Genomic DNA, 42,985 nt, shown 5'->3' with positions numbered 1-42,985 from the left:
GACCTGCCTCCTGAGTTATGGCACTGGGTTGATAAAGGTTTCGCACCCATCAACTTAACCCACGTTTGTCAGGTGGGCAGGTCATCCATCATGTCTACAAAGATACAGACAACAACCTGCGGTCTGATCAATCGTTCGATTTAAGCAGACCTGCCGCCCGCAACTTGTCTTTCTTGCTCGGCCGTGAACCCTTGATGCCGCCATTGCCGGGAGACGGCGGCGGCGGGGTTTCGATGGGCTCAAAGCCTGGAATTTGCTCCAAAGCGAGTTCCAGGCTTTCGCGTTTCTGGATCAACTGCCAGTGCGCCAGCGCTGCAGCCGTGACAAAGCTCACCGCGTCGCCGTGCGCACCCGCCCTGCCCGTGCGGCCGATGCGGTGGGTGTAGTCGGTGGCCGAGCGCGGCAGGTCGTAATTCACCACCACGGGCAGCATGGCAATGTCGATGCCGCGTGAGGCCAAGTCGGTGGTGACCACCACGTCCCAGCGGCCAGCCTTGAATTCGCTCAAGACTTCCTGGCGTGCGCCTTGGCTCATCTCGCCATGGAAAGGGGTGGCAAACACGCCCGCCTTGTAGAGCTTGTTGGCCACATGCTCGCAGGCGTAACGCGTGGCCACAAACACCAGCACCTGTTTCCAGCCGTTTTCGGTGATCAGGTGGCGCAGCAAGGCGGTGCGGCTTTTCTCGTCCACGCGGATGGCGCGTTGCGTGATGTCGGGTTTGTGGCCTTCAAAGGCCTCCACCGTGATGCGCACCGGATCGCGCAACAAATTGGCGGCCAGCGCCTCCACTTCGGGCGCGAAGGTGGCCGAGAACAACAAGGTTTGGCGCTTGGCAGGCAGCAGCGCCAGCACGCGTTGCAGTTCATCGGCAAAGCCCAAGTCAAGCAAGCGGTCGGCTTCGTCCAGCACCAGGTGCTGCACATCGGCCAGGCGCACGGCGTTTTGGTCAATCAGGTCCAGCAAGCGGCCAGGGGTGGCCACCACAACGTCGGCACCGCCGCGCAGCGCCATCATTTGCGGGTTGACCGAGACGCCACCAAACACCGTGTTCACCTTGAGCGACTGGGGCAGCTTGTAGGCCAGGTTGGCCAGCACATCGCCCACCTGCACCGCCAGCTCGCGCGTGGGCACCAACACCAATGTGCGCACAGGACGGCGAAAGTTGGTTTGGCGCGGCGCAGCCAGCAGGTGCTGCAACAGCGGCAGCGCAAAGGCCAGCGTCTTGCCCGAGCCGGTGGGCGCGGTGGCCCACACGTCGGCCGACTTCAGCGCAGCCGGAATCGCCTCGGCCTGGATGGGGGTGGGGGCGTACAAGCCCATGTCTCCCACAGCGCGTTGCAGCGCGGGGGACAGGCCCAGTGGGCCAAAACTCAAGCTCATGCCTGATCCTCAAAAAATGGCGACAGGGAAAGGATCAAGGTGACACGGCTCATCGCTCATCACCCTCCAGCGGAGAACGGTCGGGCACCATCGCCAAAAAAGTGGCCAAATCGCCCGGCTTGGCGGCACCGGCCCGCTCGGCAAAAAAAGCCGCTGCATTCAGGGCCGAGACCTTTTCAGCAACGGCCACGGTGATGAACTGGTTGAGTGAGGCCTGATCTTGTTCCGCCAACTTGCGCGCATGGGCGTACAAAGAGTCGGGCAAACGAAGGGCAAAGGTACTCATAGGGCATCCTCCAAAAAGGCCAAAGCCTGGGCTGGCGTTTTGACGGCCAGGCCAAAACGTGGCGCAGCCATCGAAAAATCTTTCACATTGCGGGTGACCAAGGCGTGAACCCGTGCGTTCACCGCGGCCTCCAGCACCATTTCATCACCCGGGTCTCGCAGCTGTGGCCGCCAGATGTAATGCAAGCTCACAGGCTGCACCCACACGGCCAAGGCGGACAAAAACGCATCGACTTGGTCAGCAGAAAAACCGTGCAAGGCCCGTATCTCATCACGTTTGAGCACCGACTCGTATTCAAGCCACACAGCGGGTGACGCCACCATGCGCAAACGCGCCGAAGCCACCGCTTGGAGCAGTGCATAAGACGCGCCCCGAGAACTGCTCAAGGCTGCAACCAGCACATTGGTGTCCAGCAACATGGTTTTCATGATGTTGCCAATGATATCAGTCATTGAGCGGCATCTGCGGTATCGGGCATGGCGAGCCGCAAATGCACTGAAATGGTGCAAACGAGTGGCAAGTAAAGAAGCGGCCTGCAGTGGACGGCTTCGTTGGGATCGCACTCATAAGCCAAACTCGCAGTGACAAGTTTGGCTTGCCTTGGCAGTTGATGTCAGTGGCGGAAGTGCCGAACACCCGTGAACACCATGGCCACGCCGCGCTCGTTGGCGGCGTCGATGACTTCTTGGTCGCGCATGGAGCCACCGGGCTGGGCCACGCAGGAGGCACCCGCGTCGACCACCACGTCCAAGCCATCGCGGAAGGGGAAGAAGGCGTCGCTGGCGACCACGGTGTTTTGCAGGCTGAGCTTGGCGGCCTCAGCCTTGATGCTGGCGATGCGGGCGGAATCCAAGCGGCTCATTTGGCCTGCGCCCACACCCATGGTCATGCCGTTTTTGCAGAACACGATGGCGTTGGATTTGACGAACTTGGCCACTTTCCAGGCGAACAGCAGGTCGTGCAGTTCTTCAGGGGTGGGTTGTTTGACGGTGACGATTTTCATGTCGGCCAAAGCCAGCTCGTGGTTGTCGGCGCTTTGCAGCAACAGGCCGGAGCCCACGCGTTTGGTTTCGAGCGCGTTGCGCACGTCGCCATAGTTAACGGGGAGCGCGATTTTCATCAAGCGCACATTGACTTTGCTCTTGAACACTTCGAGTGCTTCGGCGCTGAAGTCGGGGGCCATGAGCACTTCAACGAATTGCTTGCTCACCGCTTCAGCTGCGGCTTTGTCCACGGGGCGGTTGAAGGCGATGATGCCGCCAAACGCGCTGGTGGGGTCGGTTTGGAAGGCTTTGCTGTAGGCCTCGAGTACGGTCGCGCCCACGGCCACGCCGCAGGGGTTGGCGTGTTTGACGATGACACACGCAGAGCTATCGAAGCTCTTGACGCATTCCCAGGCAGCGTCGGCGTCGGCGATGTTGTTGTAGCTGAGTTCTTTGCCTTGCAGCTGCACGCCGGTGGCCAGCGAGCCCGCAGCGGGTGCCAGGTCACGGTACCAGGCCGCTTGCTGGTGGCTGTTTTCGCCGTAGCGCAGGTCTTGCACCTTGACGTATTGCTCATTGAATTGGCCAGAGAACTGGGTGCGCTCGGGCACGTAGGCTTCGCTCAACTTCTCGGCTTCGAAGTTCACGCTGGAGAGGTAGTTGCTGATCGCGCCGTCGTATTGGCTGATGCGGTTGAACGCAGCCACCGACAGGGAAAAGCGCAGCTTGTCGCTCAACTTGCCGTTGGACTTCAGCTCAGCAATCACTTCAGCGTATTGGCTGGCGTCGGTCACGATGCCCACGTCTTTCCAGTTCTTGGCCGCGCTGCGCACCATGGCAGGGCCGCCGATGTCAATGTTCTCGATCGCGTCGGCCAGCGTGCAACCGGGCTTGGCCACCGTGGCTTCAAACGGGTACAGGTTGACGATGAGCAGGTCGATGGTGGCTATGCCATGCGCCTGCAAAGCCGCCATGTGCTCGGGCGTGTCGCGGCGGGCCAGCAGGCCGCCGTGCACTTTGGGGTGCAGGGTTTTCACACGGCCGTCGAGCATTTCGGGGAAGCCGGTGACTTCGGCCACTTCGGTCACGGGCAGGCCTTGCTCGGCCAAGAGTTTGGCGGTGCCGCCGGTGGAGATCAGGCCCACGCCCAGGGCGTGTAATTCTTTGGCCAGGTCGACGATGCCGGTTTTGTCAGAGACGGAGATGAGGGCTCTCATGGGGACTTTCTTCAAAATTCAGAGGTATTCAAGGCGGGGCCGGGATAAAGGGTTCCGGCAGGTATTCACAGCCGCTTGGCGGGGCCAAGCGGCACAAGCTTTATTTCAACAAATCGTGTTCGAGCAGTTTCTTGCGCAAGGTGTTGCGGTTCAGGCCCAGCCATTCGGCCGCGCGCGACTGGTTCTGGCCCGACTGGGTCATCACCACGTCAAGCAGCGGCTTTTCGACCAGCTTGACCAGCATGTCGTACAGGCCTGTGGGGTCGGTGCCGTCCAGGTCGCGGAAGTAAATGTCCAGGTTGTCCCGGATGCAGTTTTCAATGGATTGGGGTTCGCTCATGGCGTGGTCTCTAAATCAATACAGCCTTCGTGGCGCTGTGGCAAGCGGTCCATCTGGCTGGCCAGGCCATCCAGAAAGTTGGCCACCGCCGCCAGCTGCTGCTGTGCGGTGTCCAGGGTGTTCATATGTTCGCGAAAAGCCTCGCCACCGGGCAGTTCACGCACATACCAGCCGATGTGTTTGCGGGCCGAACGCACGCCGGTGTATTCGCCGTACAGGCCATAGTGGTCTTGCAGGTGCTCGAGCAGGGCGCGGCGCACCTCGGCCACCAAGGGCGGGGCCAGGTGTTCGCCTGTGGCCAGAAAGTGGCCCATCTCGCGAAAGATCCAGGGGCTGCCTTGCGCGGCGCGGCCGATCATGACCGCATCGGCTCCGGTGAACTTCAGCACGTCGCGGGCTTTTTCGGGTGAATCCACATCGCCATTGGCCACCACCGGGATGCGCAAAGCGGCCTTGACGGCGGCCACAGTGTTGTATTCGGCAAAGCCTTTGTAGCCTTGCTCGCGGGTACGGCCGTGCACGGTGACCATTTGCACCCCGGCACGCTCAGCGGCGCGGGCCAGGCTCAGGGCGTTTTTTTCGGCATCGCACCAGCCGGTGCGCATTTTCAAAGTGACAGGCACACCGTGCGGCAAAGCCGCTTCGACCACGGCAGAGATGATCTCCAGCGCCAGCGGCTCGTCTTGCATCAGGGCCGATCCAGCCCATTTGTTGCAGACTTTTTTGGCCGGGCAGCCCATGTTGATGTCGATGATCTGCGCGCCCCGGTCGATGTTGTAGCGTGTGGCGTCGGCCATCATCTGCGCCTCGGTGCCTGCAATTTGCACCGCGATTGGGCCGGGCTCGCCGTCGTGGTTGGCGCGGCGGGACGTTTTGAGCGAGGCCCACAAGTCAGGGCGCGAAGTCACCATTTCGCTCACCGCGTAGCCCGCCCCAAACTGCCTGCACAGCTGGCGAAACGGCCGGTCGGTGACCCCCGCCATGGGGGCGACAAACAAGTTGTTCGGCAATAGGTAAGGGCCAATCTGCATGACTGGAAGTGGTTTTTTTTGGGGGGTGCCTGATGAGGAGGCCCGATTGTAATTGCTTAATATTTCAGCAAATGAAAGCTGGGTGTGCTAGTGGTTGGCGAGCACAGCACCCCCACCCGCTCAAGGCTGGGAGCGGTCCAGCCATTTGCCAATCAGCTCCAGGATCTGGCGGCGCATGAAAGGCTTGGTCAGGTAATCGTCCATGCCCGCAGCCAGGCAGTTGGCCTTGTCGTCGGCCAGCGCGTTGGCGGTCAGGGCCAGCACGGGTTTGCGCGGCAAGCCCAAGGCCTGCTCTCTGGCCCGGATGGCCCGGGTGGCGGCGATGCCGTCCATCTCAGGCATTTGCACATCCATCAGGACGATGTCGTGCGGCTCGGTGGCGCTGATGTGCACGGCCTCCAGGCCATTGTGTGCCTGCAAGATGCGGCAACCGGCGGTTTTGAGCATGGTGACCAGGATTTCGCGGTTGACATCGTTGTCTTCGGCCACCAGCACGGTGCAGTCCAGGGTTTGGGGTGCGGCTGCGCTGCGAGCGGCGGTGTCCACCGGCAGGTCCTTGAGGCGGGCACCACACACTTCAAACCAGAAGCACGAGCCTTGTCCCGGTTGGCTGCTGAAGCCGACTTGCCCCCCCATGAGTTCGGCCAGTTGGCGCGAGATGACCAGCCCCAGGCCGCTGCCGCCGTAGCGCCGCGCCATCGAGATGTCGGCCTGCGAGAAGGCACTGAACAGACGCTGGCCCTCTTCGGGGCTGATGCCGATGCCGGTGTCGCGCACCATGCAGCGCACGCGGGCGCTGCCATCGGGCTCGCTGGCAAAGCTCAGGCTCACGCTCACTTGGCCCTGGCTGGTGAACTTGACGGCGTTCGAGATCAGGTTGCTGGCCACTTGGGTGAAACGGTGCGGGTCGCCCACGATCATCCAGGGCACAGCGTCAACGGGCGGCTCGAACACCAGCTTGAGGCCTTTGTCTTGGGCATGCGGCTCAAACAAGGCGCAGACCTGGCGGGCGGCGTGCTCAGGGCTGTAAGGCACTTTTTCCAGGTGCAACATGCCCGCCTCGATCTTGGAAAAGTCCAGGATGTCATTGATCAGGTACATCAGTGTCGAGGACGATGACTTGATCATGCTGATGAGCTTGGTTTGCTGCTCGGTCGGCTGGGTCGAGCCGAGCAGCTCGGACACGCCAATCAGGCCGTTGAGCGGTGTGCGGATTTCGTGGCTCATGTTGGCCAGGAACTGGCTCTTGGCCTGGTTGGCGGCATCGGCGTGCTCTTTGGCCAGCAGCAGCTCGGCGGTGCGGGCCTGCACTTCAGATTCGAGTTGCTGGCTGTACTGGCCCAAGGCTTTGTCTTTTTGCTCAATCTGGTCAAGCATGGAGTTGAAGCCGGCCACCAGCTCGCCGATTTCATCCTGACTTTGGCGCTCTGCACGTTGGCTGTAGTCGTGCACGGTGGTGATGCGGCGCATGACCTCGGCCAGGTCCAGCACCGGGTGGATGATGAGCGCAATCAGTTGCCCCATGAACTGGCGCACCACCGCATACGCCAACAGCATGGCGACCACGGCCACCAGCAGGGTCACCACAATGCTCCACCAAAAGTCATCGAGCCGGGTCTGCACCACCACCACGCCGATGTGCTCCCCATCATGCACGATGGGCAAACGGATGGCGTAGCGGCTGAGGCTGAGGCTGGAGGTTTTTTGGCCCGACACCAGCGCTGCGGGCGGCACGGGATCGGGGGTGGCATCCTGGCGCATCGGGTAGTGAGCAAAGGCCTGTGCACCTGCGCTGTCGGTGTAAATGTCGACCGTCTCGACGCTCTGGATGTGGCGAAAAATCTCCAACTGCTTTTGCGCACCTTGGCGGTCTTCAAAGCGCACAGCCGCAGCGTTGCTCTCGGCGGCCAACTCGGCCAGGCTTTTGGCCCCGGCCTGTGTGGCCTGCAGGGTTTGCGAGGCTTGCCACAAGGTGGTCACCACAAAAAACAACAGCAGCACACACCAAATGCCCAGGGCCAGGATCTGGTTGAGCTTTTCCCGCATCGGGGCGTGCAGCAATTTGTCGCGATGCCAAAGAGCGATGGGCAGCATGTGCGGGCCTTTTAACGAACCACCGTGCGGGCCAGCTTGAGCATTTGGCTGCTGGCTCGGATGTTGGATTTTTGCAAGCTCAGCAGGTTCACGTCGAACTCCACCCGGTCATCGTTGAACAGCAGCGCCAGATGCGCGCCCTGGTCCACGGCCTGGCGGCCATCGCTGACCAGCAGCACCGGGGCACCGCTCAATTGCCGCACCACGGCGGGCAGATGCCGGGCATCGGTCTCGCTGACAAAGACCATGCTGCAGTCCTTGAGTTGGTCCAGCGGCACCTCTTTGCGCACCACAATTTCCCGCCCTTGCGCCATGCGGCGGTTCAAGCTGAGCATGGCGCCGCTCAGGTCGTCCTTGCCCAGGACGCACAGGCGGATGGATTTGTCATCGGCGCTGGGCAGCTCGACAAATTTGGCAAAGTTGTAGACGTAAGCGGCCTTGATGCGGTCAACCGTCTGACCGGCAGTTTGGGCCAAAGCGGGCCATGTCAGGCACATGGCCAAGCCGCACAGCAGCTGGCGAAGGCTGATGATGGGAAAGCCCAATGGGGTGTTTTGAAGGTTCATGGCCATGTCCTTCAAAACCGGGTCACCGCTTGCACCAGCACGCTGCGCTGCACGTCGTAGGCGCGGGTCATGGGGAAGATGTTGATGAACTCGGTGTGCCTGTCTTTGAGCAAGTTGCGCCCCAGCACCGACAGCTCGGTGTGGCGTCCGGCTTTCCAGGCCAGGCGCATGTCCAGACCGGTGTAGGCGGGCAACATCGTCAAACCCTCGCTGTTGAGGGTGTAGTGGCCCGTGCCAGAGTTGTAGCGCAGGCGCACATCCAGGTTCAGGTTACGTGGCAAGCTGAAGTTGTTGTGCAGCGAAAACTGGTGTCGCGGGGCACTGTTTTCATAAGCGTTGACCTGGATGTCACCCAGCATGTCACCGGTTCGGGTGGCCTTGACGCGCAGGTGGCTGTAATGCGCTTGCACTTTCCACCAGGCACGCGGGTGCCATTCGAGGGCCACTTCGCCACCCAAGGAACGGGCCTTGTCGACGTTGCTGTTGTAGGCGTCGAGTGTGACGTAGCAGGCCCCGGGACCGTTCGCGGCCAGGCATGCAAGCGCCTGAGGCAAGCCCGAGGCCGTATTGGGCAGCATGCGGGCACCGCGCAGATTTTGGTAATCGGTGACAAACAGCGCTGTGTCCACACTCAGGAAGTTGGAGAACTGCTTGCGCCAGCCGGCCTCCAGGCTCAGGGCCTCCTCGGCTTTCATGGGCGCGCCGGCCATGGGGGACACCTGGGTCACCGCGCTCAACCAGCCCGGAGGGATGGCCGGGTTGAGTTCGTGCGCATCTTGCGCGCTGACGTCCACCGTGGCCTGACTTTCGGTGCGACGCAAGGAACGCACCGAGCGCGACAACGCACCCCAAACCACCTCGTGCTGCGCCGGTGTGTAGAGCAGGCGCACATTCGGCTGCACATTGAAGCCGGTCAACCCGTCTTTTTCAAACTTGGAGCCCACGATCAACTTCAGACTGTCGGGGGCCAGGGTGATCTCGTCGTGCACAAACGCGCTGTAGCTGACCCGCTGGTTCTGGCCATCGGCCAGTCGGTAGGGGGAACTGGGCAAGATCAGGTGGTCCGAGGTGTGGCGCAGGTTCAAACCCCAAATGAAGTCGTGCACGCCAAAAACCTGGCGCTGCTGAAAGTCCACATCGATGTCGGTTTTTTTGCCGCCCATGGCCATCACAGCGGGCGTTTGCACCAAGGGCTTGCCCGGACCCGTGCCAGAGCCCCACAAGCCCGTGTGGTCAGAGCGGTCATGGTCGATGGAGGCTTGCAAAGCGTTGTCTGCACCGCGTGCGCCTTTCCAGGTGTAGCGCGCTTGCAGGGCCATGCCTTGGCCTTTTTCGGACAACAAGGCGTCCCGGGAATATGAGGCCTGGTCAACACTGAAGGCCCGCACAGAGGGCATGCCCCAGACATCCTGTGACCGGTCCTGGTACACCTCGGCCTTGATGCTGAGTTGACCCAACGCAAGGCGCGGCTCGATGCGGATGCCCAGGCGTTGCTGACGCGCCTGGTCTTCACCCGGTGCGCCGGTGTCGCGGGCCACGGAGCCGTCCATGCGGCCGGTCTTGCCAAACACCTTGTAGTGGCCACCCTGAGCCAGCTCGCCGCCATGCGTCATGGACACCGAAGCCAGCCCGCCGGAGCCCAGTGATGCACTGAGCATGCTGCCCTGGCTGGCAGCCGCCGAGCGGGTGACGATGTTGATCACGCCGTTCATGGCGTTGGTGCCCCACAGGGCAGCGCCCGGGCCGCGAATGACTTCGATGCGCTCGATGTCTTCCATCACGATGTCCTGGGTTTCCCACAGCACGCCGGAGAACAGGGGCGAGTAAATGCTGCGCCCGTCCACCTGAACCAGGAGTTTGGTGGAAAAACGCTCGTTGAAGCCGCGCGAGCTGACGGCCCAGCGGCTGTGCGAAATTTGCGCCACATTCAGCCCCGGCACTTGGCGCAAGGCCTCGGGGATGGACTGTGCGCCGGATCGGCGGATTTCTTCAGACGAAATGACATAGGCGGCTGCAGCCATGTCGGCCACGCGCTGCTCTTTGCGCGACATGGACATGAGGCGGTAATCCACCAGCTCTTCGAGCGACATGTCCAGAAATTCGTCGTTGCTCGCTGCCGTGGCGCAGGCGGCCTGTGCGGCGAACGCCAGCCAAGACCATCGCCACAGTCCCAGTCGTTTGGTTGGGGTATTTTTCACTCAGCCACTCCCTTTGCACTCAGACACTCGGTCTATTCAATCATTAAATTTTACATTTTTTTATTTTTCACATCAAAAGAAAACCATCAAACAAATAAAACATTAAATTTGTTTAATTCAAAAATCAACAGGATATGAATCTCTGGCCAATGCAAATCGGCCCCTGGCCGCTTCACCCAACTGTGTTGCGCAGTGCTTGTCCCTGGTGCCAACACCGCAGGTTGTCCAGAAACATCTGGCTGACGCGGGCTTCGTTGCCGTCCGAGTGGCCCGCTGCGTGGGGCGTCACCATGACTTGGGGCATGGACCACAGGGGTGAGTCGAAGGGCAAGGGTTCGTGCGCAAACACATCCAGAAAGGCGCCGCCCAGATGCCCACTTTGCAGGGCCAACACCAGCGCATCCTGGTCCACCACTTCGCCCCGCGCCACGTTGATCAGGTGAGCCCCGGCAGGCAGCGCGGCCAGCACACGGGCATTGACCAACTGGCGGGTCTTGGTGGTCAGGGGGCAAGCCAATATGAGCCAATCGGTGCGTGGCAGCGCGGAGGGCAGGCCCTCAAAGCTGACCTGCTCCACGCCATCTGGCAACTGGGCACTCGGGTCAATTTTTTGACGCACCGCCACCACCTTCAGACCCAAGGCCTGCAACAAACTGCCCAGCTTTTGGCCAATGGGCCCCCAGCCCACGATGGTGGCCGTCTGGCCCGGCAGGTCGCGCGGCATGCGCTGGCCCATCAGGGGAATCCACTGACGCGCTTGTTGCTCGGCCCACAACATGGGGAACTTTCTGGCCAAGGCCAACAAACCCGCCAAAGCCACGGTGGCCACCACCTGGGCGTTAGCACCTGACGAGGTGGAAATTTGCACCCCCTGAGTCATCAAGTCCTGGTAAATCTGGCGGTCTGCGCCCGCCGAGTGGATGTGCACCCACTTGAGTCCGGGCGATTGGCGCAGCAAGTCGTACACCTGTTGCAAGGCAGGGTGGATTTCGTGTTTGGTCGAGGTGCCCGTGACTTCGCGCGAAATGAAAGCCACATCGGCATCGGTGCGCTGACTGGCGACGGCCTCATTGAGCGCCAGCAACTCAAAAGGGTGCGCGCCCATGACCTCGGCCACCGCGCTGCCCAGCTGCGCCAAGCTGGGGGCTGACATGAGGATGCGCAGGACGGGTGCGGGCTCGCTGTTCAATCGCGGCCTCAGGTCTTGTAGCTGGGGTCCATCCGGTCGAGCTTGCGCAGCAAGGCCGGCCACTCCATCAGGCCATAGGGCCTGCGGGTGCTGGGCTGGTAGTTGTTCCAGGTTTCTTCCAGCACGTCAGGGGCCACTTTCACAAATGGCGTGTGGCAGGCCATGGCCGCCAGCTGGGAACGGCAGGACAGCTCCAGACGGTGCATCCAGTTGAAGGCCTCGCCCACGCTGCGGCCCACCGTGAGGGCACCGTGGTTGCGCAAGATCAGCGCTTCGCCCTGCCCCAGGTCTTGGACCAAGGAAGCCTGTTCCGCCAGATCGAGCACCACCCCTTGGTAGTCGTGGTAGCCGATTTTCAAAAAGCGCATGGCGGTTTGCGTGACGGGCAGCAGGCCGCATTCGAGCGAAGACACGGCCATCGAGGCCCAGCTGTGGGTGTGGATGACGCAATCGACCTCAGGTCGGGCTGCGTGCACGGCGCTGTGGACCACATAACCGGCTTTGTTGATGCCATAGTTCAAATCGCCAAAATCGGGCTTGGACAAGATGTTGCCATCGTGGTCGATCTTGATCAGGCTGGACGCGGTGATCTCCTCGTACATCATGCCGTAGGCGTTGATGAGAAAGGCGCCGTCTTCGCCCGGCACACGCGAGGAGATGTGGTTGGCCATCATGTCGGACATGCCGTAGATGGCCACCAGCCGGTAGCACGCCGCCAAATCAACGCGCGCCTGCCACTCGGCGTCCGAGCAACGCAAGCGCATCGATTCGATTTTCAAAAATCCGTTTTCCACCATGGCCAATCCTTTGTGATCAGTCGATTTTGACACCGGCACTTTTGACCAAGTTGACCCAAAATTTGGCGTCTTCGGTCAGGAACGACCCAAATTGCTCGGGTGAGGCGGACAAGGACACATCGGTGCCTTCTCGGGCCAAAGCGGCTTTGACAGAAGCTTGGTTCATCGCGGAGTGCGCGGCGTCAAAGATTTTCTTCATCACAGCAGGGGGCGTGCCCACCGGCACAAACAGCCCGTACCAGAACTCGATCGCGTAGTCGGGTAAGCCTGCTTCCTGCATGCCGGGGACGCCGGGCACCAGCGGTGTTTTTTCACGGGTGCTGACGGCCAGGCCCTTCAAGCGTCCGGCCTGCACCATGGGCAAGACCGAAGGCGGCGTGCCAAAAGTCACCTGGGTGTCGCCCGCGATGACCGACTGGATGGCGGGACTGCCACCCCGAAACGGGATGTGCATCATCTCCACCCCGGTCAACTGGGTGAACAAAGCCGCGCCCAAATGTGGGGCTGAGCCATTGCCCGAGGTGGCGTAATTGATCTTGCCGGGCGACTGTTTGGCCCGCGCAATCAGGTCCTGCACCGAATTGATGCCGATGCCCGGGTTGACAGCAATGACCAGGGGCGAAGTCGTCACCTTGGTCACGGGCACGAGGTCTTTGGGGGTGTAGTTGAGCTTGGGGTTCAAGGCCGGATTGACAGAGATGCTGCTGGGGCTGGCCAGCAAAACGCTGTAGCCATCCGGGGCAGCCTTGGCCACGTTTTCGGCCGCGATGCTGGAGCCCGCGCCGGCGCGGTTTTCGACAATGACCGTTTGGCCGAGGGCCTTGCCCATGGCGTCGCTCATGGCACGGGCCACATAGTCGGCGGCACCGCCGGGCGCGAAACCCACCACCAGCCGCACCGGTTTGTTGGGATAAGCCGCGCCTTGGGCCTGAGCACCCCAGGCCAGACTGGACAGAACGCATGCGCAAATCAGGGCTCTTTTGTTGATCATGTTGTCTCCTTCGGTTTGAAAGTGTCTTGGGCGTCAATCGGGCCTGGCGATGCGCAGCACAATCTTGCCGGTGTGTTGGTTGCTCTCCATGTGGGTTTTGGCTTGGTCCAATTGATCAAACTCAAATACCCGATCGAGCAAAGGCTGGATCCGGCCATCGGCAAAAGCCGGCAGGATTTGCGCTGCAAACTGCGCAATGCCATCGGCGCGTTGCGCGGGTGTGCGGTTTTTGTTGGACACACCATAAAGACACAGCCGCTTGGCGTGCAAGGCCTCCAGGTCAATGGTGGCGTTGAGTGTGTTGTCGACATAACCCACAAACCCCAAACGCCCCTGAAAAGCCATGCAGCGCATGCTCTCGGCAAAGACGCTGCCCCCCACGGTGTTCACCACCAGGTTGGCGCCTTGTTGATCGGTGGCCTGCAACACGGCCTGATGGAAATCGGCGGCGCGTGTGCACAAGCCCACATCCAGACCGAGCGCTTGCAAGAGGTCGAGTTTGGCCTGAGAGCCGGAAGTGCCGATCACTTTGGCCCCCAACACTTTGGCCATTTGCAAGCTGGCCACACCCACGCCCGAAGACACGCCGTTGATCAAGAGCCATTGCCCGCGCTGCAAGTGGCCTTGCAAGACCAAGAGGTCATAGGTCACCAAAAACGTGAGGGGAATGGAGGCCGCTTCTTCCAAACTCAAGTTGTCCGGCGCGCGCATGATTTCGCGCACGTCCATCAGCGCGTATTCGGCAAACGCCCCAGGGCAGCGGCCCATGACGCGATCACCGATTTGCCAGGCCCCGGTGTCGCTGCCCAGCTGAACAATCTGCCCCGCCCCTTCCATGCCTGCGGGCTTGCTGCCGCCTTTGCCATGCAGGCCGTGGCCGATGATCAATTCACCCCGGTTCAAAGAAGCCGCGTGCAGCTTGACCAACACTTGACCTGCGCCGGGCACAGGCATGTCGACCTCGCGCAGTTCCATGTGACCTTGGCCGTTGCTGATGTTCATCCAATACGATTTCATGCGGGACCTCACTCGCCTTTGAAGACAGGTTGGCGTTTTTCCATGAAGGCCTTTCGGCCTTCGGCATAGTCGGCGCTGTCAAAACAGCCGCGAATGAGCTGGGTGCACAAATCCATGTCCAACTCGGGCGAGGGCTTGAGGATTTCCCGCGTGATGGCCTTGGCCGCCTGAATGGTCAGCGGTGCATTGGCGGCCAATGCTGAGGTGTATTCGGCCAGCAAGTCTGGCAAGGCCTCCGGAGCGCACACCCGCGTGACCAAACCCAGGCTGAGAGCCTCTGGCGCTTTGATTTTTCGAGCCGTGAAAAACAGGTCTTTGGCCGCACCGGGGCCGATCAGGTCCACCAGGTTTTTCATGGCCGAATAGCGATAACCCAGACCCAGTCGGGCGGCGGGCACCGAGAACACGGCGTCGCTGGCGGCGATGCGCATGTCGCAGCTGATGGCCACGTTGATACCGCCACCGATGCAAAAGCCGCGAATGCAGGCCAGTGTGGGTTTGGGGAAGTTGTAAATGCCCATGAGCGCGGTCTCGGCCATGTGCTCGTAGCGGGTCACCGCCTCACGCGCTGCACGCATGTCTTCGAACTGAGAAATGTCGGCCCCCGAGACAAAGGCTTTTTCGCCCGCGCCCGAAAACACCACCAAACGCACACGCGGATCGTGTTCGGCCTGGTTCAGCAACACGGGGACCACTTCCCACATGTCCACCGACAGTGCGTTGTGCCGCGCCACATTGTTGAACTGGATATGCAGCGTGCTGCCGTCCAGCCAGGTGTTGACCCGCTCGGTGGGTGAGGTGTAGACGACTTCGGACATTCAAAACACTCCTTTGGATTTCAATGCGGCCAAGGTCTGGTCATCCAGCCCCAACTCGCCCAGAATTTCGACGCTGTGCTCGCCGCGGCGCGGTGCGGCGCGGGCGATGGTGCTCGGCGTGCGCTCCAGCTGCACCGGCTGGCCCACCAGTCGCTGCGGGCCTTGGTGCACCGACACCACGTCTTTGACCATCTTCAAGTGCTGGACTTGCGGTTCGTTGAACACCTCGTCCATGCGGTTGATCAGGCCGCAGGCCACACCGCCCTCGTTCAGACGTTCGATCCAGTAAGCCCGGTCTTGCTTGGCCAGGCGCTCGTTGATTTCGGCGTTCAACGCGTCGCGGTTGACCGAGCGGCTGGGCTTGTCGCGGAAGCGCGGGTCAGTGACCCATTGCGGCGCATCCAGGATGTCGCAAAAACGCTCCCAGATCTTGGAGCCAAACACTGCGATGTTCATGAAGCCATCGCGCGCCTTGTACACCCCGGTGGGGATGCTGGTGGGGTGGAAATTGCCCGCCTGCGTGGCCACTTCTTCGTCAATCAGCCAGCGCGAGGTCTGGAAATCCATCATGTACACCATCGACTCGAGCAGCGAGGTGTGCAGCCACTGGCCTTGGCCAGACTTTTCGCGCTCCAGCAAGGCCACCAAAATCCCTTGCGCCGCAAAAATGCCCGCGCACAAATCGGCAATCGGGATGCCCACGCGCATCGGCCCCTGCTCGGCCAAACCCGTGACCGACATCAGCCCGCCCATGCCTTGTGCTATCTGGTCAAAGCCCGGCCGTGCGGCCAGGGGCCCGGTCTGACCAAAGCCGGAAATGCTGGCGTACACCAAGCCGGGGTTGTCTTTCTTCAGGCTCTCGTAATCAATGCCCAAGCGGAACTTCACATCCGGGCGAAAGTTCTCCACCACCACATCGGCCTTGGCGATCAGCTGCTTGAGCAGCGCGATGCCCTCGGGCTCTTTCAGGTTGAGCGTGATCGAGCGTTTGTTGCGGTGCGTGTACTGGTAGTCCGAGCCCTCTTGCCCACCCAGCGTGTCGTCACCGCGCATGTGCTCGGGCATTTGAACCTGCACCACATCGGCACCCCAGTCGGCCAGTTGGCGGCAGGCTGTGGGGCCTGCGCGGACCTGGGTCAGATCAATCACTCTGAAACGCGAGAGTGCGGCAGAAGCGGGTTGGTGCGGCATGTCAATCGTCCGTGAATGGGGGGGCCATACAAGCGAGGGCCTGAAGACAGGCTCATCGCAGAGCAGGTATTTAGGAGCAGGGCTTGAGCCCTTCCTACAGCCGCAAAGTTTGAACGTCCGGTCTTAAAGTGTCAACAATTTCGATTGATTGTTGACACATTGGCGACCTGGCCGGGGGCATTTCCCTGGTGTTTCCTGCATCTTCGGGTAGTATTCAAACGCCTCTTGAACAACGCTCCACCCTACCCGCTGAACCACCCTCGCCATGCAGCCCGCCCCTGAAAAGCCCGAGCACGGCTTGCCCGTTTTTGTGGCCGAGCAGCTCAAGCAACTCATCTACAGCGGCGAGCTCAAACCCGGTGAGCGCCTGAACGAAGCGGCCTTGGCCCTGCGCATGGGCACCAGCCGAGGGCCGGTGCGCGAGGCCATCCGCATGCTCACCGGCTTGGGGCTGGTCAAGGCGGTCATCAACCGGGGCGTGTTTGTGCGGCAGCTGTCGGTGCGCGAAATGCTGGAGCTGTACGACTTGCGGGCCTTGGTCTTTGGCTTTGCCGCTGAACGCGCCACAGAACACATCGCCGAAAGCCACAAAGCCCGTTTTGAAGAACTTCTGCTCGGCATGGACCGGGCCTGTGAAGCAGAAAACCCCAACCTCTACTACGAACTGAATTTGCAGTTCCACGCCTTGGTGCTGCAACTGGCCCACAACCAACGGGCCCAAGCCGCTTATGACGACTACGTCAAGGAAATGCACCTGTTCCGCCGCGAATACTTCAACGCCCCGGGCAACATGCGGCAGTCCAATGCAGAACACCGCACCTTGTACGAAGCCATCGTCAAAGGCTCCAAGGCCAAAGCCAAAACAACCGCCGAGCGACATGTGCTCAAAGGACGCGAGCGTCTGCTGAGCAACATCGACAGCACCAGCCCTCTGGCAGGGCTGTGAAGCGGTTTTTCAGCGCACGCCCTAAGTCTCGAGTCAGATCCCGGAATCCGAACCACGCATCCTCTTCAAGAGTGCTTTGTGTTGGGCAACGGGCACTGCGCTCCAGCCCCCCAAGACCTGTGCTCAGCAGGGCTTGCATGCAGCCCAGTACACTGAGCTGATGGAAGCTTGGCTCTACAACTTATTGCAATGGCTGGCCTTGCCCGAGCACGGCCTGAGCACCGTGTTTGTGATCGCCTTCATCTCGGCCACGCTGCTGCCCATGGGCTCGGAACCCGCCGTGTTCGGCCTGGTCAAACTCAACCCCGAACTTTTTTGGCCGGCTATTTTGGTGGCCACGGCCGGCAACACCTTGGGCGGCATGGTCAGCTGGTGGATGGGTTGGGGTACACACCATGCGGTGAACAAATGGCGCGACTCCAGCACGCACATCCGCGCCCTGGCCTGGCTGGAAAAACTGGGCCCCAAGGCCTGCTTGCTCAGCTGGCTGCCCGGTGTGGGCGACCCGCTGTGCGCGGTTGCCGGTTGGCTGAAATTGCCATTTTGGCCATGCACGTTGTACATGGCCATTGGCAAATTTTTCCGCTACTTGGTGATGACAGCGCTGCTGCTGTGGGTGTTTCCCGGTCAGATTTAAGTCCGGCCCCACACCCAAACGTCCCGCGTCAACTCAGTCTTGACTGATCTTGCGTTCTTTGATGATCTGCGCAAAACGCCGTGCATCGGCCTTGGTCACCGCACCAAACTCAGCAGGTGACATGGGCGTGGGTTCGGCACCAATGCCTTTGATGGACTCGACTGCGCTGGGCACCATCAGGGCACGGTTGATTTCGCGGTTCATGCGCTCCACGATGGCCGCTGGCGTGCCCGCAGGGGCCCAGAAACCGTGAGATGTGCCAGCATCAAAATTCTTGAGCCCCAGCTCATTGAGCGTGGGCGCATCCGGGAACATGGACAAGCGCTGGGGGGAGGTGACGGCCAACAAGCGCAGACGGCCAGAGCGCACATGCGAGAAGGCAATGCCCGGGTCCATCAAGTAATCCAGGTTGCCGCCCAGCAAGTCTTGCAAGGCCGCCGCAGAACCGCGGTAGGGGATGTGCAGGTTAAAGATGCCCGCCTGCGACTTGAGCATCTCACCTGCAATGTGCGGGCTGGTGCCGTTACCGGGTGAGCCATAGCTCATTTTGCCGGGGTTGCGCTTGGCATACGCGATGAATTCGGCATAAGTTTTATAGGGCGCATCGCTGCGCACCACCAAAAACAACTGCAAGCGCGCACCGGCTGCGACAGGGATCAGGTCCTTGTCGTGGTCAAAAGGCATTTTGGCTGTGACATAGGGCACGATGGATGCGCCGCTGCCCGAGCTGCACAAAAAGGTGTAGCCATCGGGGGCACTTTTGGCAGCCAAGTCGGAGCCAATGATGCCACCGGCACCGCCTCGGTTTTCCACCACAATTTGTTGCCCCAAGGCTTGAGACACGGTGGTGGACACCGCGCGGGCCACCAAATCAGGCGACCCACCGGCCGGAAAGTTCACGATCATGCGAATGGGTTTGGCGGTGGGCCAAGCTGCATTTTGGGCCTGCGCAGCGCCAAAAGTGCCCAATGCAAGCCCAGACATGGCGGCAAGGCCCAGTTGTCGGCGGCGTGGGTCATGACGGTGGGTCATCGGGATGTCTCCGAGTTTTTGAGGGTAAAAGAATGTGCCTGGCAGTTCAACGAAGTGATTATGTGAAGAAATCAAGTGCTGAACTACCCGGGAAAACCTTGCCCTGCGGGTCCAGGTGATTCATGACGCCATCCACAAAAATCACCATGCGCAGGCCTGTTCGCATAAGCTCCCGTGCACAAGCTGAACCATGAAAGGCTTGTGCCGCCGTCCAACCCACACCCTGTCCCCATGCTCAACGCCACCTTGTCTGTTTTCCTTTTGTTGCTCGCGGCCTTGCTTGCGGCCTTGGCCCTGAGTTGGGCACCTGATCGCCCAGTGGATACCCTGATGGCACGCTGGGCCGCGCCCCCGTCCTACTTTTTGACGCTGCAAGGCATGCAGGTGCATGTGCGCGACGAGGGGCCGCGCGATGACCCGACCCCCATCGTCTTGATCCACGGCACCTCGGCCAGTTTGCACACCTGGGACGGCTGGGTGGCCGCTTTGAGCCCGCACCGCCGTGTGGTCCGCATGGACTTGCCCGGCTTCGGGTTGACCGGCCCCGCACCCGATGGCGACTACAGCATGGCGCGTTACACCGGCTTCATGCGGGATTTGCTGGACTTGCTCAAGCTCGATGAGGTGGTGATGGGCGGCAACTCGCTGGGCGGCGGCATAGCCTGGCAAACCGCTTTGGCACACCCAACGCGGGTGCGCCAATTGGTCTTGGTCGATGCCACAGGTTACCCCTTACAGCCCCAGTCCATGCCCATCGGTTTTCGACTGGCCCAGATTTCATGGCTGGCGCCCATCACCCAGAAAATTCTGCCCCGATCCATGATTGCCGCCAGCGTGCGCAACGTCTATGGCCAGCCCAACAAGGTGAGCTCAGCCTTGGTAGACCGCTATTACGAATTGACACTGCGCGAAGGCAACCGGGCCAGCCTGACGCAACGCTTCCAATACCGCAGCAGCGATGCCGCCCTGGCCGGAAAGATTTCGCAGCTGCGCCTGCCCACTTTGATTTTGTGGGGCAGTGAAGACCGGCTGATCCCTTCAGACCACGGGCAAGCTTTTCACCAAGACATCGCAGGCAGCCAGCTCCAGGTCTTTGAGGGCTTGGGCCATGTGCCCCACGAAGAGGACCCCGAGGCGACGGTGCAGGCGGTGACAAGGTTTTTGAGCTTGCCGCCTTGACGCCGTATCAGGAACTGAACAGGAAGTTCATCACGTCGCCATCTTTCACGACATAGTCCTTGCCTTCGGCGCGCATCTTGCCCGCGTCCTTGGCGCCTTGCTCACCCTTGAAGGCGATGAAGTCGTCAAACGCGATGGTCTGGGCGCGGATGTAGCCTTTTTCGAAATCGGTGTGGATCACGCCTGCGGCTTGGGGGCCGGTGTCGCCCACGCGGATGGTCCAGGCGCGCACTTCTTTCACGCCAGCGGTGAAGTAAGTTTGCAGGCCCAGCAAGCCGTAAGCCGAGCGGATCAGGCGGTTGAGACCTGGCTCGTCTTGGCCGATTTCCTTCAAAAACTCCAAGCGGTCCGCGTCGTCCATCTCGGACAACTCGGCTTCGATCTTGGCGCAAATGGCCACCACGGGCGCGTTTTGCTTGGCGGCAAAGGCCTTGAGGCGGTCGAGAAAGGGGTTGTTCTCGAAGCCGTCTTCTGACACGTTGGCCACGAACATGGCGGGCTTGGCGGTGATGAAGAAGAACTGCTTGAGTTCTGCGCGCTCTTCCTTGCTGAAGTCGATGGTGCGCACGGGCTGGGTGTCGTTCAAAGCGGCTTGGCACTTTTCCAGGATGGCCATTTGCTTGACGGCGTCCTTGTCGCCGGATCGGGCGATTTTGCTCACACGGTGGATGGCTTTTTCCACAGCCGCCAAATCGGCCAGGCACAACTCGGTCTGAATCACCTCGATGTCGGCAATCGGGTCGACCTTGTTGGCGACGTGGATCACGTTGTCGTCTTCAAAGCAGCGCACCACGTTGACGATGGCGTCGGTTTCGCGGATGTGGGCCAAAAACTTGTTGCCCAGGCCTTCGCCCGTGCTGGCACCGGCCACCAAACCGGCGATGTCCACAAACTCCACAATGGCCGGCACAATGCGCTCGGGCTCGACGATGGCGGACAACTGCTGCAGGCGCGGATCGGGCACTTCCACAACCCCCGTGTTGGGCTCGATGGTGCAAAAGGGGTAGTTTTCAGCGGCAATGCCAGCTTTGGTCAGGGCGTTGAAAAGGGTGGATTTGCCCACATTGGGCAGACCCACGATGCCGCATTTGAGGCTCATGGATGGCTTTCGGTGATTCGGGGGAAGATTCGGAAATCAGCCTGCAATTTTAACGGCTCAGCCCGGGGCCACTGGCCCAGCCCCAAAGTCCCCGGCGGCCCAGCGCCATGGGCCGCCTCCTTACAATGCGGGTATGGCTCTTCCCCCTGACATTTGCATCCGTGGCGCTGGCATCGTGGGCCGGACTTTGGCTTTGCTGCTGGCCCGCGAGCGGCTCAACGTGGCCTTGGTCGACTTCCCCGCCGCCACGGCCGCCCCTGACGTGCGCGCCTATTCGCTCAATGGCGCGGCCAAAGCCTTGTTGCAAGACCTGCGCTGCTGGCCCGAGGCCCCCGCCGTCACGCCCGTGTACCAGATGCAGGTCTGGGGCGACGATGGCGGTCAACTCAACTTTGGCGCGGGTGACCATGGTGTGGGCGAACTCAACTGGATGGTGGACGTGCCGGTGTTGCAGGATCGCCTGGCCCAGGCCGTGCAGTTTCAGCCCCAGATTCAAGTGGTGCAGGCCCCGGTGGCTGCGCCGCTGACGGTGGTGTGTGAGGGCCGCGCCAGCCAGACACGCGCCGAGCTGGGCGTGGGCTTTGACACCACGCGTTACGAACAACACGCACTGGCCACCCGTCTGCTGTGCGAGCGGGCACACGAGGGCATCGCCCGCCAATGGTTTGGCTGGAGCCACGCGCCCGGTCTGTCGCAGCCGCAAGCCGAAGTGCTGGCCCTGCTGCCCTTGGGCGGCGAAGGCGGCCGCGAAGTCGCGCTGGTCTGGTCGGTGCACCCGCTGCGGGCGCAAGAGCTCATGGGCCTGAGCGCCGAGGACTTTGCTGACGCGCTGGCCGGGGCCTGTGGCCACGCCCTGGGCGGCATGCAGCTGTCGGCCGAGCGTGCCGTGTGGCCGCTGCAACTGGCGCGCGCCGAGCGCTGGATCGGCACCATGCCGGGCCAAACCCAACAAGCCTTTGCCTTGGCCGGTGACGCGGCACACACCCTGCACCCGCTGGCCGGTCAGGGCCTGAATGTGGGCCTGGCCGATGTGGCCGAGCTGGTGAGGGTGATCCGGGCCAAGGAATTTTGGCGTCCGCTCTGCGACCTCAAACTGCTGCGCCGCTACGAACGTGCACGGCAAGCCGATGTGCAGGCCATGGGCCTGGTCACCGATGGCCTGCAGCGCCTGTTTGCGCAGCCTGGCCCGGTGTGGCAAAACCTGCGCAACTGGGGCATGCGCGGCTTTGACCGCAGCGGCCCGCTCAAACACTGGATGACACAACGCGCCATGGGCCAAAGCGCCCCACCCGCCTCAGCCAAGGCCACCCGCTGATCCGTCCTTATTTTTTGATCCCGAAAGTCCTCTCCATGAAGTTCCTTCTCTCCAAACTGGCGCTGATCCTGGCCACCACGGCCTTGTCGCTGGGCAGCGTGATGGCCCAGGAAGCGGCCATCCGCAAAAACCTGAGCGAGCGCTTGCCCAACCTGCCCAAGATCGATGAGGTGAGCAAGACCCCGATGAACGGGCTGTTCGAGATCCGCATGGGCAACGAGGTGATGTACAGCGATGCCGAGGGCAACTTCCTGATCCAGGGCGCGCTGATCGACGTCAAGCAAAAGCGCAACCTGACCGAAGAGCGCATGGACAAACTCTCGGCCATTCCCTTTGACCAACTGCCCCTGAAAACCGCCTTCACCCAGGTGCGTGGCAACGGAAAACGCAAACTGGCCGTGTTTGCCGACCCCAACTGCGGCTACTGCAAACGCTTCGAAAAAGACCTGCAAAAGCTGGACAACGTGACCATTTACCATTTCCTCTACCCCGTGTTGGGTGAGGACTCCAAGAACAAGTCCAAAAACATCTGGTGCGCCAAAGACAAGGCCAAGGTCTGGAACGACTGGATGATCAACGGCACGCTCCCGCCTGCCGCCAACTGCGACGCCTCGGCGGTGGACACCATCGTGGCCTTTGGCCAGAAAAACCGCATCACCGGCACCCCATTGCTCTTGTTTGCAGACGGCACCCGCGTGCCCGGTGCCGTGCCCATGGCCCAAGTTGAAAAAATGCTCGCCGAGATCAAATGACGCCTCCTCTTTCCCCCTCCATGACCGAAGACCCGACCTGGCGACTGATACGCCGCCTGGGCTATGCCGGGCTGATCCCTTTTGTGTTTCTGGCCCTGTGCCTATGGCTGGTCGGTCCTGATCTGCACCCCTATGTGGCCCTGTCCATGCAAAGCTATGGCGCGGTGATCGTGTCGTTTCTGGGTGGCATCCACTGGGGCGTGGGCTTTCGCAACGCCTTGATCAGCCCCAACGCACCGCGCATCCATTTCACCTGGGGCGTGGTGCCCTCGCTACTGGCCTGGGTGGGCGTGATGATGCCCGCCTTCGCAGGTTTGCCGCTGCTGGGCTTTGTGCTGATCGGCTGCTATGTGATGGACCGCCGCACCTGGCCCGCCGCAGGCCTGGCCCCTTGGCTGCCCATGCGCTTGCAACTGACCACCGTGGCCAGCCTGAGTTGCTTTTTGGCAGCAGGTGCCACATGAGCACCATCCACTACACCGTTGAAGCCGCCGACCTGCATGCGCATCTGTTCAAGGTCACGCTGACTGTTCCCCAACCAGCGGCGCAGCAAACCGTGTCGCTGCCCGTGTGGATTCCGGGCAGTTATCTGGTGCGCGAGTTTTCCAAAAACCTGCAAAACCTGAGCGCTAAACAAGGCCGCCGCAGCCTGCCCATCACGCAGCAAGACAAGTGCAGCTGGGCCATCGCGTGCAAGAGCGGGCAGCCCCTGGTGCTGAGCTACGAGGTTTATGCCTTTGACAATTCGGTGCGCACCGCCTGGCTGGACAGCCAACGCGGTTTCTTCAACGGCACCAGCTTGTGCTTGCGGGTGCATGGGCAAGAAAATGCGCCCCACCAGCTGCAGCTGCCCCCCGTCAAAAACCAGCCCGCCTGGCACGCTGCCACGGGTCTCGCGCCCGTCAAAACCGATAAGAAAGGCTTTGGCCTCTACCAGGCCGCCAACTACGACGAACTGGTGGACAGCCCCGTGGAGCTGGGCGCGTTCTGGAGTGGCAGCTTCAACGCCTGCGGCGTGCCGCACCGCTTTGTGGTAGCCGGTGCCCTGCCCTCCTTTGACGGTGACCGCCTGCTGGCCGACACACAAAAAATCTGCGAAGCGGCCATCCGTTTCTGGCATGGGTCAGGCAAGGCTGCTGGCAAAAAAACGCCGCACAAGAACTACCTCTTCATGCTCAACGCCGTGCACGACGGCTATGGCGGGCTGGAGCACTGCAACAGCACCGCGTTGATTTGCAAGCGCGATGACTTGCCGCGCCACAACGGCCTGTCCGCCAGCCCGCGCAAGCCAGAGGGCTACACCACGCTGCTCGGCTTGATCAGCCACGAGTACTTTCACACCTGGAACGTCAAGCAGCTGCGCCCCGATGCCTTTGCCCGCTACGACTACACGCAGGAAAACTACACCCAGCTGCTGTGGTTCTTTGAAGGCTTCACCAGCTACTACGACGACATCCTGCTGCGCCGCGCAGGGCTGATCGACGACGCCACCTACATCACTCTGCTGGGCAAGACCATCGCACAAGTGCAGCAAACCCCCGGCCGCCATGTGCAAAGTGTGGCGCAGTCCAGCTTTGACGCCTGGGTCAAGTACTACCGCCAGGACGAAAACACCGCCAACGCCACCGTGAGTTACTACACCAAGGGCTCGCTAGTGGCCTTGTGCCTGGACCTGACGCTGCGCCGCGAATTCAAAACCGAGGGCCACACGCTCGACACCGTGATGCGCGGCCTGTGGAAGCGCTGCAAGGCCGGGCCCATGCGTGAACAAGACCTGCTGGACGAGCTGCAGGACTTGACCGGCCGCAGCTGGGCGGTAGAGATCCAGCGCTGGGCGCACAGCACACAAGAGCTGCCGCTGCGCGAGCTGCTCACGGCGCATGGCATCGCGGTAGAGGCCGAGACCTCGGGCATGGCGCAGCGCCTGGGCCTGCGCGTGCTTGAGGCCGCAGGCAGTGTGCAGGTCAAAGTGGTGCTGCGCGGCAGCGCCGCCGAGGTGGCCGGCCTGGCCGCAGGCGACGAATGGCTGGGTTTGGAGGTCGGGGCCAAGGGGCAAGGCGGCAGCTGGCGTCTGGGCAAGCTCGACGAACTGCCAGCCTTGCTCGGCAAAGAGCGCCAATTGACCGCCCTGGTCTCACGCGACAAACGCCTGCTCCGCTTGCCGCTCACGGTGCCTGCGCAGGCCAGCGGCTGGCAGCTGAGCGTGCCCAAGGACCGCACAGCCGATCAGTGGCCTGCGGTCTGATTCACTTGCCGCGCAAATCCACCACGCGCTTGGCCTTGCCTTGGCTGCGCTCAACGCCGCCTTCGGGCTTGAGCTCGATCGCCACGCTCGAACCGATGTAGACCTTGATTTCGTGCTGCAGCTGCTTGGCCGCTGCGCGGGCTTCGATGCTCTCGGGGGACACGCCGGGCTTGGTCTCGATCAGCACTTTGAGGTCGTCCATCGGGCCTTCGCGGGTCAGCACGCACTGGTAGTGCGGGGCCAGCTCGGCGCGCTTCAAGATCAGCTCTTCGATCTGGCTGGGGAACACGTTCACGCCACGGATGATCATCATGTCGTCGCTGCGGCCGGTGATCTTTTCCATTCGGCGCATGCTTGGGCGCGCCGTGCCCGGCAGCAGGCGCGTGAGGTCGCGGGTGCGGTAACGGATGATGGGCAGCGCTTCCTTGGTGAGGCTAGTGAACACCAGCTCACCCATTTCACCATCGGCCACCGGCTCGCCGGTTTCGGGGTGGATGATCTCGGGGTAGAAGTGGTCTTCCCAGATGGTTGGGCCGTCCTTGGTATCGATGCATTCGCTGGCCACACCCGGGCCCATCACTTCGGACAGGCCATAAATATCGACCGCATCGATGGCCATGCGTTTTTCGATGGCGGCGCGCATGTCGTTGGTCCAGGGTTCCGCGCCGAAGATGCCGATGCGCAAAGAGCTGGTTTTGGGGTCGATGCCTTGGCGCTCAAACTCGTCGGCAATCGCCAGCATGTAACTCGGCGTGACCATGATGATGTTGGATTTGAAGTCCTGGATCAGTTGCACCTGGCGCTCGGTCTGGCCACCGCCAAAAGGCACCACGGTGAGGCCCAGTTTTTCAGCACCGTAATGCGCGCCCATGCCGCCGGTAAACAGCCCATAGCCGTAGCTGATGTGCACCATGTCACCGGGCTTGGCGCCGCCTGCGCGGATGCTGCGGGCCACCACAGTCGACCAGGTGTCGATGTCCTTGAGGGTGTAGCCCACCACCGTGGGTTTGCCGGTGGTGCCGCTCGACGCGTGGATACGGGCACAGTTTTCGCGCGGCACAGCGAACATGCCAAAGGGGTAGCTGTCGCGCAGGTCCGACTTGGTGGTGAACGGGAACTTGGCGATGTCGGCCAGGGTTTTGCAGTCGCTTGGGTGCACGCCAGCCGCGTCAAACTTGGCGCGGTACACGGGCGAGTTGGCATAGGCGTGCTGCAAGGTCTGCTGCAGGCGCTTGAGCTGCAGGCTGCGCATTTCGTCGATGCTGGCCTTTTCAATCGGCTCCAGGGGGAAGGCTTTTTGGCTCATGAAGGACTCCGGATTCAACAATCTTTGGGGGTGGTGTTCAATGGGGGGCGTTAAGCTGCTTGGGCGGTCTGCTCGGGGATGTTTTGCGCGGGCCTCAGGCTGCGCTCACTCCGGCACCACCGTGCCCGCAATCTGCGCACTCTTGCCACGGAACATGGCGATCACCTCGCCGTTTTGGTTGGTGACTTTCATGTCGTAGATGCCGTGACGGCCGCTCAGCGTTTGCTCCACGCCCTCGCAGGTCAGCACGTCGCCCAGCTTGCCGGGCTTCAAAAACTCGATGCTGCAACCCGCAGCCACCGCGTTTTTGTTGTAGCTGTTGCAGGCAAAGGCAAACGTCGAATCGGCCAGCGTGAAGATGAAGCCGCCGTGGCAAATCTGGTGGCCGTTCAGGTGCAGCGCTTTCACGGTCATGCGCATCAGGGCGCGGCCGGGCTCGCAGGCCAGCAGTTCCATGCCCATGGTGTCTTTGGAAGCCACGTCGACGGCGAACATGGTCTCGCCCACCAACCGGGCCAGTGCTTGGGGGTCGCTCATCATTCGCCTTTGAATTGGGGTGTACGTTTTTCGAGGAAGGCCTGAACGCCCTCGAAATAGTCGTGTGTGCGGCCCAGGGCCGACTGGGTGTCGCGCTCGGTGTCGAGGTGCTCGGACAGGGTTCGGGTGGTGGCCGACTGGAGCAAAGCGCGGGTGGCGACCAAGGCTTTGGTGGGCATGTTCGCCAGACGCTCGGCCAGGGCCAAAGCACTGGTCAGCGGGTCTTCGGCCACGTCCCAGATCATGCCCCAGTCTTTGGCCTGTTGGGCGGCCAGCTTGTCGCCTGTCATGGCCAGCGCCATGGCGCGGGCCAGGCCCAGGCGCTCGACCAGCAGCCAACTGCCGCCTGCATCCGGAATCAAACCGATCTTGCTGAAGGCCTGGATGAAGCTGGCGCCCGGCGCTGCGATCGCGATGTCGCAGGCCATGACCATGGAGGCCCCTGCCCCTGCGGCCACCCCGTTGACGGCGGCAATGGTGGGCATGCGCAGCGACTGCAAACGGCGCGTGCTGGGGTTGAAGGCTTGGTCGATGATGGGGCCGGGGTCGGCCCGTTCGACCTGGTTGGGGCCGGGTGTGAAATCAAAGTCCGACAGATCGGCTCCGGCACAAAAGCCGCGGCCTGCGCCTGTGATGACGGCGGCGCGGATGGCCGGATTGGCCTCGGCCTGATCGAGCGCGGCCCACAGGTCGTGGTGCATCGCACGGGTGAAGCTGTTGAGGGCTTGCGGGCGGTTGAGGGTGATCAGCGCCACAGCGCCTCGCGTTTCGTACAACACCGTTGCGGTCGATTCGGTCATTTTGGGTCTCCTTAATTCGTGACTGTACCATTAACCGACCGTGCGGTTGGTGAATGTTTTCCCTAGTGTTTTGCGTAGTTTGCATGCCAATCAGGCCCAGCGCCAGAGCGACAGCCTCGGTACAGCTGGCGTGGTTATAGTCAGCTTTTGATTTGACCCCACTGCTGGAGAAACCCTTGAGTTACGAAAACATCGAAGTCCGCACCGAAGGCGGCCAGGTTGGCATCATCACCCTGAACCGTCCCAAAGCCCTGAACGCGCTCAACGGCGCGCTGATGGACGAACTGGGCCTGGCCCTCAAGGCCTTTGACGCCGACGAAGCCATTGGCTGCATCGTCATCACTGGCAGCGAAAAAGCCTTTGCGGCCGGCGCTGACATCGCGGCCATGGCGAAATTCAACTTCCATGAGGTCTACAAAAACGACTTCATCACCCGCAACTGGGAAACCATCCGCAGCATCCGCAAGCCCGTGATCGCGGCCGTCAGCGGCTTTGCGCTGGGTGGTGGCTGCGAGCTGGCCATGATGTGCGACTTCATCATCGCCGCCGACAACGCCAAGTTCGGCCAACCCGAAATCAAGATCGGCATCATCCCCGGTGCAGGCGGCACGCAGCGCCTGCCCCGCGCCATGGGCAAGTCCAAGGCCATGGACTTGGTGCTCACGGGCCGCATGATGGACGCCGCCGAGGCCGAGCGCGGCGGTCTGGTCAGCCGCGTGGTGCCCTTGGACAAATTGATGGAGGAAACCCTGGGCGCTGCGCTGATGATTTGCAGCTACGGCCAACTGGCCACCATGGCGGCCAAGGAGAGCGTGAACCGTGCTTTTGAAAGCGGCCTGAGCGACGGCGTGATGTTCGAGCGCCGCCTGTTCCACGGCCTGTTTGCCACCGCCGACCAAAAAGAAGGCATGGACGCGTTTTTAAACAAACGCGCTCCCAAGTTCATCCACGGGTGATCGGCCGCATGCTTCCCGGCCAGCCGCTGCTTGCGGTCAGCCGGGCGGCGTCAACAACTCGGGCTGCCAGACGAGGCGCTCTGGTGCACTGAAACACAAAAAACGCTTGTTGGTGGCGCGGCCAATGGCGCACAAGCCCAGGCGCTGGGCGACATCGAGACCCATTTGCGTGATGCCGCTGCGCGACACCACCACGGGCACACCCATCTGCGCCGACTTGATGACCATCTCGCTGGTCAATCGACCGGTGGTGTAGAACACCTTGTCCTGGGCGTTCACGTCGTGCATCCACATCCAGCCGGCAATGGTGTCCACCGCGTTGTGACGGCCCACGTCTTCGACGAACATGAGCATGTCTTCACCTTGAAACAAGGCGCAGCCGTGCACCGAGCCCGAAGATTTGTAGGTGGTTTCCTGCAAGCGGATGGCGTTGACCAAACCATAGAGCTGGCTTTGGGTGATTTGCGCGGGTGGCAGTTCGATCTCGTCGATGTGGGCCATCAAATCACCGAAGACGCTGCCTTGGCCGCAGCCCGTGGTCACCACGCGCTCGGCGCTGCGTTCGATCACCACCTGCGCATTGGCGCGGGTTTTGACTGCGGCCACGCCGGGTTCGCCCATCTCGCCTTCGCCAATGGTCCAGTCCACGGTGATGGATTCAATCTGGTCCACCGAGTCGATCAGCCGCTGGTTGCGCAAAAAGCCCAGCACCAGCCATTCCGGCTCAGCGCCTAGGGTCATCAAGGTCACCAGCTCTTTTTTGTCGAGATAAATCGTCAGCGCCCGCTCGGCGGGGATTTGGGTCTCGGAGGCTTCCCCGAATTCGTTGCGCACAGCCACACTGCGGGTGAGGGGCGCACGCGCTCGGGTGATGTGGGGCTTGGGCGGGACCGAAGCGGCCTCGGTGGCATTCAAAACAACAGACATGGCGGAAGCCTAACGTAAAAATCCCCCGCCGTTGCCGACGGGGGATTTTGCAGTGGGATGCAAAAAAGGATCAGCCTTTTTTGGCAGGTGCGGCTGCAGGCTTGGCGCCCGCAGCGGCGGGTGCTGCGGCCGGGGCTGCTGCTGTTTCTGCTGGCTTGTAGGCACCGGGGTCTACACAGGCGGGTGTGGCCGTGGGGGCGGCCTTGCCTTTGCCGTTGGTTTTGTAATAGTGCGCCGCCACTTTTTCGCGTGACTTGCACAACTGGAAGTCGGCCACTTTGTTGCCGTGCGCGGTTTTTGCCGCAGCTTCGGCGGCTTTGGCCTTGGCTTCTTCACTGGGGGCGGGCAATTTGGCGGCGGCGCTGAAACCGATGGCCAAAGCGGACAAAACAAGCAGGATTTTTTTCATGACAGTTCTCCAGGCTCAAGCCGAAGCGGTAGAGGCATTCGAGGTGGCAGGGGTGTTCGTGTGGGTGGAGCGGTGCGCGGGAATCTTGCCCGACTTAACATCGTCGTACCACAGCTCGTGGTGTTCCTTGGCCCAGGTTTCGTCCACATAGCCTTCGCGCATGGCTTTGTAGGCGCCGCGCATGCCAATGGTGCCCATGTAGATGTGGCCGATGAACATGGCCATCATGAACAAGGCGGCTACGCCGTGGATCATGGAGGCAATTTGCATGGTGCCGCGTTCGTAGATCAGGCCAGGGATCAGCATGTCGAGCACCAGGCCCGAGCCGACCACGATCGCGCCCAAGAGCAGCACGCCGCCCCAGAACACCACCTTTTCACCCGCATTGAAGCGGTGCGAAGGCACTTCGGTGCCCGAAAACAAACCGCCGCCTTTGAGCAGCCAGACCACATCGTCCTTGCTGGGCAGGTTGTCTTTGACGAAGGTGATGAAGACCACCACCAAAGACACCGCAAACAAGGGGCCGGCAAAGTTGTGCACGTTTTTCAGCGCAAAGCTCAGCCAGCCAAACAGCGTGCCGCCCATGATGGGCAGCAAGAAGTACTTGCCGTAGGCGATCACAATGCCCGAGATGGCCAGCGTCACAAAAGCAATGGCGTTGGCCCAATGGGCCGAGCGCTCAAAGGGTGTGAAGCGCTCGATCTTGCGACCGGTTTCCTGGCCGTGCAATTCGATCGTGCCCTTGGAAAAATAAAACAAGGCCATCGCGCCCACGGCGATCAGCAGCAAGGCTGCGCCGTAAGGAATGATGATGTTGTTGCGCACCTGACGCCAGGACTCACCGGCCGAAGCCAAGCGTGAACCAGGGTACTGCACAAAGGGCTGGATCAGGTTACCGGCCTCGGGCGCCTGGCTTTTGGGCAGACTGGAGTAGCCCGTCACACCCTGGCCCACCGAGCGCCACATGGGCGCGTTGTTACCGGGCTGAACCTGGCCTCGCTCGGCGTTGGTTTGCTCCTTGTACTTCGGATCGGCATCCGCTCCGGGCGCGATCTGGAAGATGTTGGCGCTTTTGACGCCCAGGCTGTTGTCAGCCGGGGCTGTTGCGGCCGCTGCGGCTGGCGCAGCTGCGGCTGCTGCAGGCGCAGTGGTTTGGGCGGCTGCGCCCATCGTGGCCAAGGCCAGCCCCATACTCAATAAGAAGCGACGCATGAACTTCTCCTTGTCGCTCACTTGGGAGCGCGAGCGTGGTCGTCTTGACCGTAACTGGCACGGGCCTTGAGGTGATTGGCCCAGCTGGCCTTGTCACCGGCTTTCCAGCCCGGGTCGGTGTAGACCGCCACACCGGTGCCGGCCACAGCGGGTTTGTCAGCGCGGCTGCCCAGACTGTCTTGCGGTTTTTCACCGCAGGCGGCCAGGAACAAGGCGGCGCAGAGTATGGCTGCAGTTTTCATGCTCATGCTCCTTTGGCCTGATTGCCATACGCTGTGCCCCAGCCCCAGACTTCGGCGCCTTTGCCGCGCTGGACCACGCGGCCACGCAGGATGTCGGCGACCACATCGCCGTCACCAGCGAGCAGCGCCTTGGTCGAGCACATTTCGGCGCAAGCGGGCAACTTGCCCTCGGCCAAACGGTTGCGGCCGTATTTTTCGAATTCGGCCTGGCTGCCGTGCTCTTCCGGGCCACCGGCGCAGAAGGTGCATTTGTCCATCTTGCCGCGTAGACCGAAAGTGCCGCTGGAAGGGAACTGAGGCGCACCAAACGGGCAGGCATAAGAGCAGTAGCCGCAGCCAATGCAGATGTCCTTGTCGTGCAGGACCACGCCTTCTTCGGTTTTGTAGAAGCAGTTGACCGGGCAGACCGCCATGCAAGGCGCATCCGAGCAGTGCATGCAAGCGACCGAAATCGACTTTTCACCGGGAACGCCGTCGTTCAAGGTGACCACGCGGCGGCGGTTCACACCCCACGGGACTTCGTGTTCGTTTTTGCAAGCGGTCACGCAGCCGTTGCATTCGATGCAGCGCTCTGCATCGCAAATAAATTTCATTCGTGCCATCGTGTTCTCCTGGGGCGCTTAGGCTTTTTCGATGTTGCAGATGGTGGTCTTGGTCTCTTGCATCATGGTGACGCTGTCATAACCATAGGTGGCGGCGGTGTTGACCGCCTCGCCGCGCACAATGGGCGCGGCGCCCTTGGGGTAGTGCGCCAGCATGTCGGCACCTTGCCAACGACCGGAGAAGTGAAAAGGCATCCATACGGTACCCGTGTCCACGCGCTCGGTGACCATGGCCTGCACATCCAGACGGGCACCTGTGGCACCCAGCAGCCAGACGCGGTCGCCGTTGCGGATGCCCCGGTCAGCGGCTGTCTTGGGGTTGATCTCCACGTACGCCTCTTGCTGCAACTCGGCCAACCAGGGGTTGGAACGGGTTTCCTCGCCACCGCCCTCGTACTCGACCAGACGGCCAGAGGTGAGGATGAGCGGGTACTTTTCGTGCGCCTTGTCGGCGATGTTCTTGTCCTGCACGGTCTTGAACAGGGTGGGCAGACGCCAGAAGGCCTTGCGGTCGTCGTGCGTGGGGTACTTGGCCATCATGTCCGGCCGCGTGCCGTACAGCGGCTCGCGGTGCTGCGGAATCGGGTCGGGGAAGTTCCAGACCACGGCGCGCGCCTTGGCATTGCCGAACGGATGGCAGCCGTGGTTCTTCATGAACACACGGATCATGCCGCCCGAAGAATCGGTTTTCCAGTTCTTGCCTTCGGCTTTGGCTTTTTCAGCCTCAGTCAGCTCATCCCACCAGCCCAATTTCTTGAGCAGGATGTGGTCGAGTTCGGGGTAACCGGTGGTGATGTCCGCACCCAGCGAGTGCGAGCCATCTTCGGCCAGCAGGCTCTTGCCTTCACGCTCCACGCCGAAGTTGGCGCGAAAGTTACCGCCGCCATCCATGACGTGCTTGGAGGTGTCATACAGGTTGGGCGAGCCGGGGTGCTTCATCTCAGGCGTGCCGTAGCAAGGCCATGGCAGACCGAAGTAGTCCCCGGTGAAGTCGTAACCGGTTTCCTTGTCTTTGCCGCCTTTGGCTTTGAGGGTCTTCACATCGAACACGTTCATGTTCTTCATGTGGGCCTTCAGGCGCTCCGGACTTTGACCGGTGTAGCCAATGGTCCAGACGCACTTGTTGATTTCGCGCAGGATGTCCTCGGGCATGGGCTCGTCCATGCCACCCACTTTTTGCATCTTGTAGTTCTTGGACAGCTCTTTGGCAAAGCCCAATTTTTCGGCCAACTGGTGCATGATCATGTGGTCCGAGCGGCTCTCCCACAGCGGCTCGATCACCTTCTCGCGCCACTGGATGGAGCGGTTGGACGCGGTGCAAGAACCGCTGGTCTCAAACTGCGTAGCAGCTGGCAGGAGGTAGACAGCACGGTTGGGGTTGAGGTCTTCGGCCTTGCCGGGCATGGCGGCCATGGCCGCAGTGGCCGATGGGTAGGGGTCGACCACCACCAACAAGTCGAGCTTGTCCATGGCGCGCTTCATGTCCAGACCACGGGTTTGGGAGTTGGGGGCATGGCCCCAATAGAACACACCGCGCAGGTTGCTGTCCTGGTCGATCAGCTCGTTGTTCTCGAGCACGCCGTCGATCCAGCGGGACACGGTGATGCCGTTCTTGCCCATCATGGCGGGGCTGGCGAACTGCTTTTTGATCCACTCGAAATCCACGCCCCAGGTGTTGGCGAAGTGCTTCCAGGAGCCTTCGGCCAGGCCGTAGTAGCCGGGTAAGGAGTCGGGGTTCGGGCCGACGTCGGTCGCGCCTTGCACGTTGTCGTGGCCACGGAAAATGTTGGTGCCGCCACCGGTCTTGCCCACGTTGCCCAGCGCCAGCTGCAAGATGCAGGACGCACGCACCATGGCGTTGCCAATCGTGTGCTGGGTCTGGCCCATGCACCAGACGATGGTGCCCGGGTTGTTGTCGTGCAGCATCTTGGCGATCTTGAACATCTGCTCTTCTTTGACACCACAGGCCTCTTCCACCTTGTCGGGTGTCCACTTGGCCATCACGTCGGCCTTGACGGCTTCCATGCCGTACACGCGGTCGTTGATGTACTTTTTGTCTTCCCAGCCGTTTTTGAAGATGTGATAGACCAGACCGAACAGGAAGGGAATGTCAGTGCCCGAACGGATGCGCACGTACTCGTCGGCTTTGGCGGCGGTGCGGGTGAAGCGTGGGTCGACCACGATCATCTTGCAGCCGTTTTCCTTGGCATGCAGCATGTGCAGCATCGACACAGGGTGCGCTTCGGCGGCGTTGGAGCCGATGTACAAAGCGACCTTGCTGTTTTGCATGTCGTTGTACGAGTTGGTCATCGCGCCATAACCCCAGGTGTTGGCCACACCGGCCACCGTGGTGGAGTGGCAAATACGGGCCTGGTGGTCGCAGTTGTTGGTGCCCCAGAAGCTCACGAACTTGCGCAGCAAATAGGCCTGTTCGTTGTTGTGCTTGGAAGAGCCAATGAAATAAACGCTGTCCGGGCCACTGGCCTTTCGCAGCTCCAGCATCTTGGCGCTGATTTCATTGAGCGCCACGTCCCAACTGATGCGCTCGTACTTGCCGTTGACCAGCTTCATGGGATAGCGCAGACGGTACTCGCCGTGACCGTGCTCACGCAGCGCAGCTCCTTTGGCGCAATGGGCACCCAAGTTGATGGGCGAGTCGAATACGGCTTCTTGCCTGACCCAGACGCCATTCTCAACCACAGCGTCTACCGCACAGCCCACCGAGCAGTGGGTGCAGATGGTGCGTTTGACTTCGACCTTGCCCGCCCCCGTGATGGATTTGGCGGTGGCGGCTTGGGCTTTTTGCACCAGGCTCAATTGCGAAGCGGCCAAGCCCACGCCCACGCCCAAGCCCGAGCGGCGAAGGAAACTGCGGCGGTCCAGGGTCGGCAAGGCTTGGGACAAGCCACGGCGAAGGCTGTGGATGAAAGGAGATGCGGCGGCACCGGACGTGCCGGCTTGCTTTTTGGTCAGCAACATGGAGGACTCCAGTTGGAAATGAACAGGGAAGAAAGAGAAAAACGGGTCAGACGCGGGTGGTCTTGTAGTACTGCTGAACGTGCTCGCTCAGCGTGTAGCCACCACCACGCGTGGGCTTGGGCAAGGCCGTGGCCACTGGCGCGGCTTGCTTGACGACACCGGGCAAGACGGCTGTGGCTGCAGCCACAGCACCCACGGTGGCCGCACCCGAGAACAGGCTGCGACGCGACAAAGAGGAACTTTTGGAAGACATCAAAGACTCCTGAAAAATGAACACGGTGATCGGTCACCAGAACATCACTCTGAGGCAATGTTTTGCACAGGCGATCTTATGCGACTCGCCAGCACTCTGGCCATGTAAAAACCCTTACTTCGAATGCATGGGCCTCAAACCGGTGACAGTCCAAAAAATCAAAGACACACAAAGCGCGCCAGCACACACAAAATCTGTTTTGAGGTGTGCTGACGCACAAGGGTTTTTACTTGTAGAGCACCTCAGGCAACCACATGCCGATGGCCGGGAACATGTAGAGCAGCACGATCGCAAAGACCTGGATCGCCATGAAGGGCAGCATGCCCGCAAAGATCTGGTTGAGCGTGACGTGTGGTGGGCTCACGCCCTTCAGATAGAACGCCGCCATCGCCACCGGAGGGCTCAGGAAAGCGGTCTGCAGATTCAAAGCCACCAACAGGCCAAAGAACAGCGGATCGATGCCAAAGTGCGGCAACAAGGGGATGAAGATGGGCATGAAAATCACAATGATCTCGGTCCACTCCAGAGGCCATCCCAGCAAGAAGATGACCACTTGCGCCAGGATCATGAACTGCACGGGCGTCAAGTCCATGCCCAGCACCCAAGCGTTGATGATCTCTTGGCCACCCAGCAGGGCAAAGGCCGCCGAGAAAATGCTGGAGCCCACAAACAACCAACACACCATGGCGCTGGTTTTCGCCGTCAGGTACACCGACTCGCGCAGCACCACATAGTTGAGTCTGCGGTAAGCGGCCGCCAGCAACAAACCACCTAATGAACCCATGGCTGCCGCTTCGGTCGGCGTGGCCAAACCGAACACGATGGTGCCCAGCACTGCCAAAATCATGATGGCCAGAGGGAAGAACGAGCCCAGCAGCATCTTGAAGATCTCAAGGCGGGCGAAGCTGAAGTAGGCGTAAAACAGCGTCAAGGCCACGGCACAACTGGCCAAGCCAATCCAGAAAGACAAGGGCGCATCTTGACGCTCAGCAGCTGCTGTATCGGCGTCGGCAGTCACTGCCGCAGCTGCTGGAGACGGTGTCGCTTCTTTTGCAAGGTCTGCAGCAGGAGCAGCAGCCACCGGAGCAGCTTCTGTTCCGGGAGGCTGCTTCAAGCCGTCTTCTTCAGGCTCAGACAAGCCGCTGATGCTTTCGCCTTCTTCGACACTGTCTGCGGAATCGGACAGCTCACCCCCCATGGCCACGACACCCTCAACCGTCTCGACGGGCAGTGGTGCAGTGACTTTGAAGTAAATGGTGCCCATGATCGCTGCCACAGCCAAAAGCGGCAGCAAAGCAATGACCAAGTTGTTGAGCAACTCGCGCATGGGCACGGCCGCATTGCGCTTGCCCTTGATGGCACCGATCAAGCCAGGCAACACGTTGTTGCTGATGTCTTTGGACACCACCTGCGCAAAAGCAGGCAAAGGCACGATGCGGTCTTCGGCCGACATGGGCGGCGCCATGTGCGGTTTCCATTTCGCAATGATGACCACGTAAAGCACATACAAAGTGGCCAGCATCAAACCAGGGAAAAACGCACCGGCATACAGCTTGACCACCGAGACGCCAGCGGTTGCGCCATAAACAATCAACATCACCGAGGGGGGGATCAAAATACCCAAACAGCCGCCTGCAGTGATGGCACCAGCCGACAGCTGAACGCTGTAACCAGCCCGCAGCATCGCGGGCAAAGCCAGCAAGCCCATGAGCGTGACCACAGCACCCACAATGCCGGTGGCAGTGGCGAAAATTGCGCAGGTCACGATGGTGGCCACGGCCAATGAGCCGGGCAAACGGGCCATGGCCAAGTGCATGCTCTTGAAGAGCTTTTCAATCAGGTTGGCGCGTTCAATGAGATAACCCATGAACACAAACAAGGGAATTGAAATCAGCACGTCGTTGGACATGACCGAATACGCTCGCTGAACCATCAGGTCCAGAGTTTGCTGAACCGCCAAATCGGGGTTTTGGCTTTTGTAGGCGATCCACGCGAAGATCATGCCCATGCCCATCAAGGTGAAGGCGGTTGGGAAACCCAACATGATCGCCACCACCACCAGCGCCAACATCAACAAACCCAAATGACCATTGGTCATTTCGGAAGGCGCGGGCAACAACACAAAGGCCGACAACACGACCAAGGCCATGATCGTCAGGCCAAACCAGACTTCTTTTTTCATTTTTGATTTCCCTTGGCAGTCGCCAGCTCGCCCAACTTGGCAATGTCTTCGTCTTTCACGTTGACCATTTCCTTGAGTTTTTCGACGTCGACTTCGTCCACGTCATCGCCACGTTTAGGCCATTCGCCTTGTTTGATGCACACAATACAGCGCACGATTTCAACCAAGCCCTGAGCCAGCAAGAAAGCGCCAGCCAGAGGCAAGATGGTTTTGAAGGGGTACACAGGCGGACCATCCGCTGTGATGTTGGAGTGTTCGTTGATGGCCCAGGATTCGGCCGCAAAGCCATAGCCCGCATAGGCCAATGCCACCACACCCGGAATGAAAAACAAAATATAGAGTGCCAAGTCCAACCAAGCTTGCAGGCGTGGTGGAAAAAACCCGTAAAGCACATCGCCACGAACATGGCCATTCTTGGACAGGGTGTAAGCGCCGGCCATCATGAACAAAGTGCCATACATCATGCTCATGACATCGAAAGCCCAAGAGTGAGGGCTGTCCAGCACATAACGGGAGAAGACCTCCCATGAAATCATCAAGGTCAACGCCACGATCAACCAGGAAAAGAATTGGCCAATCCAAGTGCTGATTTTGTCAATGAGAAGCAGCAGGTTTTGCATAAAGGAAGCACACAAATGAATCAGCCATCCGGCAGGCCGGATGGCTGATGTAGATCAAACCAAAAAATTAAGCTTTTTTGGCGCCGAAGAAATGGTTCACAGCCATGCGACGGCTGATGTTGGTGTCCTGGTCCCACTTCACAGCGCGAACAGCAAAGGCCTTTTGCGAAGCCACAACTTCTTTGAAGATCGGGTTCTCAGCGGACTTCTTCTCGAGGATTTCGGTCCAGACTTTCAACTGCTCTTGCAAGATGGCATCTGGGGTCTTGAAGAACTTGACCTTGTCTTTGGTCTGCAGCTCAACGTAATCCTTGGAATAGCGGTCGATGGCTTTCCAGGACATGTCGGCCGAAGCAGCTTCTGTAGCAATGGCAATCACAGACTTCAGCTTGGCTGGCAGCGCGTCGTACTTGGTCTTGTTGAACATGATCTCAAACGTTTCGGCGCTCTGGTGATAGCTTTGCAGCATGCAGACTTTGGAGACGTCGGGGAAGCCCAACAGACGGTCAGAGGTGGCGTTGTTGAATTCGGCACCGTCGAGCAGACCGCGGTCCATCGCAGGCACGATCTCGCCACCTGGCAAGGCATTCACAGCTGCGCCCATGGCTGTGAACAAGTCAATCGCCAAGCCGTTGGTACGGAACTTCAAGCCTTTCAGGTCAGCTGTCTTGGTGATTGGCTTTTTGAACCAGCCGAAAGGCTGAGTTGACATGGGGCCGTAGAGGAAGGACTGAACGTTACCGCCAATGGAGGCATACAACTTGGCCAACAACTCAGCGCCACCGCCGTACTTGTGCCAAGCCAGGATCATGTTGGCATCCATGCCAAAGGCTGGGCCGGAGCTCCACAGGGCCAAAGCATTTTGCTTGCCGTAGTGGTAACCCAACACGCCGTGACCGCCGTCCAAAGTGCCTTTGGACACGGCTTCGAGCAAACCGAATGCAGGCACCACGGCACCTGCGGGCAGCACTTCGATCTTCAGATCGCCACCGGTCATGTCGTTGACTTTTTTGGCGTAATCGAGGGCGTACTCATGGAAAATGTCCTTGGCAGGCCAGGTGCTCTGCCAGCGCATGGAGATCGGGCCGGTTTGGGCCTTGGCGATCATGGGTGCAGAAATGGCACCTGCGGCCAAAGCTGCGCCTTTGAGGAGGTTACGGCGGCGTGGGGTTTTGTTGTCAGACAAGGTAGATCTCCAATCGTTGTTGAACCTTCAAGCGTGAAAAATTACCGCTTGGTTTTTAATTATGGGCTCCACCCTGACTTTGGTCCTAAGTGAAAACCCTGATCACGTCCGTCATTTTTTTCAGGTCAGGGTGCAAAAAAATTCAATTCACCAAATCAAAGCCCTGCGCCTCCACGCCCATGAAAGCGGCCGTGAAGTTGGCCAGGCGCGCATAAAAAACGGCCTGGGGATGGGCCAGAATGGCTTGACACATGGGCGACACCCAGGGCTGCAGATGTTGGCTGAAAAACGCCATTTGCTGGGTGAGGTTAGACACCGTGACATCGTCGCCCGCGATCAGGTAGCGCATTACCTCGAACACATAGGCCGCGTGGTCTTCGGTCTCGGACATGTCCTGGCTGCGGGCCAGGCCCAAAGCGGCCAGGTCGTCGCGCAGCCGCACCAAGGGTTTTTCGTTCAAAAAGCCGCTCAGGTAGTGCGAGCCGAACAGGTAGACCTCAGGCTTGCCCACCCCCCCAAACAGCCGGGTGTACTCGTCGGCAATTTGCCTAGCGTTCAAGCTGCGGGCGCAGGCCACCAGCTCGCGCCAGGGCTCCTCCAAAAAAGCCCCGGCGTCGGGTGCTTCGGTCACGGCCACTTGCAATTGGCCGAGCAATTCCTCGCTGGGCGCGGCGTAAAACAGCAGCGACAGCAAGCCATAAATTTCAGCGCGGGCGGTTTCTTCGTCCAGCGCGTGGCTGCTGTTCGACAGGTTCAGGTCTTGGCTCATGGCAGGAATTTATCGGGTTTTAGGGGGCAGCTGGCCATCGGTGATGCGCACTTGGTTCTCGTCGGTGAACATGTCGATGACGCGGCAGTCACCGCACATTTTCAGGCGCTCCAGAGCTGGGCCCTGGAACATGCTGTGGCCCGTCAGGCGCCCCAGCATGGTCTCGATGGCTTTGAGCGTGCCAAAGGGTTTGGCGCAGCGGATGCAGGCATAAGGCGGGCTGCTGTGAACCACACGTGGCTGAGCGCGCTCGGCCAACAGAGACAGGCGCGGCTGCAGCGTGATCGCGTTTTCGGGGCAGGTCTTGGCACACAAGCCGCACTGCACACAGTTTTTCTCAACAAACTTCAGCTCGGGCTGCAGCGGGTTGTCTTGCAGCGCTGACGAGGGGCAAGCGCCCACGCAGCTCATGCACAAGGTGCATTTGCTGCCGTCGACTGTGATGCTGCCAATGGGCGAACCGGCCGCAGGCAAATCGAGGGCCTTGGGTCGGGTGGCTGCATCCATGGCCATCACAGGCGACTGTGCCATCAGGTGGTCGATGACCAGCTCCAGGTTGCTGCGTTTTTCGGCCTGCACCGCGTGGCGGGCGGCGGTGGCCGGGCCTGTGGGCAGGGCATTGGCCTTGAGGCTGCGGGCGCACAGGCGCTGCAAATCACCGTCCAATGCTGTGGCGGTATTGGCTTCGACCAGCTGGAAATGCACCCCGTTGTAGCCCAAGCCATTGAGCAGACTTTGGGCCACGGCCATTTGTTCCATCAGCGCGGCGCGGTATGGCGGCGCTTCTTCGGCGGTGATCAGCACCATGACCTGGCGTGCGCCATAGGCCACGGCCGAGAGCCACAACTCCATGCCCACACTGGCGGTGTGCCAGAGTGCCACAGGCATCACGCGGGCGGGCACGCCCTGCATGACGCCCAGCTGCGCACCCCGACCCAGCTCGTCGATCAGGGCCTGGCCTTTTTCCTGGCTGTGCAGCAGCAAAGCAGCATCGCGCCCGCCAGCGGCTTGGTAGGCCGACAGCAGTGCGCGGATCTTGGCGCCCTGCTCTGCCGGGCGCGGGTAAGCGTAGGTCAGGGCGCCCGTGGGGCAAGCCGTGGTGCAGGCACCACAACCCACACACAGGTTGGGGTTGACCACGATTTGCTGGCGGCTTTTGTCCGAGCGCACGGCCTCGGCTGAGCAAATGTCGATGCAGGCGCTGCAGCCGACTTGCTCGTTGCGGCTGTGGGCGCAGAGCTTTTGTTTGTAGGCAAAAAAGCGGGGTTTTTCAAATTCGCCCACCAGTTCGCGCACCTTGAGCAGGGTTTGCAGGTCTTGCCCGTCCCAGCGGAAGTAACCCTGCGGCAAAGCGTGTGAGGTGAAGGTGGGCGATGCTTTGTCGCCACGCAGGTCCAGCACCACATCGAAACGTTCGGTTTGCGGGCGGGCGTCGCGGCTGAAGTCGATGGCGCCAGCGGCTTCGCACACCTTGACGCAGTCGCGGTGCGAGGTGCAGCGCGACAGGTCCACCTGGTAATCGAGGCCAATGGCCTGCTCGGGGCAAGCGGCCACGCAGGCGTTGCAGCGGGTGCACAGGTCCAGGTCAACCGGGTTGCTGGCATCCCACGACACCTCGAACGCGCCCAACCAGCCCTTGAGGCTTTGCAAGCGTCCGGCCACCACCGGAAAGCGCCGCTCCTGGCCGCCCCCGGCGTTGCCCGGGCCTTGCGCAAAAATCGTGACCTGCATCGCGTCGGCCAGGAAGCTGGCGGCTCGCTCGGCGGCGTCCACAGCGCCGATGACGAGCACACGGCCTTCGCTTTTGTAGGTGACGGTGGGTACCGGCTCGGGCTCGGGCAGGCGGGCAGCGGCCAGCAAGGCGGCCATTTTGGGGGTGGCGTGTGCGGCCTCACGGCCCCAGCCACCGGTTTCGCGGATGTTGACGAAGCGGATCGGTGAAATCGCGCCTTCGGTTTGCTCGGCCAGTTCACTGAACAGGCGCTTTTCCTGGGTGCAGGCCACCACCACGGTCTCGCCTGTTTTCACGGCCTTCTGGAATTGCCCGGCCTCACGGCGGCACAAGGTGGTGTGCAGCGTCAGGTCTTCACCCAGTGCTTGGCCCAAGGCTTGGGCTTGCAGGGGCATGGTTTGGTTGCAGTTGCAAATCAGGGTGGTCATGTTCGGGGTGCGCGTTGACAAGGGGCGGCAGCACGGGGCTGGCCGGTCCTGCCGAATCGGGCAGGGAAGGCGGCGACTGTGCCACAACTGGCGAGCCTTCCTGCGCGACAGGACTTTGCTCAGGGTTTTCACCGAGGCCTGAAGCAGGACTCCCGGCAGGCAAAACAGCATCAACCCCGGCCACTGTGGGCGAGGCCGCTTCATCGGGTTTGCCCAGCAAACCCAGCAGTTGCGCACCCACCATTTTTTGCAACATGCCCGCAGGCATGGGGTCTGGCGTGTTGTAGTCGCCGATGTAGATGTCCAGGCCGTCCATCACATTGAAATGCGGGTCGGTGAAGAGCTGTTTGACCGCCGCGTTGCGCACCTCCTGGGCCACACCCGGCTGCATGAAAGGCTGAAAGTCAGACTTGGGCGTGAGGGCGCGGGCTTGGTCGAGGGTGGGCAAAGGCGCTGGGCGCTTGTCATCGCCATGGCTCGCAGACCCCGCCTCTTGGGTACTGCCCGCCGCGCCAGTTCCAGGGGCGTTGACCCCTGCAGC

General features: G+C 61.1%; 41 protein-coding genes. 8 read left to right on the top strand and 33 right to left on the bottom strand.

What is annotated here, in order from left to right:
* Positions 1-127: 127 nt before the first annotated feature.
* The 15 genes from QZ190_RS04315 to QZ190_RS04245 all read right to left on the bottom strand — a co-directional run bounded on the left by QZ190_RS04315 (position 128) and on the right by QZ190_RS04245 (position 16,099).
* Positions 128-1,375: a DEAD/DEAH box helicase gene (locus tag QZ190_RS04315; RefSeq protein WP_291913893.1), complete on the bottom strand. Its 1,248-nt coding sequence runs from the start codon at positions 1,373-1,375 to the stop codon at positions 128-130.
* 55 nt (positions 1,376-1,430) lie between these two features.
* Complete coding sequence (locus QZ190_RS04310; RefSeq protein WP_291913889.1) at positions 1,431-1,667, bottom strand: toxin-antitoxin system HicB family antitoxin; 237 nt, start codon at positions 1,665-1,667, stop codon at positions 1,431-1,433.
* Positions 1,664-2,119, bottom strand: coding sequence for a putative toxin-antitoxin system toxin component, PIN family (locus tag QZ190_RS04305; protein ID WP_291913887.1), 456 nt, complete (start codon positions 2,117-2,119; stop codon positions 1,664-1,666). The genes QZ190_RS04310 and QZ190_RS04305 overlap by 4 nt, the downstream gene beginning before the upstream one ends.
* A 161-nt stretch (positions 2,120-2,280) precedes the next feature.
* On the bottom strand, positions 2,281-3,867 hold the full coding sequence (purH, locus tag QZ190_RS04300; protein ID WP_291913885.1) for a bifunctional phosphoribosylaminoimidazolecarboxamide formyltransferase/IMP cyclohydrolase: 1,587 nt from the start codon (positions 3,865-3,867) through the stop codon (positions 2,281-2,283).
* Between the two features lie 100 nt (positions 3,868-3,967).
* Positions 3,968-4,207 carry a Fis family transcriptional regulator gene (locus QZ190_RS04295; protein WP_053171959.1) on the bottom strand — a complete coding sequence of 80 codons (240 nt, stop codon included), beginning with the start codon at positions 4,205-4,207 and terminating at the stop codon, positions 3,968-3,970.
* A complete protein-coding gene (gene dusB, locus QZ190_RS04290; RefSeq protein ID WP_291913875.1) occupies positions 4,204-5,238 on the bottom strand; it encodes a tRNA dihydrouridine synthase DusB in 1,035 nt (344 codons plus the stop codon). Before dusB ends, QZ190_RS04295 begins: the two co-directional genes overlap by 4 nt.
* Before the next feature lie 120 nt (positions 5,239-5,358).
* On the bottom strand, positions 5,359-7,332 hold the full coding sequence (locus tag QZ190_RS04285) for an ATP-binding protein (protein ID WP_291913871.1): 1,974 nt from the start codon (positions 7,330-7,332) through the stop codon (positions 5,359-5,361).
* An 11-nt stretch (positions 7,333-7,343) separates the two neighbouring features.
* Positions 7,344-7,898 (bottom strand): YfiR family protein, encoded by a 555-nt coding sequence (locus tag QZ190_RS04280; RefSeq protein WP_291913869.1) that lies wholly within the window; start codon positions 7,896-7,898, stop codon positions 7,344-7,346.
* An 11-nt stretch (positions 7,899-7,909) separates the two neighbouring features.
* A complete protein-coding gene (locus QZ190_RS04275; protein ID WP_291913867.1) occupies positions 7,910-10,096 on the bottom strand; it encodes a TonB-dependent siderophore receptor in 2,187 nt (728 codons plus the stop codon).
* 172 nt (positions 10,097-10,268) lie between these two features.
* On the bottom strand, positions 10,269-11,249 hold the full coding sequence (locus QZ190_RS04270) for a D-2-hydroxyacid dehydrogenase (RefSeq protein WP_291913866.1): 981 nt from the start codon (positions 11,247-11,249) through the stop codon (positions 10,269-10,271).
* Positions 11,250-11,293: 44 nt separating this feature from the next.
* A complete protein-coding gene (locus tag QZ190_RS04265) occupies positions 11,294-12,082 on the bottom strand; it encodes a class II aldolase/adducin family protein (RefSeq protein ID WP_291913864.1) in 789 nt (262 codons plus the stop codon).
* Between the two features lie 16 nt (positions 12,083-12,098).
* Entirely contained in the window at positions 12,099-13,073 is a 975-nt protein-coding gene (locus QZ190_RS04260; protein WP_291913862.1) for a tripartite tricarboxylate transporter substrate binding protein, read from the bottom strand.
* A 33-nt stretch (positions 13,074-13,106) separates the two neighbouring features.
* Positions 13,107-14,090 (bottom strand): zinc-binding dehydrogenase, encoded by a 984-nt coding sequence (locus tag QZ190_RS04255; RefSeq protein ID WP_291913860.1) that lies wholly within the window; start codon positions 14,088-14,090, stop codon positions 13,107-13,109.
* Between the two features lie 8 nt (positions 14,091-14,098).
* Positions 14,099-14,908, bottom strand: coding sequence for an enoyl-CoA hydratase (locus tag QZ190_RS04250; RefSeq protein ID WP_291913858.1), 810 nt, complete (start codon positions 14,906-14,908; stop codon positions 14,099-14,101).
* Positions 14,909-16,099 (bottom strand): CoA transferase, encoded by a 1,191-nt coding sequence (locus tag QZ190_RS04245; protein ID WP_291913855.1) that lies wholly within the window; start codon positions 16,097-16,099, stop codon positions 14,909-14,911. It lies immediately after the preceding gene.
* 265 nt (positions 16,100-16,364) lie between these two features.
* On the opposite strand from QZ190_RS04245, the gene QZ190_RS04240 reads away from it, so the two are divergent.
* On the top strand, positions 16,365-17,045 hold the full coding sequence (locus QZ190_RS04240) for a GntR family transcriptional regulator (RefSeq protein WP_291913854.1): 681 nt from the start codon (positions 16,365-16,367) through the stop codon (positions 17,043-17,045).
* A gap of 160 nt (positions 17,046-17,205) precedes the next feature.
* Positions 17,206-17,682, top strand: a complete 477-nt coding sequence (locus QZ190_RS04235) for a YqaA family protein (protein WP_291913852.1) — start codon at positions 17,206-17,208, stop codon at positions 17,680-17,682.
* Between the two features lie 33 nt (positions 17,683-17,715).
* Here QZ190_RS04235 and QZ190_RS04230 read toward each other — a convergent pair whose 3' ends face one another.
* Positions 17,716-18,714 carry a tripartite tricarboxylate transporter substrate binding protein gene (locus QZ190_RS04230; protein ID WP_291913850.1) on the bottom strand — a complete coding sequence of 333 codons (999 nt, stop codon included), beginning with the start codon at positions 18,712-18,714 and terminating at the stop codon, positions 17,716-17,718.
* Positions 18,715-18,945: 231 nt separating this feature from the next.
* On the opposite strand from QZ190_RS04230, the gene QZ190_RS04225 reads away from it, so the two are divergent.
* Positions 18,946-19,893, top strand: coding sequence for an alpha/beta hydrolase (locus QZ190_RS04225; protein WP_291913848.1), 948 nt, complete (start codon positions 18,946-18,948; stop codon positions 19,891-19,893).
* 7 nt (positions 19,894-19,900) lie between these two features.
* Here QZ190_RS04225 and ychF read toward each other — a convergent pair whose 3' ends face one another.
* Entirely contained in the window at positions 19,901-20,992 is a 1,092-nt protein-coding gene (ychF, locus tag QZ190_RS04220; RefSeq protein ID WP_291913846.1) for a redox-regulated ATPase YchF, read from the bottom strand.
* 133 nt (positions 20,993-21,125) lie between these two features.
* Between ychF and QZ190_RS04215 the strand changes: the two genes are divergently transcribed.
* The 4 genes from QZ190_RS04215 to QZ190_RS04200 are packed head-to-tail and all read left to right on the top strand — an operon-like array spanning position 21,126 to position 25,304.
* A complete protein-coding gene (locus QZ190_RS04215) occupies positions 21,126-22,307 on the top strand; it encodes an FAD-dependent monooxygenase (protein WP_291913842.1) in 1,182 nt (393 codons plus the stop codon).
* 35 nt (positions 22,308-22,342) lie between these two features.
* Positions 22,343-23,059, top strand: coding sequence for a DsbC family protein (locus QZ190_RS04210; protein WP_291913838.1), 717 nt, complete (start codon positions 22,343-22,345; stop codon positions 23,057-23,059).
* 20 nt (positions 23,060-23,079) lie between these two features.
* A complete protein-coding gene (locus QZ190_RS04205) occupies positions 23,080-23,523 on the top strand; it encodes a DUF3429 domain-containing protein (RefSeq protein WP_291913837.1) in 444 nt (147 codons plus the stop codon).
* A complete protein-coding gene (locus tag QZ190_RS04200) occupies positions 23,520-25,304 on the top strand; it encodes a peptidase M61 (protein ID WP_291913835.1) in 1,785 nt (594 codons plus the stop codon). The genes QZ190_RS04205 and QZ190_RS04200 overlap by 4 nt, the downstream gene beginning before the upstream one ends.
* 1 nt (position 25,305) lies before the next feature.
* Here QZ190_RS04200 and paaK read toward each other — a convergent pair whose 3' ends face one another.
* The 3 genes from paaK to QZ190_RS04185 form a co-directional block, all read right to left on the bottom strand.
* The gene (paaK, locus tag QZ190_RS04195) at positions 25,306-26,610 is read right to left on the bottom strand and encodes a phenylacetate--CoA ligase PaaK (RefSeq protein ID WP_291913833.1); all 1,305 of its coding nucleotides are present in this window, start codon (positions 26,608-26,610) and stop codon (positions 25,306-25,308) included.
* 105 nt (positions 26,611-26,715) lie between these two features.
* Positions 26,716-27,150 (bottom strand): hydroxyphenylacetyl-CoA thioesterase PaaI, encoded by a 435-nt coding sequence (gene paaI, locus QZ190_RS04190; RefSeq protein WP_291913831.1) that lies wholly within the window; start codon positions 27,148-27,150, stop codon positions 26,716-26,718.
* Positions 27,147-27,947 (bottom strand): enoyl-CoA hydratase-related protein, encoded by an 801-nt coding sequence (locus tag QZ190_RS04185; RefSeq protein ID WP_291913829.1) that lies wholly within the window; start codon positions 27,945-27,947, stop codon positions 27,147-27,149. Before QZ190_RS04185 ends, paaI begins: the two co-directional genes overlap by 4 nt.
* Positions 27,948-28,123: 176 nt before the next feature.
* Between QZ190_RS04185 and QZ190_RS04180 the strand changes: the two genes are divergently transcribed.
* A complete protein-coding gene (locus QZ190_RS04180) occupies positions 28,124-28,903 on the top strand; it encodes an enoyl-CoA hydratase (RefSeq protein ID WP_291913827.1) in 780 nt (259 codons plus the stop codon).
* Between the two features lie 36 nt (positions 28,904-28,939).
* On the opposite strand, the gene QZ190_RS04175 is transcribed toward QZ190_RS04180, so the two are convergent.
* The 13 genes from QZ190_RS04175 to QZ190_RS04115 form a co-directional block, all read right to left on the bottom strand.
* A complete protein-coding gene (locus QZ190_RS04175; RefSeq protein WP_291913825.1) occupies positions 28,940-29,830 on the bottom strand; it encodes a formate dehydrogenase accessory sulfurtransferase FdhD in 891 nt (296 codons plus the stop codon).
* Positions 29,831-29,900: 70 nt separating this feature from the next.
* A complete protein-coding gene (locus QZ190_RS04170; RefSeq protein WP_291913823.1) occupies positions 29,901-30,239 on the bottom strand; it encodes a hypothetical protein in 339 nt (112 codons plus the stop codon).
* Positions 30,240-30,254: 15 nt separating this feature from the next.
* Positions 30,255-31,451, bottom strand: a complete 1,197-nt coding sequence (locus QZ190_RS04165) for a formate dehydrogenase subunit gamma (RefSeq protein WP_291913821.1) — start codon at positions 31,449-31,451, stop codon at positions 30,255-30,257.
* Positions 31,452-31,468: 17 nt separating this feature from the next.
* A complete protein-coding gene (locus QZ190_RS04160) occupies positions 31,469-31,693 on the bottom strand; it encodes a hypothetical protein (protein WP_346308741.1) in 225 nt (74 codons plus the stop codon).
* Between the two features lie 2 nt (positions 31,694-31,695).
* Complete coding sequence (fdh3B, locus tag QZ190_RS04155; protein WP_291913817.1) at positions 31,696-32,295, bottom strand: formate dehydrogenase FDH3 subunit beta; 600 nt, start codon at positions 32,293-32,295, stop codon at positions 31,696-31,698.
* An 18-nt stretch (positions 32,296-32,313) separates the two neighbouring features.
* Positions 32,314-35,274 carry a formate dehydrogenase subunit alpha gene (locus QZ190_RS04150; RefSeq protein WP_291913815.1) on the bottom strand — a complete coding sequence of 987 codons (2,961 nt, stop codon included), beginning with the start codon at positions 35,272-35,274 and terminating at the stop codon, positions 32,314-32,316.
* Positions 35,275-35,320: 46 nt separating this feature from the next.
* A complete protein-coding gene (locus tag QZ190_RS04145; RefSeq protein ID WP_291913812.1) occupies positions 35,321-35,527 on the bottom strand; it encodes a formate dehydrogenase in 207 nt (68 codons plus the stop codon).
* A 226-nt stretch (positions 35,528-35,753) separates the two neighbouring features.
* Positions 35,754-37,709, bottom strand: coding sequence for a TRAP transporter large permease subunit (locus QZ190_RS04140; protein WP_291913810.1), 1,956 nt, complete (start codon positions 37,707-37,709; stop codon positions 35,754-35,756).
* Positions 37,706-38,329 carry a TRAP transporter small permease subunit gene (locus QZ190_RS04135; RefSeq protein ID WP_291913808.1) on the bottom strand — a complete coding sequence of 208 codons (624 nt, stop codon included), beginning with the start codon at positions 38,327-38,329 and terminating at the stop codon, positions 37,706-37,708. Before QZ190_RS04135 ends, QZ190_RS04140 begins: the two co-directional genes overlap by 4 nt.
* A gap of 67 nt (positions 38,330-38,396) precedes the next feature.
* On the bottom strand, positions 38,397-39,515 hold the full coding sequence (locus QZ190_RS04130) for a C4-dicarboxylate ABC transporter (protein WP_291913806.1): 1,119 nt from the start codon (positions 39,513-39,515) through the stop codon (positions 38,397-38,399).
* 142 nt (positions 39,516-39,657) lie between these two features.
* Complete coding sequence (locus tag QZ190_RS04125) at positions 39,658-40,284, bottom strand: molecular chaperone TorD family protein (protein WP_291913804.1); 627 nt, start codon at positions 40,282-40,284, stop codon at positions 39,658-39,660.
* A gap of 9 nt (positions 40,285-40,293) precedes the next feature.
* Positions 40,294-42,411, bottom strand: coding sequence for a 4Fe-4S dicluster domain-containing protein (locus QZ190_RS04120; protein ID WP_291913890.1), 2,118 nt, complete (start codon positions 42,409-42,411; stop codon positions 40,294-40,296).
* Positions 42,371-42,985 (bottom strand): DUF3306 domain-containing protein (locus QZ190_RS04115; RefSeq protein WP_291913802.1); only part of this gene is annotated, 615 nt, incomplete at its 5' end. The genes QZ190_RS04115 and QZ190_RS04120, both read right to left, overlap by 41 nt.

The sequence above is a fragment of the Limnohabitans sp. genome, assembly GCF_017848645.1.
Taxonomy (GTDB): domain Bacteria; phylum Pseudomonadota; class Gammaproteobacteria; order Burkholderiales; family Burkholderiaceae_C; genus Limnohabitans_A.
Note: the sequence above shows the minus strand (reverse complement) of the source record. Positions and strands in the feature narration are given on the sequence as shown.

Bases quoted from the DNA above. Each gene is read 5' to 3' on its own strand.
- QZ190_RS04310 (WP_291913889.1), bottom strand. From the start codon at position 1,667: ATGAGTACCTTTGCCCTTCGTTTGCCCGACTCTTTGTACGCCCATGCG.
- QZ190_RS04305 (WP_291913887.1), bottom strand. From the start codon at position 2,119: ATGACTGATATCATTGGCAACATCATGAAAACCATGTTGCTGGACACC.
- purH (WP_291913885.1), bottom strand. From the start codon at position 3,867: ATGAGAGCCCTCATCTCCGTCTCTGACAAAACCGGCATCGTCGACCTG.
- QZ190_RS04295 (WP_053171959.1), bottom strand. From the start codon at position 4,207: ATGAGCGAACCCCAATCCATTGAAAACTGCATCCGGGACAACCTGGAC.
- dusB (WP_291913875.1), bottom strand. From the start codon at position 5,238: ATGCAGATTGGCCCTTACCTATTGCCGAACAACTTGTTTGTCGCCCCC.
- QZ190_RS04285 (WP_291913871.1), bottom strand. From the start codon at position 7,332: ATGCTGCCCATCGCTCTTTGGCATCGCGACAAATTGCTGCACGCCCCG.
- QZ190_RS04280 (WP_291913869.1), bottom strand. From the start codon at position 7,898: ATGAACCTTCAAAACACCCCATTGGGCTTTCCCATCATCAGCCTTCGC.
- QZ190_RS04270 (WP_291913866.1), bottom strand. From the start codon at position 11,249: ATGTCAGCCCCCAGCTTGGCGCAGCTGGGCAGCGCGGTGGCCGAGGTC.
- QZ190_RS04265 (WP_291913864.1), bottom strand. From the start codon at position 12,082: ATGGTGGAAAACGGATTTTTGAAAATCGAATCGATGCGCTTGCGTTGC.
- QZ190_RS04260 (WP_291913862.1), bottom strand. From the start codon at position 13,073: ATGATCAACAAAAGAGCCCTGATTTGCGCATGCGTTCTGTCCAGTCTG.
- QZ190_RS04255 (WP_291913860.1), bottom strand. From the start codon at position 14,090: ATGAAATCGTATTGGATGAACATCAGCAACGGCCAAGGTCACATGGAA.
- QZ190_RS04250 (WP_291913858.1), bottom strand. From the start codon at position 14,908: ATGTCCGAAGTCGTCTACACCTCACCCACCGAGCGGGTCAACACCTGG.
- QZ190_RS04245 (WP_291913855.1), bottom strand. From the start codon at position 16,099: ATGCCGCACCAACCCGCTTCTGCCGCACTCTCGCGTTTCAGAGTGATT.
- QZ190_RS04240 (WP_291913854.1), top strand. From the start codon at position 16,365: ATGCAGCCCGCCCCTGAAAAGCCCGAGCACGGCTTGCCCGTTTTTGTG.
- QZ190_RS04235 (WP_291913852.1), top strand. From the start codon at position 17,206: ATGGAAGCTTGGCTCTACAACTTATTGCAATGGCTGGCCTTGCCCGAG.
- QZ190_RS04230 (WP_291913850.1), bottom strand. From the start codon at position 18,714: ATGACCCACCGTCATGACCCACGCCGCCGACAACTGGGCCTTGCCGCC.
- QZ190_RS04225 (WP_291913848.1), top strand. From the start codon at position 18,946: ATGCTCAACGCCACCTTGTCTGTTTTCCTTTTGTTGCTCGCGGCCTTG.
- ychF (WP_291913846.1), bottom strand. From the start codon at position 20,992: ATGAGCCTCAAATGCGGCATCGTGGGTCTGCCCAATGTGGGCAAATCC.
- QZ190_RS04215 (WP_291913842.1), top strand. From the start codon at position 21,126: ATGGCTCTTCCCCCTGACATTTGCATCCGTGGCGCTGGCATCGTGGGC.
- QZ190_RS04210 (WP_291913838.1), top strand. From the start codon at position 22,343: ATGAAGTTCCTTCTCTCCAAACTGGCGCTGATCCTGGCCACCACGGCC.
- QZ190_RS04205 (WP_291913837.1), top strand. From the start codon at position 23,080: ATGACCGAAGACCCGACCTGGCGACTGATACGCCGCCTGGGCTATGCC.
- QZ190_RS04200 (WP_291913835.1), top strand. From the start codon at position 23,520: ATGAGCACCATCCACTACACCGTTGAAGCCGCCGACCTGCATGCGCAT.
- paaK (WP_291913833.1), bottom strand. From the start codon at position 26,610: ATGAGCCAAAAAGCCTTCCCCCTGGAGCCGATTGAAAAGGCCAGCATC.
- paaI (WP_291913831.1), bottom strand. From the start codon at position 27,150: ATGATGAGCGACCCCCAAGCACTGGCCCGGTTGGTGGGCGAGACCATG.
- QZ190_RS04185 (WP_291913829.1), bottom strand. From the start codon at position 27,947: ATGACCGAATCGACCGCAACGGTGTTGTACGAAACGCGAGGCGCTGTG.
- QZ190_RS04175 (WP_291913825.1), bottom strand. From the start codon at position 29,830: ATGTCTGTTGTTTTGAATGCCACCGAGGCCGCTTCGGTCCCGCCCAAG.
- QZ190_RS04170 (WP_291913823.1), bottom strand. From the start codon at position 30,239: ATGAAAAAAATCCTGCTTGTTTTGTCCGCTTTGGCCATCGGTTTCAGC.
- QZ190_RS04165 (WP_291913821.1), bottom strand. From the start codon at position 31,451: ATGCGTCGCTTCTTATTGAGTATGGGGCTGGCCTTGGCCACGATGGGC.
- QZ190_RS04160 (WP_346308741.1), bottom strand. From the start codon at position 31,693: ATGAAAACTGCAGCCATACTCTGCGCCGCCTTGTTCCTGGCCGCCTGC.
- fdh3B (WP_291913817.1), bottom strand. From the start codon at position 32,295: ATGGCACGAATGAAATTTATTTGCGATGCAGAGCGCTGCATCGAATGC.
- QZ190_RS04150 (WP_291913815.1), bottom strand. From the start codon at position 35,274: ATGTTGCTGACCAAAAAGCAAGCCGGCACGTCCGGTGCCGCCGCATCT.
- QZ190_RS04145 (WP_291913812.1), bottom strand. From the start codon at position 35,527: ATGTCTTCCAAAAGTTCCTCTTTGTCGCGTCGCAGCCTGTTCTCGGGT.
- QZ190_RS04140 (WP_291913810.1), bottom strand. From the start codon at position 37,709: ATGAAAAAAGAAGTCTGGTTTGGCCTGACGATCATGGCCTTGGTCGTG.
- QZ190_RS04135 (WP_291913808.1), bottom strand. From the start codon at position 38,329: ATGCAAAACCTGCTGCTTCTCATTGACAAAATCAGCACTTGGATTGGC.
- QZ190_RS04125 (WP_291913804.1), bottom strand. From the start codon at position 40,284: ATGAGCCAAGACCTGAACCTGTCGAACAGCAGCCACGCGCTGGACGAA.
- QZ190_RS04120 (WP_291913890.1), bottom strand. From the start codon at position 42,411: ATGCCCCTGCAAGCCCAAGCCTTGGGCCAAGCACTGGGTGAAGACCTG.